Origin of the sequence: Bacillus yapensis (assembly GCF_005280205.1) — a bacterium.
GTDB classification, from domain to species: domain Bacteria; phylum Bacillota; class Bacilli; order Bacillales; family Cytobacillaceae; genus Robertmurraya; species Robertmurraya yapensis.
Genome location: NZ_SUND01000005.1, coordinates 173015 through 230685, shown reverse-complemented (window position 1 = coordinate 230685; position 57671 = coordinate 173015). Strand labels below are relative to the sequence as shown.

Sequence of the window (57671 nt, the reverse complement as noted above, 5' to 3'; positions counted from 1 at the left end):
TTACGAAGTGAAGTTTTTAGACAATCGCTATATTACGAGCAAAATCCCAGTATATCAACCAAACCCTGATGGACGGTCGAAGGGTGGATATGCGAATTATGTGTACGAAATCTTAAATCCAACAACAGCTCGTTTCACGAAAACAACGGATGGTTCGGATGAGGAATTCACCATCTTGGTTGCGGTGAATCAGGAAGATAACGAAAAATCAAAGGCATTTATGTTGTTAACACGAAACTATGATTTGGACAAGCCAGATGATACTTTTATAGAATTTCAGGATTTAATTTTTAATCAGGATCTCGATATTGTTGAGAGTCAAAAGCCTGAGCTTCTTCCATTAGATTTGCAAGCTGAATTGCACTTGAAGTCAGATGCACTCACGATTGCTTACCGTAGATGGTTGGATGAGTTGGGTGTGGAGAATGGCACGATTGCGATCAGTGAGGAAAAACGCAAAAGAAGAGCGACGGTAAAATAAATAAAAATGTGTCCCAGAATCGTCTGGGGCACATTTTTATATTAAGAAGGGATTTTTGGAGACAATCTTGAATAAGTACAGGAATTACACAGTTAGTGAGGATAATTTTATGGTTGAATGGCAGATAGCATTGGAAGACTTTATAAAAGAATGGAAGGATAGAAACGATGTAGTAGGCGCCCTTGTGTGTGGAAGTTACATTACTGGAAATCCATCGAAGCGTTCCGATATAGACGTACATATAGTTTTATCGGATGAGGTGGAGTGGAGAGAAAGAGGAAATCGAGCTATTCATGGTTTTCTGATTGAGTATTTTGCTAACCCACAAAGGCAGATTCGATTATACTTTCAAGAAGATTTTAATAGTCGTAGAACGATGTCGATGGTTCAGTTTATGACAGGGCGGATTTTATTTGATAAAACTGGCGTTATGAGCGAATTAAAAGCAGAGGCTAAGCAATGGTTGAAGAGAGAATATAGTGGTCTAAATTCGACGATGATTGAAATGAAAAAATACGGAATTTGGGATGCAATGGATAATCTGAAGGATTGTTTCGAACAGGAAAAAGAAGATTTTCATTTTGTTTATTATAATTTGCTAGCAAAATTATTTTGGGAGTATGGTCAGTTTTTGAACATAGAAACGATTCCTCATTATCAAATCATTTCTTATCTAACAGACCCGGCTTATTTGAAGAAATATTTGAAAACCGCCTTTCCGGACACCGAATTTAAAGTGGCTTTTGTAAAAGCGATGCAGCTAACGAATAGGCAAAAAATGATTGTGGCATATGAAGAACTATCAACTCATGTACTAACAAATATGGGTGGCTTTCAAATTGATGGTTGGAAGCTAAAAAGTGATGTTAATATATAAGAGGGACTAAGTATGAATTAGTATGTACTCCCGAAATGGAGCAGGACCAAAACATTGTTTTATGTATTGAATATATTCTCGAATTTATAGAGGATACTTGAATTTCGCGCTAGAAAAGGAGCAGGAACACCGTGATCACACAGCAAAGAAAGACCAATAAATGGTATACAACCATTCTAACTTTAACGATTTTGATTCCCATAGTTTATGTTCTCTATTTGTTGCTAATGGTTCAAAATGAGAATCAATCGATAGAGGAATTATTGAATACACAACCTATCTATGTTGTACTATTACTAGTAAGCTTTATTAACCCAATATGGGGACATTTCCTCAACCAAATTCCAAAAGAAGCACGAGTTAAAAAAGGGCGAGGGGATCGCTTCCTCAGTCTGATGCTGATTTCTCAGGTTGTTGTGGGAAACCTCATTATGGCATTTCTCGTTTTTATTACAAAAAGAAAGCTCCCACACACTTCAAATACGCAGCCGTTAACAGCATTTGAAAAAACAGTGGCGAGTATTTTACTTGTTTTATCCCTATTTTCGGGATTTGTTTTACTAAAATTAACTTTGTAAAAGGTGGTAGAATGAATGATGTTGTCAAAATTATTTGGAAAGAAAAACAATAAGGTTACAATTTTTTCACCAGTAGATGGAGAAATCGTTCCATTATCTGAAGTGCCAGACCCGGTTTTTGCTGAAAAAATGATGGGAGACGGAGTGGCAATTAAGCCTGCAAATGGCACAGTTGTTTCTCCGATTGAAGGAAAAGTAGTTCAAATATTCCCAACAAAGCATGCTGTGGGGCTCGAAACAAAGTCTGGTGTTGAAATCTTAATCCATATTGGGTTAGAAACCGTTGGTATGGAAGGTGAAGGCTTTGAGGCACATGTTGAAGCTGGCGCTACTGTAAAACCTGGCGACAAGCTCATCACTTTTGATCAGGCTCTAGTGAACGAAAAGGCAAAAAGTGATGTCATTCCGGTTATCATTACAAACACAGCTCAAATGAAAATGATCGAAAAAGTAGGAGCAAAATCTGTTCGCGCAGGGCAGGACGAAGTATTGAGTATTGAAGTTTAATCATTGATATGAAAAAAGAAGGTGTCCATTATTTGGATACCTTCTTCTTTGTTATGAATGTTGGACGCTTCTCTTTTTTCCTCTGTATATCTCTATTTCACTTTCGAGACCTTTTAGTAAAGAAAAGCACATGAAAACCAAGATTATTGCAAAAGGGAGAGCGGCAGCGATAGAGGCGGTTTGTAATACGTCCAACCCTCCGGCAATTAGTAACACGGCTGCCACAGCAGATTGAATAACACCCCATGTCATCTTGATCTTGTTTGATGGATTAAGGGTTCCACCTTCACTTAACATCCCCAATACAAAGGTTGCCGTATCTGCAACCGTAATATAATAGATGGCTATGACGGCAAATCCAATAATGCTTAATAGGGAACTCAATGGAAGTCGATCAAAGAATGTAAAAATCGAAAGGTTCACATTTTCTGCAATCTGTTTTGCCAACTCATGGTTCCCAGCAGCTTGAACAATCTCAAGAGCAGATCCGCCAAAAACAGACATCCACAGACATGTTCCAAGCGTTGGGAAAATCAATACGCCCACAACAAATTCCCTAATGGTTCTTCCTTTTGAAACACGGGCAATAAACATGCCGACAAATGGAGCCCAAGCAATCCACCATGCCCAATAAAACAAAGTCCATGAGGCAATCCATTCTCCTCCCCCAAAGGGATTTAGCCTTAAACTCATATGTAGAAAATCACTAATATAAAGGCCTGTCGTATGAAAAAAGACTTTAATAACAGTTAAGGCTGGACCAACAAATAAAATTAAAACCATGATTACAAGCGATAAAATGATCGCAGCATTGGATAAATATTTGATGCCTCGTTCTAATCCGGTATTAATCGAGATGATAAAAAGAACCGTTCCGACGATAATGACCACCAATTGTATGAGTAATGAATCTGGAATGCCGAAAATGGCATGCATTCCGGAGGTAATCTGCATAGCTCCAAGTCCCAAAGAAGTAGCGATTCCAAAAACGGTCGCAAAAATGGAAAGAATATCAATGGTTTTTCCGATCGGTCCATAAATTTTGTCGCCCAAAATGGGGTAGAAGGCTGAACTAATAGATGCTGGTAGCCTTTTATTATATTGAAAGAATGCAAGGGCGAGTCCAATGACCGTATATATGGCCCATGGGTGAAGTCCCCAATGGAAAAAGGTAAATTTCATAGCTGTATCGGCTGCATCAACTGTAAAACCTTTCCCATAAGGCGGGGTTGTATAATGAGTTACTGGTTCTGCGACGCTCCAGTAGACAATCCCGATTCCCATTCCAGCACCAAACAACATGGCAAGCCAGGAACCCGTACTGAAATCTGGTTCTTCATTTTTACGACCTAGGCGAATGTTTCCATACTTAGAGAACAATAAGTAGATTGAAAAAATAACAAAGAATAAAGTAGAGCCTAGATAAACCCATCCAAGATAATCAATGGAGCCGTTATAGACTGCGTTTGTGACCAGAGTAAGATTATCTGTAAAAAAAGCTCCCCAGACAATGAAAACGAGGGTGAGGAATAAAGAGAGAATAAATACACTATTTTCTTTGAATTTATTTATATTCATAGGGACCTCCATGGAAGAATGCTGTAGTTAAAATCAGTTATTGAATGGATTATATTGAAATTCCCACATATCGGTATTCATTAACTCCTCATGTTGTATTTCTAATCCACCACCAAGAAAGACGGTGTGTCCTCTAATGGCGACCACCATAGCTTCAATCAGCACATCATGATCCTTCTTTTTGTATACATCCCCTAATTGGACGGATAGGTCGCTGTATGGATGGATGATTTGTGTCTCAGTTTCGTCCAAGTTTTCATCAACACTCGCCATGTCTTTATAATCAATGGGATGGCTGTCAGGGGCACGGCCTGGCACCATCAATAAATACTCAGAATGCTTAATTCCGTTTAAATCACTTGTGATGACTCCTTTACTATCAATCTTTTCAACGGTTTCGATTTCATTTAAGGAATAGTGATCTAATGTATCTGGGACTGGATTATTTATTAAAATTAAATCGCCGGCTGCTGGCTTTTGGTTATTTCTTAATGTGTAGACCTTATGGTTAAAAATAAAGCTGTCGTCTTCTCGTGGAATGTATCGTTCAACACTCGCTGCATTCGTAATATGCTGCGATAGATCTCTGAGCTTTATAAGATGGATGGACAGTTTATACATTGGTTTTACCCCATATACCTTGTGTAGCTCATTGTTAAAGTATACAAATTGTCCTTTTCTTACTTGAAAAAGTTTCAAAGCTAAATCTCCTTTCAAACCTAAAATAGATTCGTAATGGTCACTTTCTTCTTTTAGGATGCCTAATTATTAGAAAAACATGATATGTGAAGTGTTAGTTCAACAGTGTTTTTTCAAGTAGTAGAATTAGCCGGGAAAATCTTAAGATTTAGTAGTCATGGCTTCAAAACTATCGAAATATCTTGCAATCGGTAACATAAGCTTAGAAGTGAAGTTTCGCAATGAGAGCTGAGCAATCAAATGGGGGGAAATAAATGAAGGTTGAATTTTTGAAAGGTGAAAGATTAGGAGACTTTGTAGAGTATTGCAGGATGCATCGAGCAAAACTTGATCATTCATTTTTGTACGATGAAGATTTGAATGATTTTGAACCGAATGCTGAAAATCCTGCGTATATTATTTCCAATTCACAAGGCGAGATAATAGCAGCCGTATCCCTTATCCTGGATGATTATAATAGGAGAGGTAAAAAAGCACGCTTTAGAATTTTTCACTCCGCCGTCAATGACGTTGCTTGTTATCAAATGCTTTGGCAAGCTCTTTTCCCACACACAATAGGACTTGAAAAGGTATTTCTTTTTATACCAAATGAAAATGCTATTTTAATAGAATTTATTAAGAAACTGAATTTCACCGTGGAGAGATACGCCTACCTGCTTTTAAGAGAAGACCTAGAAATACCCGGGTTGCGATTACCAGCGGATTATTCGATTCGCTCTTTTAGACCCGGAGTAGACGAAGCTAAATGGTGCGTAGTTCGGAATGCAGGGTTTGCTCAATTGCAGGGAAGTGAAACACCGATTACACCTGAAATGATTTCCGAAATGATTTCCAAGGAGGGTTATGTAGAAGGTGGAATGATGATTTTATTCCATCAGGATAGACCAGTAGGAATAGTGAATGGAGAGGCTGATGAATATGAAGATGTACCCGCCTTGCATATTGCCCAGCTTGCAATAATACCAGAATACCAAGGAAGAGGCTTTGGGAGAATGCTATTAAGAGCCGCTCTTCATTTTGCTAAAGAGAATGGTTTTAAAAGAACTACGTTATCGGTAAATGGAGAAAATGAGAGGGCGATATCCCTATATATACAGGAGGATTTCAAGCAAGCAGAAGCCTTTACGTGCTATCAATACGATTTACAACTATAGACGTTATTTTTTCCATGTGCTTAGCAAAAAAAGAATAATGAAAAACCACTCCATATGCATTGGTGAGTGGTTTTCTTGTTTTATAGGTTTATTTTCGACCGATCTGTATAAAACGACCGATTTTGTTAAGAATCATAAAATATAATAAAAAAATTAATAATAAACTATTTACAATAGTGTACGTAATACAGTATGATGAAATCAGGAGTTGATGTTATGAGTGATACAAATGAACATTTAGATAAACTAATGCAGGAATTAAGACGCGGCACACTGACAATTGGTGTTTTGAGTCAGCTTCATGAACCACAATACGGGTATTCTCTTGTGGCTTCGCTTGAAGAAAGGAATTTCCAAGTGGAAGCTGGAACTTTGTATCCTTTGCTAAGGAGACTTGAAAAACAAGGTCTTTTGGAAAGTAAATGGGACACAAATGAAACAAGACCCCGGAAGTACTACCTTTTGAGTGAAACAGGTAAAGAGGTTTTTGAGCAGCTTGTTGAAGAGTGGAAAAACATGGTCGGAAGTTTGGAGAATTTGCTTCAAAACAAAGGAGGGTCATAAAATGGAGTTAATCGAACGGTATATTTATGCAGTAACGCACCGTTTACCCCAATCTCAGCGAGAAGACATTGCAAAAGAGTTACGTGGATTAATTGAAGATATGCTCGAAGAACGAGGGCAAGAGGGTCATGTGACAGAAAAACAAGTGGAAGAAGTATTGTTAGAACTTGGTGAACCTCGGAAATTAGCAGAAAAATATCGAGGAACGAAGCGCTATTTAATTGGACCAGAATTATTTGATCATTATTTGATGGTGTTAAAAATTGCTTTAATTTCTGCAGGTGTAGTGATTGGAGCTACATTTATTATTCAGGTTACTTTGGATCCACCATCTATTTTAGACTCGTTTATTTCCTTAATTATCTCGACAGTAAATGGATTACCAATGGCCTTTGGTTGGACGACGTTAGTCTTTGCGGTGATTCAATTTGTCGGTACGAAACAGCTTAATGTGAATTTACAAGAAAAAAAGAGTTGGAAACCTTCTGATTTACCAGTCGTTCCTGATCCCAAAGGTCGTGTGAAGCGGGGAGATGCAATTGCAGGAATCGTTTTTTATACCATATTTATTGCGATTTTTGGATTTTCCAATGAGTATTTTGGTGTTTGGTTTTTCGAAGATGGAAAGTTTCATCATGTAATCCCATTTTTTAATGAAGATTCGTATGGTTACTACTTCTTGTTTATCGTGTTAATGTTTGGTTTCGGTATTATAAAAGAATGCCTGAAACTCATTTATGGAAGATGGACAATGAAGATTGTTCTATTTACAACCATCGTGAATATCATTTCCTGTATTGGGCTACTTTTTATTATTGCTGAGCCAGCCATTTGGAATCCAAATTTTATGAATCAGTTAGTAGAAAGCGGGTTAGTGGTTGCGCAAAGTGAGGCTTATGATGTAATAAGTTTTATTTGGGAAAAATCAACATTCTGGCTATTTATTTTATGGGTGTTCGGACTAGTTTGGGATATTGTTGATGGTTATATAAGGGTTAGAAGAAGCAAGCGCAGTGAATGATTTCCATTCATTGCGCTTTTTTTTCTTGATTGTTGATGTTCTAGTACAGATGAGAATTAATAGGCGGAGAATTTCCGGTTAATGTATATAGACGGGGCTCAAGAATCCGATATTAGCGGAGAAATTCCGACTAACTGCTCGAAATAAGTTCAAATCCAAAGATTTTGATACTATAAGCGTAAAAACTTCGCTAATTCTTAAGAAAATATTGGAATTTCCCTATATTAACGGAGTTTTTACGGCTATTTTTCAAGGTAGAACAGTAAATGCAACAGGACCTTTATTCTTTTGAACGGATATTCAGACACACCATGAATCTTGGCAGTTCGAGATATTTCTGATAAAATATTGGTTTGTGGCTCACCTAATTTTTTTGGGGAGAGCGGGTAGGGAGAGGGCTAATTGAATAGATAGGTATCATTTATGTTTAATCGATTTTTTCAGCTAGAAAAGAACGAGACAACTTTCAAACGAGAGATACTAGCAGGTGTAGTGAGCTTTTTTACAATCGTCTACATTATTGCGGTCAATTCACTTATTTTATCGGAAGCAGGAATTCCGCTTGAAGGAGCGATATTGGCAACCATTATTACCTCTTTTGTTGGCTGCTTGTTAATGGGATTTTGGGCAAATGCTCCAATTCTTCTCGTTCCAGGCATGGGTGTTAATGCGTTATTTTCTTACACGATTGTCCAATCCATGGGCATGTCATGGCAGGAAGCATTAGCAGTTGTCTTTGTTTCAGGCTTGATTTTCATGTTGGTTGCATTCTCGCGCTTTTCCAAAACCTTGAGCGAATCCATTCCACAATCGTTAAAAGAAGCGATTACGATTGGACTTGGTCTGTTCTTGATGCTCATTGGGCTTGAAAAGGGTGGAATCGTTGAAAAGGGGACAAACTCGATTATTGCGTTAGGAGAGCTAGGCGATCCTCAGGTACTAGCGACTGTATTAACTTTTCTTATTGCAATCATCTTGTTTATGCGCAATGTACCTGGAAACTTTTTGATTACGGTAGTCGTGGGAACAGGCTTAGCTTGGGCATTCGGTTTAATTAACTTTCAGCAATCGGAAGCAGATGCTTTCTCTTTATCTGATTACATGGGAGTTTTCGGTGCTTTCTCTTTTGATAATATCTTGTCATTAGGTTTTTGGATTGCGGTCTTTTCTTTAACGATGGTGCTCGTCTTTGAAAACATCGGATTGGTTCATGGGCATGTTTCTTTTATCAATCGTACGGATAAATTTAGTCGTGCTTTCCAGGCAAACTCGGTATCTGCTTTACTATCAGGCTTGTTTGGCTCTAGTCCAACGGTGTCAACGGTTGAAAGTGCAGCGGGAATGGCTGCAGGTGGAAGAACCGGTCTTACGACGGTAACGACAGGTATTTTATTTTTACTGTCGGCGTTTTTCATCCCAGTTATTAAGCTAATTCCGAATAGTGCAATTGCGCCCATCTTAATGATGCTCCAAAACATTCGCAATTTAAATTTGAGCGATTTAAGTGAAAGTTTCCCAGCTATCTTTATTATTGCGATGATTCCATTCACATATAGCATTGCAGACGGGATCGCGGTAGGTTTCATCCTTTATCCGATTCTAAAAATTGCAATCGGAAAAGCGAAGGAAGTCTCTGTCACTTTATATGTGATTGCTAGTTTATTTCTCTTTAATTTTGTTTTTCATGTACTAAGTTAAATATCAAAAACTCTCCCCAAAATCATTGAGGAGAGTTTTTTTGATCATTGCCAATTCGTATGGAATGCTCCTTTTACATCTGTACGTTCATAAGTATGAGCCCCGAAATAATCACGCTGTGCTTGAAGAATATTAGCATTTGAGCGTCCAGTGCGGTAGCTATCGTAATATGAAAGAGAAGAGCTTAAGCAAGGGAATGCAATCCCGGATTGAATGCCTTCACAAACGACCTTACGTAATCCGTTTTGGTAGTCTTTAATTTGTTCTGCAAAATATGGCGAGATCAATAAATTAGCTAGATCGGCTTGCTCTTGATAAGCCTCGCTAATGACATTTAAGAACTTCGCACGAATGATACAGCCACCACGGAAAATAAGAGCAATATCCTTCAAAGGTAAATCCCAGCCGTAAAGATCGGACGAGGTCTTATACTGAGTAAATCCTTGCGCGTAAGCACAAACTTTCCCCATATATAAGGCTTGTCTCACATAATCAATCCAGACATTTTTGTCTAAGCTAGCTTGCTCATGTTCAGGACCTGATAGGATCGACTGTGCTGCCACACGTTCGTCTTTAATCGCAGAAATGTAGCGAGCAAATAAAGATTCTGTAATGATGGAAGTCGGGATTCCGTTATCAATAGCTTGAATGCTCGTCCATTTCCCGGTTCCTTTTTGACCAGCTTTATCTAGGATTACATCGATGAGTGGTAAGCCCGTTTCTTCATCTTTTTTTCTTAAAATTTCAGCTGTGATTTCGATTAAATAACTCTGAAGTTCACCTTGATTCCACGTTTCAAAAATATCGGCAATTTCCTCAACCGATAAGTTCAATTTTTCTCGTAAAAAAGTATACGCTTCAGCGATTAGCTGCATATCTGCATACTCAATTCCATTGTGGACCATTTTAACAAAGTGTCCGGCTCCTCTAGGACCGATATACACACAGCAAGGGTCGCCATCCACTTGTGCAGCAATTTTCGTTAAAATTGGAGCCACTTTTTCATAAACTTCTTTATCGCCGCCAGGCATGATTGAAGGTCCTGTTAAAGCGCCAACCTCACCACCAGAAACGCCAATGCCTAAATAGCCGATTCCTTTTTCCTTTAGTTCATCGTAGCGACGTTCTGTATCTTCATAAAAAGAGTTCCCGCCGTCCATGATGACATCGCCTTCTTCAAGGTGGGGGATAAGTGAGCTAATAACCGAATCAATCGCTGCACCAGCCGTCACCATAACAAAGATTTTTCTTGGTATTTCTAAGGATTGTACAAAATCTTCTACCTCGTAATAGGGAGTAAGAGTTTGACCATCAAGCTTTGCGATAAGGTTATCAGTTAAATCTCGTGTGTAATTATAAACGGCTACCTGTTCACCGTTATTTGCCATATTTAAAGCAATATTGCCGCCCATAACTCCTAAACCAATAACACCAATTGAATTTTTCATTTGACATGCTCCTTTTACTAAGATGAATAGGCAGCAACCCCGTAAAGTTAAGGGGTTATCTGCCTAGAAGGATTTATACGAATAAGCTTAGTAATAAAATGAATCCTAATCCAGCTACAGAAATAATCGTTTCAAGTAATGTCCATGTTGCAAAAGTTTCTTTCATGCTTAGTCCAAAATATTCTTTGAACATCCAGAAACCAGCATCATTTACGTGGGAAGCAATCAAGCTACCTGCGCCTGTTGCCAGTACAACCAAAGCAAGGTTAACATCAGATTGCCCTAACATTGGAATGACTAAACCAGCCGTTGTTAACGCTGCCACAGTAGCTGAACCCAATGAAATACGTAAGATAGCCGCGATAATCCAAGCAAGGAGGATAGGGGACATAGACGTACCTTTAAATAGTTCGGCTACGTAGTCACCAACACCACCATTGATTAATACTTGTTTGAAGGCACCGCCTCCACCGATGATTAGAAGCATCATCCCGATATGAGTAATCGCTGTTGTACAAGAATCCATCACGTTTTTGATTGGAATTTTTCTTGCTAGTCCCATCGTGTAGACGGCAACTAATAAGGAAATTAACATAGATGTACCAGCTTCACCAATGAAGCGAATGACCGCTAGTAAACTATTATCTTCGAATCCTAGTGTTTTTTGTAACAAAGTAATGATTGTTGCGATTGACATTAAAATGACAGGAAGTAAAGCAGTGAATACACTGATTCCAAAGCCAGGAGTTTCTTCTAACTTAAATCTTTTTTGCTCCCCAAGAGATGCTATATTACCAGCTTTAGTGAAAGAAGCAGGGACCAATTTTTTAGCAATTTTCGTAAATACAGGACCTGCTAAAATAACCGTTGGTATTGAAATAATGAATCCATAAAGTAAAACCTGACCAATGTCTGCACCAAATTCTCCAGCAATTGTTGTTGGTCCTGGATGCGGTGGTAAGAAACCGTGTGTCACAGATAAAGCTGCTGTCATTGGAATTCCAAGATGCAGGATGGAAACCTTTAATTCTTTAGAAATAGCAAATACAATTGGAATTAATAATACTAAACCTACTTCAAAAAATAACGCGATACCGATAATGAATGAAGCAGCAACAACTGCCCATTGAATATTTTTCTCACCGAATTTATTTACAAGGGTCATGGCAATTCGTTGCGCGCCACCTGAATCAGCGATTAAGCGGCCGAGCATGGCTCCAAGTCCAAAAATTAATGCGATGTGACCAAGCGTTCCGCCTAGTCCAGCTTCAATTGTTGCAACAACTTCTCCAAGTGGCATTCCGAGTGCTAATGCTACACCAAAGGAGACAATGATTAATGATATAAATGTGTTTAATTTAAAGCCCATGATTAAAATTAATAATGCAATGATTCCAATACCGACAATAACTAATGGCATCGTGAATTCCTCCTAGTTGTTTTGTTTGATTAAACCTCTTTGATAATTTGCGATTGATGTATATTCATCTTTTAACATTCTTGATAAGTTGATGAAGATTGGTAGCAATTGTCTATATTCTTTTGTAGCCTCTTCATTCGGCGTATGTTTAAAGGTATCACCGACCATGTCAGAAACGACTTCAAAAGAATCGATTTTTCCTAATGCGTATAATCCTAAAATACAAGCACCTAGGCAAGAGCTTTCATAGCTTTCAGGTACGACTACTTCTGATTCAAAAATATCAGACATCATTTGTCGCCAAACTTCAGACCTTGCGAAGCCTCCTGTTGCTTGAATTCTTGTCACAGGACCGTCCATACATTCGATTAAAGCTAGATACACTGTGTATAAGTTGTAAATTACACCTTCGAGGGCAGCTCGAATCATATGTTCTTTTTTATGTGACATCGTTAGTCCAAAAAATGATCCGCGTACATCTGGGTTCCATAATGGAGCACGTTCACCGGCAAGGAATGGGTGGAATAACAATCCATCCGCACCTGGTCTAACTCGTTCAGCTATTTTCGTTAAAACCTCGTATGGGTCAATTCCTAATCTTTTTGCTGTTTCAATTTCGGAAGATGCAAATTCATCTCGAATCCAGCGAAGTACCATTCCTCCATTGTTGACAGGACCACCAATCACCCAATGATTTTCCGTTAAGGCATAACAAAAGATTCTTCCTTTTTCGTCCGTTTGAGGCTTATCGATGATCGTACGAATCGCACCGCTTGTCCCAATTGTGACGGCAATTTCACCTTTTCTAAAGGCATTCACACCTAAATTTGAAAGGACTCCATCACTCGCACCGATAACAAAGGGAGTTTGTGGGTCGATCCCGATTTGTTTGGCTAATGCAGGGTTGCAGTTGCTAAACATTTTTGTCGTTGGCACAAGTTCTGAAAGCTGATCACGAGTGACGCCTGCTATCGTTAAAGCTTCTTCGTCCCAATCGAGAGATTTAAGGTTCATCATGCCCATGCATGAAGCGAGCGAATGATCGACAACATATTGGTCAAAGAACTTTTTGAAGATATATTCTTTTATGCCAATATATTTTTTCGCTTTGTCAGCGATTTCAGGGCGCTCATTGACAATCCAAGCAATTTTGCTTAAAGGTGACATCGGATGAATTGGCGTTCCCGTGCGTTTATAGACTTCATGGCCATTTAACTCATCCTTGATTTTATGTGCCCATGCCTCACTACGATTGTCAGCCCAAGTGATGAGTGGGGTAAGAGGCTGGTCATGTTCATCCATCGCAATGACACTGTGCATCGCACTGCTAAATGAAATGAATGATAGTTCCTTATTGGAATGCTGTTGCATAATGTTTGTAATGGCTTTCAAAACAGCTTGAAAAATTTCTTCAGGATTTTGCTCAGCTGTTGAAATATCCGGTGTGTAAAGTGGGTACCCAATATTCTCTTGCCCGATCACTTGTCCTTTTTCACTAAATAGTACGGCCTTTGTACTTGTGGTACCAATATCAATCCCTAACATGTAGCTAGTCATCTTGTTGTTCAGCCCCTTTTGATAGCATTTGTTGCGAGCTCCATAAATCTTCCACTTTCCCTTGGACATCGTCAAAGTTTTTGTGTAAAGACTTAATCATGAGGTTTCGATCCTTTGTCTTTATGGCATCGATATATAGTTCATGGTTATTTACAATTCGTGTAAAATCTTCGTACTTTTCTGCAAAGCGCATGCGCATTGATAAAAGAATGAAGCTTTCCATCACTGGTTTTAAATTATTCCAAATCATTAGGATGTAAGAATGATCGACGTAACGGATGATGGTTTCGTGAAATAAGACGTCCTGATATGAAAATTCATCAGCATCTTGATATTTTATTGCAACCTTCATCATTTCGAGTATTTTACTAAGCTCTATTGCTAATTCTCCTGTGTCCATCCTTACTAGTCGTTCAAATACGAAAGATTCGATCATGAGACGAACATCGTAAATTTCTTCTATTTCTTTCTCTTTTAAACCAATGACGACAGCACCCATTCGTTCTAGTCGAATCAAATTTTCAGATGCGAGTATTTTTAACGCTTCACGTATTGGTGACCGGCTCACTTCAAAATCTGCAGCCAATTTATTTTCTGAGAGGATGGCACCGCTTTCAATCATGCCAGAAATAATGCGCATTCTCAGTTCATAGGCTACGCGGTCTCCAGATGAAGCCTTCGATAACCATTTATCTGGATATAGAAATTGCTTAGATTCAGTCATAAGCTCACCTTTTAAGAGAATTCAAGTATACTTGTATACAAGTATTATAATTCAATTAAAAAATATTGCAAGCGCTTTATTTATGTTTTATTCTCACGTGTTTTTGTGGAAGCTGTTAAGGAGTTTGAAAAATCGTAACAATTTCAAGCTTTTGAAGTCTAATATAATGAATAAGAAATGTCGTTTTAGGAGGCAAAAAGTGTTCAAAAAAATAATTTTCATATTTGTTTCTATCGCGATGATAGGGCTTGTCTATTACTTGTTTTTTGAAAAAAAGGATTCGGAGCAAACAAGTCAACTACCTGCTAACCAAGAGGAACCTTCTTCAACAGATGAGGTTCCGATAATCGATAAAATTTATTCGCTGTCTAAAAAAGGAATGATTTTGGAAGTTCCATTTACCGCAGGAGAAACAGGTTATGAAGAGGTTACGAAAATATTCGGAACCCCTGAAAATATGGATGAGACATCTGTTGGTGATTATGCCGTTTATCCAGAAAAACGAGTAACGATTGGATATAAGAAGTCAATTGCCTTTGATTTACGTTCATATGCCAAAGAACTCGAGAAGATTCATTATAAGGAAGTATTAGACCAATTAGGGGAGCCTACAGATATTAAGTATTATCAGGATGCTAAGTACGATCAAATTATTTTGACTTACCGAATAAGTGACGAGTATCAATTAAAGTGGATTCTCGATAAACCAACTGAAAAAAAGCCAAATCCTACCGTACATCATATTTCTGTCGTAGCAACAAAACCATCGAAACAATTACCCATTCCGGAAATGGTCGATCGGATGAGTTTGGATGAGAAGATCGGTCAAATGATCTTTGCAGGTGTTGAAGGCACAAAATCAAATGGAGATGCAGACCGTTTAGTTCGTGAATACAAGGTTGGGGGAATTATCCTTAATGGAGAAAATATAACAACTCCATCCCAAACGGTTGCATATATAAATGATTTGAAAGCTAGAAATAGCATAAATAAGGTTCCGTTGTTTTTGGGGATTGACCAGGAGGGCGGAAGAATTACGAAGCTACCTGGAGAGTTACAGAACATTCCTACCAACCTGGAAATTGGAAAGATGAACGATCCTGCTTTTTCCTTTGAATTAGGGACTGTTCTTGGAAAACTAGTCAAAGCTTATGGATTTAATATTAATTTTGCACCAGTTCTTGACGTGAATAGTAATCCAGATAATCCCGTGATCGGTGATCGTTCGTTTAGCGCTAATCCGGATGTTGTGAGTACGTTAGGAATTCAGACGATGAAAGGAATACAATCAGAGAATATCATTGCATCTGTAAAACATTTTCCTGGCCATGGGGATACCTCTGTAGATTCACATTTGGAGCTGCCAACAGTGAATAAATCACGCACACAACTTGAAGAGCTGGAGTTAATTCCCTTTAAGCGTGCTATTGATGAAGGGGCAGATATGGTGATGGTGGCACATATCTTACTACCAAAATTAGATGATTATCCATCATCAATGTCTAAAGTAATCATGACGGACTTTTTACGCGAAGGATTAGGCTATGATGGTGTCATTATAACCGATGATATGACGATGGAGGCCATTGCGGGGAACTTTGATTTGGGGGATGCGGCTATTAGGTCGATAAAAGCTGGAAGCGATATCGTCATGGTCGCACATGATTACGACAAAATGATTCATGTAATTGAAGAAATGAGAAAGGCTGTTGAAAAAGGAGAAATTTCAGAGGAACGAATTAATGAAAGTGTTACAAGGATTCTGCAGTTAAAAGAGAAGTATAGAATCGAGGATTCTCGTGTGGGGAAAGTCAATGTTGATACGTTAAATCAAATGATAGGAACGGTACTTCCCAATTCGTGACGTATCACGGAGATAATAGATGCCATAAAGAAGGATAAATATTACTTTGATAGATAGAGCAATCTAGTACATCCGTACAGCTACAGAGAATGGATGAATATGTGAAAAAATGGGGCTAATTATAGTCCCGATTTTTATTAAAACGAGCATTATATGCACTTGAAAATATTTTGAATCTTTTACCAGCTAGAAACGTAATCTTCTATGTGAAAGGAAAAGAGGTGAAGACATTGGGGAAAACGAAAAAGGTCATGATCGGAGTATCATCAACTGCACTTACCCTGAATCTTGCTGGGTGTGGTGCGAATAGTGCTGAAGTTCCGCCACCACCAGATGATCAAAGCTGTCAGGATTGGGAATGGGACAGTGATGATGGTGTCTGGGAATGTGATGACAATGATTCTAGCTATCATGGTTTTTATTATTTTGGTGGTCTTTATTATAAAAATAAAAGCGCACTTTTAAAAAGCAGTGACTATAAAACCTACAAAAATAGCTCTTCCTATCTGGGAGGAGGCAAGACGAGCTCAGGGTTTGGTAGCGGATCGAAAAGCTTCGGGGGCTAACGGTTCGATTAAATTAGAACGGGAGGATCATAATGAATTTATATCTTAATTTTGCAGCTTATTTAGGAGTTGCACTCGTACTCCTAATTGTGGGAGTGGTTTTATTTACAATCAGCACACCAAAGCTAAAAGAATTTCGCTTAATTGCTGAAAAAAATGTAACGGCTGCATTGTCTTTAGGCGGGAAAATCGTAGGTCTTGCCATTGTTTTAGGAGCAGCTGCTGAATACTCTGTATCCTTGCTTGATATGGCGTTATGGGGAGTGATCGGAATTCTTTCCCAAATAATCGTCTTTATTCTAGCAGAAGTCATCACAATACGTTTTAGTATTCATAAAGCCATTGAAGAAGATAATAGAGCAGTAGGTACGATGTTATTATCCTTGTCGTTAGCTGTTGGTTGGATCGTAGCAAAATGTCTATCTTACTAGATGGGGCGTGAAAGTACATTGAAAGTATTAACCTACTATATTGATAAAGGAAGCGGCCAATATGAGCCGTTCTATGAATATTTCATACCGAATGTTGGGATAGACGAGGTGTACGCTAGGCAGCTTTGCACGTACTTTATAATGAGAGGAACCCAATACGAGCTTGTCTCTACAGAGATGAATGGGGAAGAAGAGGTATTGGTGCTTAAAGAAGTAGGAAGGAATTTGTCAGGGGAAGATGAATTAAACTTTCGCGGCAAAGGATTGCATGTTGAGTTTCGCAGCCCAAATGAACGAGAAAACTTTCGCTTACTTACGCGTGTTCCTTGTAGCACTCATTTTGATGCTATTCGCTTTCTATTAAAAGATGTGGTGGACATTCCACATATCGGACAAAAGCTTGTTACCTCTTCAGAGATTGATGAAGATCGCGGAGTGTATGTGCTATATGTGAAGGACTTAGGAGATGTAGTAGATTGAAAAGGCAAGCGAATTATCATACGAAGAGAGAGCAGTTTTATGGAAATATCGAAGGATTTTGGGCTGATCTTTATGGAGAAGAATATGCCCTTTATGACATAAAGCTGTTGAATCAAAATGAAGTAGATCAAATACGACTAATAAGTGAGCGAATTGGTTCCATTTTTTTCAAAACAGCTTCCTTGCTTCGAAAGGTGCCTGATGAGACTCTTCTTGAAATGGGATTCCCAAAAGAAACACTAGCATTTATTCGGTTAAAAACGCTCCCAGCTGAGAGCGTTATTTCTCGTCTTGATCTAATTCCTTACGGTGATAGCTATAAATGCATTGAAATCAATGCGGATACGCCAACTTTTATTAAGGAGTTATTTCATATCAATGGAATGGTATGCAAAGAATTTGGTGTGGAGAACCCAAATGAAGGGATGGAAGAGTTATTACGAAAAGCTGTTTTGGCAAGTGTATCTTACGGTACGAATAGCCCGCATATTGTTTTTACTGCTCACGAAGATAATATCGAAGATCGAGAAACGGTGCTCTATTTACAAAGTGCTGTGCCATCTAAATTTACGCCTCTCCATAAGCTGCAAATTCGTAGAGGTGTAGGTTTATTTGATGACGATGGGATTAAGATAGATATCCTTTATCGTCAAACATTCCCGATCGAAAGCTTGATAAAGGACGAAGATGAGGAAGGAAATCCGATTGGCTTATGGCTAATGGAGCTCATTGAGGAAGGGAAGCTTGTAGTGATTAATCCACCTTCAGCTTTCCTATTACAAAATAAAGCGGTTCAGGCCATTATTTGGGGATTACATGAAGAGCACCACTCCTTTTTTACAGAGGAAGAGCATACTTGGATTGATGAGTACTTTCTTCCGACGTATCTTGAAGCTGATTATTTCATCGAAAAAGGAATTCCTTTTGTGAAAAAGCCTTCCTTTGGAAGGGAAGGAGACACGGTAGAAATATTTAATAAGGATGGCCAGTTGCTCCATGCGGATGTTCAAAGATCCTATTCGGAATTCGTTCCTGTTTATCAGCAATTTGTCGAGCATCCAACTGTCGCGTTTCATAGCGAAAAAGGTACTCAGGATGGCAAGCTTCTGATAGGAAGCTTTTTACTTAATGGAAAATCAGCTGCATTCGGGCTTAGAGTTGGAGGGACGATCACGAATAACCTTTCTTATTTCTTGCCCGTAGGACTGTTAAAAGAGAGGGGGTAGGCTTATGTGGATTTTACATAGAGTTTTTTCGAAAATAACGAAGATTAGGCTCCGAGATGCTATTTTTCTTGCTATTATCATGATTCTTATTAGCAGTGTAACAATGAGGTTTGTTGAGCCAGAGACCTTCCCTCGCTTTATCGATGCGGTGTGGTGGACAATGACCACTCTAGTAACAGTCGGGTATGGAGATTTTTTTCCGAAAAGTGATATTGGAAGAATCTTTACGATGCTACTCATCTATACAGTTGGGATCGGTGCCATGGGTGTGATCATCGGGAAGATATTTGAGGGCCTCAGTAGGTACCAAAAGTTGAAGGAGGAAGGGCAATTGACGTATTCAGGAAAGGAGCATTATATCTTAATTGGTGCATCGAAAGAAAAACTAGAAAATGTCGTGGAAGAAATTCTGAATAGTGGTCAAAACTGTGATGTGGTAATTGTGGAGCATGCAGAACGGACGCCAATCGAACATGATCGAGTACATTTTGTCAGTGGGAACCCTGCTGAGGAAGAGGTGCTGATGAAAGCCAATATTCTTGAAGCTAAATCAGTAGCGATTTTTTCAGATGATCGAAATGACTTTGCAGAATATGCGGATGGAAAAACGTTGTTAACTGCCTCCAGAGTGGAGCATATCTCAAAGAAATATGAGAAAAGTATTTATACCATCGTAGAGATAAAGAAAGACAAACATATTGCATTATTTGAACACGCGAACGTTGATGAATTCATTCTTTCCAATGATTCTGTTTCCCGACTTATGGCCCATGCCTCTCTCTATCATGGTTCAAGTAAATTGTTCAATCAGATGTTAAGTAATACAGATGGCGAAAATCTTTATGAAATTCAGGCAAAACCCCATTGGAATACGTACAGGGATGCAGCCATGGAACTATTTGACATGGGGGCTGTTCTCATTTCAGAGGGAAGTTCCCTCGACATTGCCCGCCGCCACAATGAAAAAATCTCTGATCAAGCTAAGCTATTTATCATCTGTGATGAACCGACTTATATGAAAATTGTGGGATAAAAAAACTGCAGAGCTCTGCAGTTTTTTGTTTATCTTAGTCCTTCTTCCTTCAATACTTGAATAAGCAATTCGGGGCGGTCCGTCATGATTCCATCTACACCCATTCTTATAAGCTTACGCATTTCGTCTTCATCATTAATCGTCCAATAGTACACAGCCATATTCCGTTTATGCGCATCTGACAGAAGGGAATCGGTTAATAGATTTAAATTGACCCCTTTTATGTTATAGCTAACTGGAATATGAAGCATTTCAAAAGAAACAAAATTATTAAAGACAGGAAGTCCAAGTAAATAGAACGCGTAAAATGGATACATTTCACCTTCACTAGCGGAAGAGATTAGTTTGTCATCGGATAGTGCGCGAAGTTCTTTTAACGTCTCCTTATCAAAGCAAGCGACAACAAGATTGTCCTCCATATCGTATTTCTGAACTAAATCCCAGAATACCTTGGCATTCTTTTTCCCGTCTTCACCTGAGTCTTTCAATTCAATGACCATTTTGTAATCCCCATACTTGGTGAAAATTTCTTCTAAATGGGGGATATAGGCGCCTTCTTCGATATAAGGATTTCCAGAAACCTCGCGAATAGGTTGACCGTTTTCATCCTCAAGTCCATAACCTGCATCAAGAGCTTTAATTTCTTCATACGTATGATCACGTACGAGTCCAGTACCATTTGTCGTCCGATCTAATGAAAGGTCATGGATCGTAACAAGCTGATTGTCCTTCGTCAAAGCCACATCAAATTCAAGCACATCCGATCCAATTTCTACGGCATGCTCAAAAGCTAGATTCGTAGAGGAAGGTCTTTCTTGATTACCTGCCTGATGGGCAATGACAAGCGGTCCTTTGTTTTCACTAGGGAACCACGATTGATCAAGAGTGGTTTGCGTTTTTGGGAATATCAAGTTTAAGAAATATAAGACTAATATAATAGCTAGAATTCTGATCACTTTACTCTTTAGTAGCTTCTTCATTGTGTAAGGTGCTCCTCCTATTAGGCATTTTTCCATTTAATTATACATTTTTCTAGGGGGATTTTTTCAAAAAAAGCATGCTTCTCATATTGAGAAAACATGCCTCACATTTGTTTATCACTTTGCACGAGCAAGTAGATATAGGAAGTATGGCGCCCCAATGACGGCAACGACAATCCCTGCAGGAATCTCTGATGGAAGAAAAAGAGAACGGCCGAGCGTATCAGCAATCAATAAGAGCAAGGCTCCAGCTAGTGCGGAGGCTGGAAGTAGATACTTATGATTGTGGCCCACTAGTTTTCTTGCCAAATGAGGAGCGATCAACCCGACAAAACCAATTCCTCCACTTACAGAGACGCAAGCTGCGGCAAGCATAGTTGCTGCTGCATAATATACTAGGCGTTCTTTCTCAACATTGATCCCAAGACCAGTTGCGATATTATCACCAAATATCATCACATCTAAATGACGTGCACGATAGAATACAAACGCGAATAAAAGAATAATCCAGGGGAGAAGAGCTAATACATGATCCCATGTCGTCCCAGTAATTCTTCCAGCAAGCCAAACGGCGACATACTGGAATTTTGAAGGGTGCAGTCGTAGTGTAAGTACATTAATTAATGCAATTAACCCAACTGACACTGAAATTCCCGTAAGTAGAAACCTTGTTGGAAGTAATCCCTCTTGTTTTTTATAAGCTAAAACATAAATAAGTGCAGCCGTTAACCCACCACCAATTAACGCAAGAAATGGCAGATAAAGCGATGGCGCATCTGCTGCAGTTGGAAAGTAAGCGATAAATAAAACGACCATTAATCCAGCACCCGCAGTGATTCCGAGAATGCCTGGATCAGCCATGTCATTTCGAGATATTCCTTGTAAAATGCAGCCAGATACAGCTAATCCAGCTCCAACAAGAATTGAAATCACGATACGAGGTAGGCGGATTTTGTGTAAAATAAGGTCCTGTTTCGCTGTTCCGTGACCAAATAGAGTATCCATAACCTCCATCGGTGTTAAACGAGACAAACCAGTGTTCATACTGATGAAAAATGTAATTACTATTAAAATAGAAAAGATTGTTATGACAGAGATTCGGCGTGTTTTTTTCTGACGCTCAAAATTGGCTGAACTCATCAAAATGCCCTCCTTTCATTTCGCGCTACATATAAAAAGAAGGGAACGCCTATTAACGCAAAAATAAACCCAATCGGTGTTTCATAAGGGGGATTAATCATTCGTGCTCCAATATCAGCGATGGTCATAAATAAACCTCCCAAAATAGCTGAACATGGAATGATGTATCGATAATCGACGCCCACTAAGAAACGTGTTAAATGGGGAATAAGTAGTCCAACAAACCCAATTGGTCCAACAGCAGATACGGCTGCCCCAGCCAATATTAATACGACGAGAACACTTGCTAATTTCACTAATCTCGTGCGTTGTCCAAGACCTGTGGCTATTTCCTCTCCAAGGCTCAACACGGTAATAGAAGGGGATAAGAACATCGCACCGATTAATCCAGCCATAATCCAAGGGAACATATATTTAATTTGGAGCCATTGAATACCTGCGACTCCTCCAGCGTACCAAAAGGCTAAATCTTGGCTTAGATTAAAGTAAATGGCGATACCTTCACTCAAAGCTGTTAGTAAGGCACTCACAGCGGCTCCGGCCAGGACAAGCCTGACAGGTGACAATCCATTTTTGGCGAGAGAACCAACCCCGTAAATAAGCGCCAAACTTAATCCAGCACCTATAAAAGAAAAAAGCATCAAGGTATTGTAGGAGATTCCAGGAAGGAACGCAAAGCATAGAGCTACCATAAAAATGGCTCCAGCATTAATTCCTAAAAGGCCGCTATCGGCAAGAGGATTCCGTGTCATTCCTTGCATAATCGCACCGGCTACGGAAAAACTAGCTCCTACAAGAACATCAGCTAGTGAGCGGGGAAGACGTATTTCTTGGATAACGGTATGACCTTCTTTGTCCGGATTAAATTGAAAGACAGCTTCCCAAACGGTCCGTAAGTCAATATCAGCCGCTCCCACTGATATCGAGAGTGCCAATCCGAAAACTAAGGCTACACATCCAGCAATTATAATAAAAAAGGCAGTAAATGGTCTTGAATGAATTTTTTCTGATTCATTTATAGTTGTTTTGGTCATTATAAAACCTCAATGTTTTTTTATACGGATCATTATGATTAGATCCGAGAATATTCTATCAATGAAAAGGATGCGAGTCCACATTTAAAAGGTTTGGAACTATATTTCTCTAAAAATAGTTGAAATTTTTCCGAATCGGATATATATTGATAATGATAATTATTTTCAATAAGATAGCAAGAGTTATAAATTTATTTTATCAGAAACAGACTCTCGAGTGTAATCGTTTACAGTAAAAATGTGTTGAATATATGGTTAAAAGGCATCTATCTGTTCCGTTTGACTCAATCTTCAACATTTAAACTAATAAATAGAAAGAGGAATAACGATGAAAAAATTTAGTAGACTTTCTAGTGTTTTAGCAATTTTTGTATTGCTCATCTCTGTATTAGCAGCTTGTGGGAATAGTGATTCTAAGCCTGCAGATGACAATTCAGCGACAGAGGAAAAGAAAACAAGAACATATAAAAGCGATTTTGGTGATGTTGAAATTCCTGCCAACCCAGAAAGAGTAGTTGTTTTAGGACCAACATATGTAGGTTATTTGCTTACTTTAGGTGTTACCCCAATTGGCGTTACACAAATGGCCATTGATAACCCATATTTTGACGGAAAGCTAGAAGATGCAACAAATCTTGGTGAGGGAACATCTGCAGAAGCAGTGTTGGAGCTCGATCCAGATTTAATTATTGCCTACAATACAGATGAAAATATCGAGGTATTAAAAGAAACTGCGCCAACTGTTCAAATTGAATATGGAAAATTAGATTTCAAAGATCAGCTAAGAGAGTTTGGGAAAATGTTAGGCAAAGAAGACCAAGCAGAACAATGGATCACACAGTGGGATGAAAAGGTCGCACAAAACAAGCAAAAAGTAGTGGATGCTGTTGGTGATAAGACCGTCTCTCTAATCCAGCCTTACGCAAAAGGGATCTATATATATGGTGATAGCTATGCGCGTGGTGGAGAAATTATCTACACTGAATTTGGTTTAAAAGCTCCTCCAAAAGCACAAGAAGAAGCTGTAGACAATGGACTTGGATATGCGAGTATTTCTTTAGAAGTTCTTCCTGAATATGCAGGTGATTATATTTTCACAAGTAAGTGGGCAGGAGATACTGCTGAGAATAATGTAAGTGAAAGCAACATATGGAAAGACCTTCCTGCTGTAAAAAATGGAACTGTATTTGAAGTAGATTCCGCAGGTTCATTCTTTAATGACCCACTTTCATTAGATCAACAATTCGATTTTATTGTTGAAAAATTAACAAATAATTGATCGTTTTGAAATTGGGGATGTTATTTTGAAAGATGTATATGATGTAACGATCATTGGCGGCGGGCCGACTGGCTTATTCACTGCTTTTTACAGTGAAATGAGAGGGTTAAAAACAAAGGTAATTGAACATTTACCGCAGCTAGGTGGAAAGGTCGCGTTTTTCTATCCTGAAAAATGGATTTATGATGTGGCCGGCCTACCTGGTGTAACAGGTACCCAACTCGTTGAACAATTACAGGAACAAGCGGAAAGCCTGAATCCTACGATTGTTTTGGAACAGAGAGTACAACAAATTGAAAAAGACTCAGATGGCTATTTTCATCTGCATACGGATCTTGAGGAGCATATGACGAAAACAGTCATTATTGCAGCTGGGGCAGGCATTTTTAACATGCGAAAGTTCACTTTAGATAAGGCTGAGCAGTATGAAGGGAAAAACCTCCATTATAGTATCCGAAACATCGAGAAATTTAGTGGAAAAAGAGTAGTAGTTTCAGGTGGAGGAAGCGGAGCGGTCAATTGGGCGATGATGGTATCCAAATTTGCGGACAAGGTGTGGCTTGTCAATAAAAGTGATAAATTCCATGCGAGTGCCGAAGATCATGAGAAATTACTCCAATCAAAAGTAGAGTTGAAGATTCCCTACACGATCACCGATCTGATTGGAAACAACGAAAGGCTTGAAACGTTAGTTCTAAAGGATGAAAATGGTGGTCTGGAAGAGACGCTTTCCATCGATGATTTCATTGTTCATCACGGGGCCCAAATGGAATTGGGACAAATGTCAGAATGGGATTTAGACTTTGATAACAATAAGATCCGTGTAGATGCTCAAATGGCTACGAATGTAGAAGGAGTATATGCTGCAGGAGATATTGTGCAATATCCTAATAAGCGGACACTCATCGGTTCTGGATTTTTTGAAGGGCAGACAGCTGTGAACAGTGTGAAGCTCTACTTAGAGCCATCTGCACCAAAACAAGTCTACAGTACAGTAGTCCTTGGAAAAAGAAAGTAAATGTAAAACAACACGGTTTAGACGACCGTGTTGTTTTTTATTCCTCTGAAACTTTTAAAGAAAATCGAATCGCTCTTGCTATTAGAACAGGCAAAACGGAAATATGATTTTCGTTTGCAAATTCCTCATAGGCTACGACTAGATTTGTGTGATTTGATAGCCTTTTTGCCAGCTCCTCAGCTTTTTCATTTACTTTGCTTTCATGGCTTCTCTCTAATTCTCCGGCTGATAATAAGAGATGTTTTTTATGCTTGATAAGGTTCAGCTTCAGATAAAATTCTTTTTCCTCTTCTAATAGCAAACGCTCATTCCAAGCAATAGACGGACTTCCAGCAATATACGTTTGGAAAGACTCAGGTCTTGTAAAAAGGGTATGTAAGGTGAAAAGCCCACCTAAAGAATGACCAAATAGAATTTGACGCTCTTTGTTCACGGGATACTGTTGCTCAATATATGGTTTTAACTCCTCTTCAATAAATGACAAAAAGAGATCTGCTCCACCTTGCTCTGGCCAACCTTTTCCATCATAACTTGGCGGCAATTCAGAGGCTAGTACAGGAAGCGTGTAATCATAATGGCGATTCGGATGGAATGGGGTATCTGTTTCATAGCCAATGCCTACGACAATGGCTGGACCAATTCCAGTTCTAGCAGGCATACGGGACTGTAACCGCACTGATTCCACCATCGTCCCGAAAACAGAATTTCCATCTAGTAAATAAACAATCGGAAATCCCTGAGAAGATGGCTCTTCTGAAGGAAAGGCGACAGATATTTGATAGTCTCTGCCTGATTCTTTAGAACGCATGACCCATCGATGGGAATTGGGGAGAGTAGCCATAGGAATGGGTGAATGATTTGTTCGGATATCCATTTTCTTGACCGTCCTTTGTATGGATTAATTGAGAATGTTATCGATAATTATAGGGTGAAAATAGGACCTTGTAAAATAGTTCCTTCACAAACTAGTCAAAATTAATAGAAAGTTAGTGAAAATGTATTGTCAAATTGTAAAATATATTTTAATATCTAATTGATAATGATAATCATTTACAATTAATTACTGGTGGAGGGAAACTGGAGCTGAATGGACTCTGTTTCAACCGCAAAATAAAAGGATGAAATATATCTGCTAAAAGGGAGATAAAATGGATGAAGAAGAAATTACTTTTTTTAAGCATACTTGTTCTAATAGGATTATTAGCAGCTTGTGGAAAGGATTCGAAACAGCCAGTAGGAGCAGATTCTGAAACGAAAACAAGAGTTTTCCATGCTGAAAATGGCGATGTGGAAATTCCGGTAGAACCTAAGAGAGTTGCTGTACTTGCACATATTTATGTTGGGAACGTGTTAGAACTTGGGGTTAAGCCGGTTGCTGTGAATGAATGGGTGAAAGGAAATAAATTCTTTGGTGACCAGATCGAAGACGTTGAAGTTGTAACGGATGGAGCGGTGGAAAAGCTTATAGAGTTAGAGCCAGACTTAATCATTACCTTTACGAATGATCAAAATATCAAAAAGTACTCTGAGATTGCACCAGTTGTTGCTTTAACCAACACTAACTATGACTATCTAGAGCAGCATCTTGAAATCGGAGAAATTTTAGGGAAAGAAAAAGAAGCGCAAGAGTGGGTAGATGAATGGAATGAAAAAGCAGCTGAAGCGAAGGAAAAAGTAAGAGCTGCAATTGGTGAAGATGCAACAGCTATGGTTATCGAGCAGGTTGATAAGGAAACCTACATTTATGGACAAAACTGGGGACGTGGTACAGAGGTAATGTACCAAGCTCTAGGAATTAAAGCTCCGGAAAAGGTAAAAGCGGACGTATTTGGACCTGGCTACAAAGCCATTTCACCAGAGGTCATTCCTGAATATGCCGCAGATTATATCTTTGTAGGGGTAGGAGAGAATGATGCAGATCCGTCCTTCACCGAAACAAGTGTATGGAAGGAGATACCGGCAGTAAAAAATGGAAATGTGTTCAAATTTGATTCTGAGTCTTTCTGGTTTAACGATGCGATTACTCTAGAAAATCAATTAGAGTTTGTGGTTAACTCATTGACTAAAGAGAATTAAATTGGGATTTTTCAAAACCTCAACTAGGGTGATCCTTAGTTGAGGTTTTTTGTTGTAAGGATCAAAGCTTCGTCTTCTGGATAGACCATAAGAGCAAGAATGAGGACGAAAACCATATTGCTTCCTTGTTAAAATGGGTCCAACAACCATTAGGAGGCTATAACATGAACAAAATTCAGAAATTCAATGAACTACATTTAACAGAGGAAGTTTTATTTTTAGGAAACGCTTGGGACGTACTTTCTGCCCTGGCACTTGAGAAGGCTGGGTTCAAAGCGATTGGAACGACTAGCTGGGGGATTGCAAACTCCCTTGGCTATATCGATGGAGAACTTATTGATTTTGAAAAGCATCTCCAAATTATTAAAGGCATTACAGAAAGTGTGAAAATACCGGTCTCCGCAGATATTGAAGCAGGCTATGGTGATACCGCGGAAGAGATTGTTACTAATGTTCTAAGAACAGCAGATATTGGTGTAGCTGGCATCAATCTGGAGGATTCACTAAAAAAACAACAGGGGTTAAGAGATATAGAGGAGCACAGTAAACTTTTATCAAAAATAAGGGCAGCCCTCGATGCGAATGGTTTCAAGGATTTTTACATTAACGCTCGAACAGATACCTATTTACAAGGGGTTAATAATCCATTAGTGGAAACCATTGAGCGTGCTAAATCCTATGTGGAAAACGGGGCAAGTGGAATATTTGTACCTGGGGTAACGAACGACGATGAAATCAGAAAAATTACAATGGCTGTTGATGCACCGGTAAATGTCTTATCTTTACCTGGACTAACAAATTGTAATAAGCTTAAGGAACTAGGTGTTAAACGGTTTAGTTTCGGAAATGCTTTTTCCGATCAGTATATAGCCTTTTTGGCAGAGAATTCAGCGCGATTAATAGAGTCTATGGATACTGGACATTTGTATAAAAATTAAGCTAGAAGGACGGTATGGATAATGGGCACAAATATTAACCTTTCTTTTGATGAAATGTGGGAAAAAATTATCGCATGTGATCGTAAATATGACGGGCTCTTTTTTACGGCAGTAAAGACAACAAAAATCTTCTGCCGTCCTTCCTGTCGCTCCAGAAAACCGAAAAAAATAAACGTGGAATTTTATTATGACATCAAAGAAGCCGAGAAAGCTGGATTTCGTGCATGCAAAAGGTGTCAACCTGAAACGGATCATTCTCCACATACGGAGTTGGTCAGAAATGTCGTGGAGTTTTTAGTCACACATTATTCCGAAAGGCTTGAATTACAAGACATTGCGAATCATGTTGGGCTAAGTCCGTATTATCTTGAACGGTTGTTTAAACAGGAAACGTCAGAAACCCCTCGGACCTACTTAGAAAAAATACGGGTCGATAAAGCGGCCCACCTTTTAACAACAACTGAACGTACCAATCTTGAGATTTGCTATGAGGCGGGATTTCAGAGTACTTCGAATTTTTATAAGATATTTCGTCGTTTAAAAAATTGCTCACCTAGTGAGTATCGAATACTCATAGGGAAGGCGTGAGGCAAATGAACTGGCGTAAGAAGGGTTCAACGCTTGAGATTTATCCGCCTGTGGAATTTAATTTTAAGGAATGCCTCGCTTATTTAGGACGATCTGAGCAAGAGAATATGCATCAAATAAAGGACGGTTCTTTATATAAACTAGTAAAACTGGATGGTGAGATTCTTCTATTGAAAATTGGGAGTGATTCTGAAGCCATTCTCGTTAAATTTCCAATGGGAGCCCCATCGATTCTTATGATTGAAAAAGTAGCCTCCTACATTTGGGAATGGTTTGATTTGGATCAAGAACTAGGGATATTTTACAAGGTCGCTAGAAAAGATAAGATTTTGAAAGATATTGTTCCGAAATACTATGGTTTACGGATTATCGGTATTTCCGATCTATTTGAAGCGGTAGCTTGGGCGATTATGGGACAACAAATCAATTTAACTTTTGCTTATACATTAAAGAGACGCCTCGTGGAGCAATTTGGAGAAAGCTATACAATTGATGGGAGTACATATTGGTTATTCCCAGAATCTACAACCATTGCAGCATTGGAAGTGGATGAGTTAAGGAAGCTTCAATTTACCGTTCGGAAGGCTGAATATATAATTGGCATCGCGAAAGCCATGGTAAATGGTGAATTATCAAAAGAGCTATTGCTTCAAAAAGAAGACTATCAACAAATTCAGAAATTCTTAATGAGTTTTCGTGGGATCGGAGCATGGACGGCAGATTATGTTCAAATGAGATGCTTACATGATCCGTCGGCATTTCCGATTGCAGATGTTGGGCTGCATCAGGCATTGATGCGTCAGCTAGGAATGGAGCGAAAACCAACGGTAGATGAAATAAAAGAAATGGCAGAGAATTGGGAAGGCTGGCAAGCATACGCCACCTTTTATCTGTGGAGGTCCTTATATGAGTAGGCTACATAAATTAGATTACAAATCACCAATTGGAATAATAGAAATCGTAGGAACAGAGGAAGGGATATGTTCCATTCTATTTTCTGAAGAGGATACAATTGTAAACGATTTGCAAAAGGAAACACCAAAGGTTCTAAAGGATTGTTTTGAACAACTGGATCAATATTTTAAAGGAACACGTCAAAAGTTTACATTTCCATATAGCTTTGAGGGAACGGATTTCCAAAAAACAGTGTGGACCGCTTTAACAAATATCTCCTATGCTGAAACTGGAACTTATAAAGATATTGCGGTTTCAATTGGGAATGAAAAAGCTGTCAGGGCAGTGGGCAGTGCAAATGGTAAGAACAAGCTAAGTATTGTGATTCCGTGTCATCGAATTGTCGGTTCGAATGGAAAATTAACGGGCTATGCAGGTGGTTTATGGAGGAAAGAATGGCTTCTTAAACATGAGAAAACAGTTCAAGAACAATAGCCAGGAGAACACATCTCCTGGCATGAAAAAGATTGAATTATTTCTTGACGACAATATAATCAGGCTCATCTTTTTCAGGAAGCGGGAGGAAATCGGATGTTAAGGTATCTCCTAAATCAAGTGGCTCTTTTGAGAAACCACGGTAGTTGATTTGGTAAAAGCTTGGATTCGTTTCCCAAACATCTTTTGGTACAGTGAGTACAAAGGAACCTTCTCGATCTGGGACGGTAATGGTATAGTCTTCCGTTGTATTTAGGCCAATTAGAACTCCTTTGTAAAGGGCACCTTCTGCGTTTGTAGCAACAAGAGTAGGAGGCTCATCCCGAATGATGGTTCCTTCCTTAGGTAAAACAATATCAAGGGTAATACCGAAATCATCAGGGAATAGAAATCCTTTTCCCTGCGGTAGGGTATAGGTCACATGCTGACTTGGGAGATAGACATTTAAATAGTGGTTCTCATCATCTTCTGGGATATAGTACATGGAGTATTCTCCATTTTCATTCGTAGGGTTCGACATCGTGAATCCTTCTACTCCATCACGACGAAGGTTCACCGTCGCTCCTTGAACTGCATTGCCATCGGCATCTTTCACCGTTCCAATAATCGGGAATTTCTCGACTCCGAACTTTGGAAACTCTTCATCTTCATGTAAGGAAGCATGGGCGTAGACTTTCACTTTGCTAGGATCTCCAGCTACTTCTTCCGTTTTGTCTACTTCAATCGGGTAATAGACGACTAATTCTTCCTCTAAAGCAAGTAAATCCTTTTTCAATGCGTCTGGAATAGCTTGCCCTTCGAGTGTTGCATAATCGAGAGAGGACACATGGATAATATCTTTTTCTATGATGTTAGCATCTACCATTACGGAAAATTCTCCATTTGGATCGGTAGTCGTTTTTCTCTTATTGGACATTTGAATTTCTGCACCAGCTATGGGCTTATCATCCACTAGAAGTTTCCCTTTGACGAGCTTATGGTGACTGCTATCCATTTTCCAATTTTCATAAGAGAATTGGTTTTGCTCTAGTTTAAGCGAAATATTGTAGCTTAGTGCTTCTCCTTGTGCTTCGTTTCCCTCTGTCGTTTTCGTAATCTCTTTTTCTTCCTCTTTCTGGCAGGCTACCAAACTCGCAACAAAAGCAAGAATTAATAAGAAATAGATATTCTTTTTCATAATGGCCCCCTCTAATGTAAGCGTTTTTATATTTTTATACAGTTAGTCAAGTAAAAAGTACGGAACCCGAAAAAAATTGTGAATAAAAAATGAAAGCGCTTAATATAAACTTACTAGTAATTAGCTTTCATTTTAAGGGGGGTTACAATGAGAACAAAGGTAAAATGGATTTCCGCTGTGTTGGCGGTTTCCACGTTTATGTTGGTTGCCTGTCAAAATGAGCCTGAGAAAGTAGAGGAGCCTGAGAAGGTAGAAGAGCCGGAAAAGGTAGAGGATCCTGTAGTAGAAGAAGCGGAGCCTGGTGACTTCCCGACTTTTGGTTATGACCTAGGATTAACTCGTCACGTCCCTTATGAAGAAATCACAAAAGAGAATGTAGGGGATGTAGGACTTGTTTGGAGCAAGAAATTTAAAGACATCAACCCAGATATTCCTGCTGGAAATCAAAGTTTCCCGGTAGTTGTTGATGGTGTTGCTTATGTGACTACAGCTATGAACTATGTGTATGCCTTTGATGCTGTAACTGGTGATGTGATTTGGGAGTGGATTCCACCGGAAGAAATCAAGGAAAACGCTGAGCGGACAGGATTACCAAGCTCGAATCGTGGTGTTGCTGTAGGAGAAGGCAAAGTATTTATGATCACAAACAATGTTGGTGTCGTTGCGATTGATCAAAAAACAGGAGAAACTAGCGTTGAAGGCCATTTCAAATCCACGTACTACAGTGGTAAGGTAAATGCATTGGATACCGCAACTGGCGAGATTATTTGGTCCTATCAAACAACGGGTCTAACGATTTCAGCATCTCCATCCATTTTTGTTGTAGATGGAAAGCAGTATATTATGATAACTTCTGCGGGGAACGATCCTCAAGTATTCGTCTTTGCACTAGGTGGAGAGAAATCTCAAGCAGAGGCTGGCGAGGCTGAAGAAACAACGGATCCTCATGCTGGGGCAGAGGCGACAGGTGAGGTTGTAGAAGTCAATCTGACGGCTAAAAACTTTGAGTTCAGTCCAACAGAAGTGAAAGCAAAGGTAGGAGACACCGTCCGGTTCACAATGAAAAACGATTCTGGTCTTCATGGTATTGCTCTAGATGAACTAGGAATGAATATTAAAGAAGGAGAAACATTTGAAGTGGTTGTGACAGAAGAGGGAGAATTCCGATTCTATTGTGCTATTCCTTGTGGTCAAGGACATGACACGATGTCAGGTCTGTTGGTTGTATCGAAGTAATTAGGTGCGACGTTAAGCCCGATGGTTAGAGATTGACTCTAGCCATTGGGCTTTTTCATTGTGGGTGGTGTCCAATGGAAAGAGGTTCATATTTCCATAATAGATTACTAATATGAAGGAATTGTTCTTCTTTGCATTGGATGATGACAGTCACTTCATGCAGGAGAGGGGAAGAACTTTTTCCTTTATTTATAAAAAAATAAATACCGACCCCAATCCAATACCCGATAAATGCTCCAATTAATCCCCAAATAATCGGCCCCAATGTCAACGCGAATCCACATGTTGCCCCTATTACAGCAGCTGCTGTTCCAAAGCAAATTCCGATCTCAAAAGGGTGGGGCATATGTTTATGTTCGTTATTTTTCTTATCCATAAATGTAACAAGGACCTGTTCTTTGGGAATCATGTTTTTTTCCAATTCAGCAAGTGCTTGCTCTAGTTCGATCGATTGTCTAAATAAACCAATAACTAACATCAAAAAGCACCTGCCTGCTTAAGGGAAAATTTGAAGTTTAACGTTTTCGTATCTTTTTGTTAGATACCGACGTTGTTCTATCCGAAAAAGATGATTATGTTCAATAGCCGTTCGGTATGCATGGTAGATGGAGCCCCCCATAACCGAAGGCATAAATAAGAGCCAATGAGGAACAAGTAAAGAAATCGAATCTTGAAGATGTCCGTGTGCAAGGATGATGAATGCATGATGTACTTTAGACAGGGACATGTATATCCACCACCACAGCATTGCATAGAAGGCAAGCCCATATCGATGATTGTACAATTGCCCCAATCCTGGAAAGAAAAACGAGTAGAGTGCAGTGAGGATAGGACTCTTTATCTCAATATATTGAATTTCAGTAGGAAATATTTTCACAATGGGAGTCTGTCTATGTTCAAATAAGGCTAGATGATACAGTTTGTTTTGGTACAAGGCCGTACGAAAACTATCTGAGATGGCTATTAGGTAGATTGTTAAGTAGCCTAATGCCCATCTTGGCTCTAAAACGAGTGTGGTACGCTCGAAATTGCCGCAAAAAGAATAGATCATGGCTTCGTTTATGTGAGCCATCGTATTCAGGGATACTTCTGCCAATGTTAACATAGTTGCTCGTGTGTATTGGTTAAGTAAATAGTGGCCAAATCCAGGAAAAACAGCCGACCACCAAGCGATCATGTATGGATTATGTGGTTTTAGTTGCGTGATGCCGAATACGCTTATTTTTGCAAGAGGATGCCTAGTTTGAATGTCCATCAGCAAATACCTTCTTCATCAATAGTCAAGAATAGTATGTTAAAAATGAACGATTTCCATTCATCTCCAATTGGTTAAAAAAAAGGAAGCAGGAACTATGTAAGTCCTGCTTCCGCATAATTTAAGGATTTGTTGACCACAATCCAGCTGTTTTTAGAACGACTCTTGGATGAAGCTTTAGTCCTGAAACGAGCAAATCTGCAAGATCCTCTGGATGCATTACATTTTCAGGATTTCCGGAAATGAGATTTGTTTCAACTGCTAAGTCAGTAACGACAGTGCTTGGTGTTAAAGCCGTGACACGAATATTATGTTTTCTTACCTCTAACATAAGAGATTCTGTTAACCCTAGTACAGCGAACTTAGAAGCGCTGTATGCACTCGTGACAGGTGCGCCTTTTTGGCCAGCAGTTGAAGAAATATTGACGATATCACCTGATTTTCTCTCAATCATCTCTGGTAAAACAGCTCTTGTTACGTTATACACGCCCATCACGTTTACTCGGATAATGTTTTCCCATTCTTCAGGTGATAGCTCAAGGAAACCTCCAAATTTACCAGTTCCTGCGTTGTTTATTAAGATATCGATTGGTCCTAAGTCAGACTTGATATGCTCTACTGCATGCTGAACTGCTTCAAGATCAGATACATCTGCTGTTGCCGCAGAAATATTTATATCATATTGCTCTAACTCGGCAGTTACTTTTTCAAGATTGGACATCGTTAATCCAATTAATCCTAGATTTACGCCTTCTTTCGCTAAAGCAATCGCGACTGCTCGTCCAATTCCTCTACCAGCACCGGTAATTAACGCCGTTTTTCCTTTTAATGAAATCATGTTGTCATTCCTTTCAAAAATGATTTGAAACCCTATCTGTAATTTAAAACGAAGCCATTAAAAAATGCAAAATATTGACTCAGCGGCTGCAACTCTCCACATTGTTTTGTCGTTCATATTCAGTTCATAAACGGGACTTATAATTTAAGGAATTACGGGAAGTCATAAGTGACGATTATTCTAAAAATAAGTGAACGAAGTAAAGTAACGTAAAGTATTTTTTTATAAATATGGTAGAATTTTTAATAAAAGAACCTGGCTATTTTCGGAAGGTGAGACTTAAATGGTTGAACAGATAAAGATATTAGTAGTCGAAGATGACAATGATATTAACCAATTGCTATGCAATATTATTAGAAATAGTGGTTATGTTCCCCAGGCAGCTTTTTCCGGTACGGAAGCTATGCTCTATCTGGAAAAGGAAGAATGGGATTTGGTATTGCTGGATCTTATGCTTCCAGGGATGTCGGGGGAAGAGGTTCTTGCCACGATTGCTGCGACAAACAGTACTCCAGTGATAATCATTTCAGCAAAATTGGACCAACAAACCAAAGTTGGCATGATAAGAACAGGAGCAGATGATTATATCACCAAGCCGTTTGATATTGAAGAAGTGTCAGCACGGATCGATTCTCATTTGAGAAGATATCAACGAATCAATAAGTTGCCAAGCATGAAAAAGTTAACATTTAAAGATATAGAAATTGATCTGGAGGCCAAAACAGTATCTGCACAAGGAAAAGAACTAAGTTTTACTGCTCGTGAATATGAGATCTTAGTTCTTCTTTTATCTTCGCCAAAGAAGGTTTTTACGAAAAAGAATTTGTTTGAAAGTGTCTGGGAAGAGCCTTTTTACGGTGATGATAATACGATGAATGTGCATATTAGCAACATTCGGAGCAAGTTAGCATTAGTCAATCCAAATGAGAAATATATTGAAACGATTTGGGGAATGGGATATCGCTTGAAATCTTAAGGTTTTCTTAAGGTTCTCCTTAAGTCTTTATTAAGATTTCCTTTCTAAACTGTGAGTAACAAAGTAAGGAGGGAAATGAATGATTGAATATGTACTAAAGACAAGTCATTTATCAAAGCAATTCAAGAATCAAACAGCTTTGAATAAAGTGGACCTTTCCATAAAAAAGGGCTCAATTTACGGTTTTATTGGGCAAAATGGTGCTGGGAAGTCCACTCTAATTCGAATTATTTCAGGTCTTGCCAGTCCAACTACTGGAACTGTTGAATTATTTGTTCATAGTAATGGTCAAGCACTTAACGAGGCGAGGAAACGAATCGGCACGATGATTGAAGGACCGGCGCTGTATCCACATATGACGGCCGTTGAAAATCTCGAGGCACATCGACTTTTAAAAGGAATCCCTGGGAAGGAATGCATCGAAAAAACGCTTGAATTAGTGGGCCTTCAGGGTACGGGGAAAAAGAAGGCTAGAAATTTTTCGTTAGGGATGAAGCAGCGCCTCGGAATCGCGATCGCATTGTTGGGAGATCCCGAATTTTTGATTTTGGATGAGCCGATCAATGGACTGGATCCAATGGGCGTTGTAGAAGTAAGGGAACTATTGAAGAAGCTCAATCAGGAATATGGCATTACGATTTTGATTTCCAGTCATATATTGAGTGAACTTCATTTGCTTGCTACTCATTATGGGATCATTCATAAAGGGCATTTATTGGAGCAATTAACGTTAGATGAACTTAATAAGAAATGTAAACAATATTTGCATATAAAAGTAGACAACCCAGAAAAGGCTGCTGCGGTGATTGAATCAAATCTGTCAACAAGAGAGTTTGAAGTCTTGCCAGATGGATTGATCAAATTATTTGGTTTTGTTGATACCCCAGGAATAGTATCCTCCATACTTGTCAATGAAGGATTGGTGATTGAGCATTTTATGCCAATGGGACAAGATTTGGAATCATACTTTATGGAACGAATTGGTGGTGTTCACCATGGGTAATCTGATTAAATCTGAATGGTATAAGTTGAAAAAAGATCGCTCGTTTTGGTTATTGACTTTTCTTTTAGTGATTACGAGTATCGGCTATCCCTTGTTAATCGTCATGGATGAAGCTACGTTAGCGGTAAAAGTAAATGATTTCTATCAGTATTCTGTGCTTGGTGGAAATAACTATGTGATCAAACTCGTACCGTGTATATTAGCTGGTTTCTTCATCTCGAGCGAGTATTCAAATGGGACGATGAAAAATATGGTGGCATCAGGAAATAGCCGAATTCAGCTATATTTTGCAAAATTAATCATCTTTTCCGTAGGAACCATGGTCATTTCTTTGATTCTTCCTCTTCTGATGACTGGAGCGAGTGCGGTATACTTTAGTTTTTACGAAATGCCTGATCTTGGATATTTTCTTCAAACTATATGGTTAACAGCCCTCTATGGAGCTGCATTTGCATCGATCATGGCTTTGTTTGCCACGCTTTTAGCAGATAGTGGGAAAGCGATCGGTTTCATGCTTATCTTTTTTATCCTTTTTGATAGTGTGCTGTACAGCGTAGCCAATAATATTTCAATGTTTGAGCCTGTTTTCAACTACTCGGTTTTTAAGCTTTTATTGGAGATTGTCAATGTCAGTGCTTTAAGTAGTGGTGAAATGACGAAAATGATTGTCGTACCAGTTGTCACTTTTATAGTTTTTGGCTTATTAGGTAGTATCTTGTATAAGAAAAAAGAAATTAAATAATCAACAAGGAGGGTGAGAGAAAATGGTGTATGTCACAATAGGTTCGCTTTTGATTGCATTATTTTTTCTCACTCGTTTTCTTCTTCTAAAAAAAGAGATACGAAGTGCGACTAAACGGCTTAAAGAAAGGCATCAAGACAAGACGGATCAGAAAATTAGTCTCGGTTTTTATGATAAGGATTTTGAGAAACTAGCAGAGGAAATTAATGTTCAAATAGATGAAACGAGACAAGCAGTTGCTCAAAAAAGACGGACAGAGAATGAATTAAAGCAGGCTATTTCAAATATTTCACATGATATTCGGACTCCGATGACGTCCATCCTTGGATATATTCAGTTCTTAGAATCGGAGGATATTCCTTATGAAAAAAGAAAAGAGTATGTTACCACGGTCAAGAAGGGTGCCTTGCGATTAAAAGTATTATTAGAGGATTTTTTTGAACTATCCGTTATTGAGTCAGCTGATTATTCATTAAAGCTAGAGACGATTTCTTTAAATGAGATCGTGTTAGAAGTTGTGGTCGGGTTTTATGATGAATTTAATCATAGGAAGATGGAGCCGAAACTTGTTAATTCTGATGGTCCATTCAAAGTGATGGGAAATCCATCTGCTACAAAAAGAGTAATTGAAAATTTGCTTTCAAACGCCATCAAACATTCAACTGGAGATGTAACAATTGCCTTGAATCGTACGGGAGCATTTGTTGAATTGATCGTTAGCAATCCAGCTCCTCAACTGAAGGCAGAGAATTTATCATCTATTTTTGATCGCTTTTACAAAGGAGACCAATCCAGAAGGGAAAAAGGAACGGGTCTTGGATTATCCATTGCCAAAAGCTTAATGGAGAAAATGAATGGCAGTCTTACAGCGGAGTTAAGGAATAACCAATTGTATATGAAGTGTAGATGGATTCATCAAGAAAAAGGCTATCAAAATCGATAGCCTTTTAGTTTTATAAAATAGTGAAAAACAAAATATGTTTATACTAGGGTTTCTCCAATAGAGCTAACAAGCTTTCTTACTTTTTCTGAATAGTTGAGTTTGATTAACCCGTGTCCTTCGGCTGTGGCATCATTCCCAAGGGAAACCGTTCGTTTCACGAGCAGGGCATAAATCTCTGCCTCTGTTAGTGTACGTTTAAAGGTTTTTTCACCAATTGCAATCAAAAGAGCCACAGCACCTACGGCATGAGGAGTCGCCATGGATGTCCCGCTTAATTTCGCATATTGACCATCGACCCACGTGGAGACGATGTCTACGCCTGGTGCTAATACATCGATTTGATCATTGCTATTCGAAAAGGGTGCTACTTCGTTCGTCAAGGTTGAAGCCGCTACCTCAATAACTTCATTGTAGCTTCCAGGATAGGAGTACTCGAATGTGTCCTCCCGATCATCGCCCTCATTCCCTGCAGCGACAATGACAGGAATCTCGGAATCTACTAATCTCTTCACTGCTTCATGAAGTTCTGGCACATCTTCGGGCCCACCTAAAGACATATTAACTGCACGAACTTTTTCTCCATTTGGCCCTTGCCAATCAGCCACGTAATTCATGGCTTGGATAATCCCCTCATAGGAACCAACTCCATGGGAATCGAGAACCTTTAAAATAAGTAACTTCGCTTTCGGTGCTACTCCAACTAAGCCATAGCCTTCACGTCTTGCGGCAATTGTTCCTGCAACGTGTGTCCCGTGTCCATTTCCATCCATAACGTCATCTTCTGCACCTTCGTCGGTGAAGTTTTTCGCATCAATGACAGCATCTTTTAAATCTGGATGGTTGTAGTCGATTCCGGTATCGAGAATGGCAACGACAATCCCGTCTCCTTCGTTTGCTTCTGCCCAAATTTGCGGTGCCTCAATAATTTCTACCCCCGCAGGAACCGTGTCTACTGCCGGCTGGATACTTTCAACTTTATACGGTATTAAACGAACAATTCTGTTTGTAATTAAAGCTTCACCCTTCATAAAAAGGAACCTCCTTTAATATTAGCTTGTCCAAGCATTTTGTAATCCTTGTCTTAGTGCTAATTCTTACAGGTTTTTCGCATGATCATCATTTGAAAATGCTCCAATTAGGACTTCCTTCTTTCAAGGTATAGGCATCTAATTCTCCTTTCTGTTCGGCTAATTTAAAAATACCAAGTTGAAACATGTGGACTTGGTGAAATGAGGCTCTAAGAGGATTTTAAAAAACTTGTTGTATTTTTAAAATATTACAAAAATTAATCCTTCACAATAGAGCAATTGCCCCTTTTTTTGACAAGCCCACGACCAAAATCTGAGTAGATTCTTCCATTTTGGACCCAAATACGCGCGTACAAAGTAATAAAAATTAGAGTGTTTGTTCGTATTTTATAGGTCGTTAATCCCAATAAATGTTAATTTTGAGTTGTGTAAAAAAATGAAGTCTTTTTGAGAAAAATTGGCTTTTTTATTCGTTATTTTGTGTAAAACGTTGATTTATCCTTAGGTAACTAGAGGTTGCGAAGCCTTGCAACTAAAGCTATCTTTACTTTTATCGTTGCATTCACAATAATGGGGTTAGACAAAAGAAAGGTGATAAGACAATGGTTTTTGGAGAAAAGCTTAAAAAGGAACGAATAGAAAAAGGCTGGTCTCAGGAAGAATTAGCAGAGAAGCTTTTTGTGAGCCGCCAGTCTGTTTCCAAATGGGAAAATGGACAAAATTATCCAAGTATCGAAACGATTATAAAGGTAAGCGATCTGTTTGACGTTACCATTGATGAATTATTAAAAAGTGATGAGGAGTTGAAGGAGAAGGTGATCAAAGATAGCAAGCAATTGGCGTACCCGAAGTTGAAGTTTCTATTTGATTGTTTGTTTTTACTAGGGGTTGCCTTACTGGTTATCAAGCTAGGGGTTTTTCTACTCAATAAATTAACGCCACTAGATATCACATTTGTTAGTGGATCATTCTTCTGGAATTTTACACCACTTATTTTAATGGTCGGTGCAGGAATTGCCTCTGGAATTGTGAAGGAAAAATATAAAGAGGATTAACTAGAAAAGAGGTGTCCACAAAGGGAACACCTCTTTTCTAGTTAGGCAGAAGTCGAATTATAAACAACGGCCAATTTTTCTTTTTTGCCGTGCAAGAAAAAGTATAGAATCGTTGTTAGAAGAGAAAGTGCTCCTAAGATGATATATAAGGTACTGTATCCTGTTTGTGGGATAACAAATCCTAGTAGATAAGGGCCAAATCCAAGTCCTGCATCTAAAAAGATGAAGAACGTAGATGTAGCGAGTCCCATTCGAGATGCAGGTGTTAATTTTACCGCAATAGCCTGTGTACAAGATTGCATATTTCCAAATCCAAGACCAATAAGGACCCCGGATACTAAAAGCGTAAAGCTACTATTTGCTTGACTTAAAAGCAATAATCCAGCAGCAAGAAGAATGAAAGCTGGATACATGACATAGTTTGCTCCCTTAATGTCCATTAAGCGTCCTGTAAAGGGGCGGGAAACTAACACAGCTCCAGCATAGACGATAAAGAAAAAGCTTGCGGCTTCAACCAAATCAATTTCCATTGCGTAGAAATTAATAAAAGATAGAACACTAGAATAGCAGAATGCCACAGCCAATGTAATAAAGGCGATAGGCAATGCCTTTGGCTCAACGAAATCGGAAATCTTGAAGCCTTTTGCGACAGAAGTAGGAGCTTTAACCTCCAATTTTGGAACATACACAAAGAATGATGTGAGTAAGCAAATAATACCTAGAGCCAAACAAAAACTAAAAATCATTTCAAAGGATGTATGTTGACTCATATAGAGACCGATGAACGGGCCGATCGCTGTCGCAAGCGTTGCACTCATGCTAAAGTAGCCAATGCCTTCACCTTTTCGAGTATTCGGTATAATTTGAGCGACAATTGTACCCGAAGCTGTGCTCGCCATACCTAACATCATGCCATGGAGAAAACGAGTGAAAAGCAAGAAGCCAATTCCTAAATGAATGAAATAGAGAGCAGTCGTTAATATGAAAAGAATAAGTCCGATGACGAGTGTTCTTTTGCGACCAATAACGTCAATAAAGCGCCCGATGAACAGGCGTCCAATTAAGGTACCGATAATGAAAATTCCTGTAACCAGTCCCGCTTGGCTTGTGGAAGCATGGTATTCATCAACGGCGAAAACAGCGATTGTCACCATCAAAAGATAAAAGACCAATGTTAATAAAAAATTGACGGAAGATACAACGATGAAATCTTTCGTCCATAATTTATTCTTAGCTGCTTGATTCATGTTTTTCCCCCTTATTTGATAAGATTATTGCGAATCTCACTCATAATCCGAATCGCATCAAGCTGCTCTGATTCGGAAACCCCTTTTAAAATATCTCCTTCAAACTGATCGATCGAGACACGTACCTCGTTATATACCTTCTGACCAAGATCTGAAAGCTGGATTTTTTTCTCCCGTTTGTCTTGACTAGGTACTTGTTCGATATAGCCGAGATCTTTTAATTGGTGAACGGTCCTTGTGATCGTTGGCTTCTCCACTGCTTGATAATTAGATAACTCCACAAGTGTAGCAGCCCCGAAATTAGATAAGTAATACAAAATCGTCCATTGCGCTCGTTGAAGTTTATGCTCACCGAGGAGCAATACAAGTCGATTCTCAAACGGTCGATACAGCATTAATAATTGATGGAAAAATCTTTGCGACGTTTTCATAATCATCCACCTTGAAAAATAGTTATCATTGGTAACTAAATTACTATATCAAAATTCGATGTGAATGTCTACCGATAGGAAAAAATAGGGAATCGCGGACTATGCAAGATTTTCCTTCCTCCAACAATATGAGAATAATTTAGTCACAACTGTACTTAGTGAAAAAATAAATAAATAGACAATGAGTGAATGCCCCGTATCCCAGCCATGGTAAGTAAAGACGTTAAATTGTACAGAAAGCCATTCTAGAGCTGCAGTTAGTCCACTCCATAAAACAATAAGGAAGGATAAGCTGAGCAAACTCATTTTCCATTTACTGATAATGTACGAAAAAAATAGGCCATAAATTGGATAATTGATAACATAGGCAATCACATCAAATAGCTCCAAATAGGGAGTATCTGTAATGGTATATAAGTCAACAGGGTAGTCTGCCGCGATGATGACATCAGCTGTAAGTCCAATAACGGCATAGAAGAGAAATATAGAGATTCTCATATTTAGCGGAAAAATTTTAGGGATTTTGATAAAACAAACGATCAGGCAAAATAATGAGGCGAGAATAAACCATTCATTTTCATCAAAACTTGGAGGTAATTTAAAGATGATGGTCACCTCTTTCCAACAAATGATCAAATATAAGGCAAAGAACAATGATTGAAAACCACATAAGTGCAGAGTATCCGATATTCCAGTCTACGTATTTAATGATTCCGATTTGCTCTACGATTTTTTCACCGATCATAAAGAAGGCTGTTCCCAAAATGGTCCATCCCCATTTTAGTGGGACTCTTAGACGATGGTAAATGTTCACGATAAGGAGTAACCCTATAGGGGAGATCAGCTTGTGAAGAACGTGGTATGTTACATAACGATCGGCAGTCATTGGTTTATCGATGTACCCTAAATTGGTAAAAATAGAATTAAAGGTCAATCCGGAAATAAGCATGATAAAAAGCCATAGCGGTATGATGATAGTAACTGGAAGTCGATTGATTCGATAAAATCCAATTAGTATAAGGCAAAATAGTAATGCGAAAGAAAATGTTAACAATTTCCCACCATACTTCCCGAAATTTGTAGATGAATTTCAGTGCTAGTATGTCCGTAAGCAGTTAAGATTATTGAAAAAATGAAAGACATCTTCCGTTAAAAAGGAAGACGCCTTCAATAAGACCAGTACTTGCCGCCTTTATTCATGAATCCCAAGAATATACCAAAAATCTATCAAGAATTGTCAAGAGTACCCCTTCTTCAAATTTAAGTTCCAAATATTAAGGAGGGGGTGAATTGGCGTTTTTTAATAAATTTCATATTAAGGATGGATTTAAAGAACGTGTGTTTGGTATAATGGTATTAAGAGAGGTGATTTAAGTGACCGAGGGGATTAGTGAGAGTAAAAATTATAGTACTCATCAGATTAGGGTAAAAAAAGGGCATAAAATGTATCCATATTTTCAACAGATGACCCAAAATGCTAAGAATTTATACAACACCACGAACTTTTACATCCGCCAAGTCTTTACTTCATTCACCCAAGAAAAGGAACTTCAACCTCTACAACAAGAAGTCGTTCGTACGATCCAACAAAACCTCCAACCTATGAATGACATTCAAATAGTAGCCTATCAAAAAAAACTAAAAATCCAACAAAAGAAACCAAAAGAAAAGCAAAAAGAAGTGAAATTAAACGAGTTTGTAGCGCCGACAAAAGATAATCCGTATGTAGACTACAATTTTCTGGACGCATTGTTCAAACGTATTGGACAACCTGATTACCGTTCGCTCCCCACCCAATCAAGCCAAGGAGTGATGAAAGTTGTATTCCAAAATTGGAAATCCTTTTATGCTAGTTTAGCAGACTACAAACTAAATCCAACAAAATATAAGGGAAGACCTAAAATCCCAAAATATTGTCGTTCAGAAGAAAAAGAGATCCTCTTTACCAATCAGGATTGTGTCATTAAAAACAACAAACATCTAAAATTCCCTAAAACAAAGGAGCGATTGAATATCGGGAAATTGGCTCTTTCAGAAGGCAAGTTAAAACAAGTTCGAGTAGTTCCAAAATACCATGAATATATGGTGGAGTTAGTCATGGAAGTCCAATCGGAACAGGAAATATTAGTTGATAACGGAAGATACATGAGTATTGATCTTGGGATTGATAATTTGGCAACCATCGTGACAAATACAGGTAGAAATCCCGTATTAATCAAGGGCCAAAAAATCAAATCGATCAATCAATACTATAATAAAAGAAAGGCCCACTATCTCGGGATATTAAGACACGGAAAACAACCTAGTGAAGGAATATTTACATCGAAACGATTAGAGAAATTGCATCAAACGAGATCATTCAAAATAAAGGATATTTTTCATAAAGCAAGCTATCGAATTGTTAAGATTGCTTTAAATGAGAATATTAACACCATCATCATCGGTCAAAATAAAGAGTGGAAACAACAAATACACATCGGAAAACGAAATAATCAATCTTTTGTCCATATTCCTCATTCTTTACTAATCAGTATGATTGAATATAAAGCAGCTCGTAATGGAATCAAGGTAATTGTCACGGAAGAATCCTACACCTCTAAGGCGAGTTTTTTAGATGATAATGTACCGACATATGGCGAATGTAGTAATAAAATTCGATTTTCAGGGAAACGGATTCAGCGTGGTTTATATCGCACTGAACGTGGTCTACTGATTAATGCGGACGTGAACGGTGCAGCCAATATATTAAAAAAGGTACTTGTAAAATTGAAAGACAAGCAGGAATTCAAGGTAGAAACGGTTCAAATATGGGAACCACAGAAAATGATCATATAAAAAGAAGTCCCAAAGGCATGACCGACGGGATAGAGGGTCTGGGTGTGAATACACCAATGTGACAGGTCCACTGCTTGTTAAACGTTCGGATTACTTAGAAGCTTGAAGTGAATTCGATCGATACAGCAGAAACCCCTTCCTCAAAAATGGTTAGCATTTTAGGTGGGGGAGTATTCATCGCTAAAATTGTTTAATAGCTACCATTCAGAAATTGTCAAAAAGAGAAAGTGATAATATATGGAAATAATTATTTATTATTCAAAGGTTGACAGAATCCGGCAGTAAATGTAACCTAAATATAGAATTTAATAGTGACCTCACTTTGAACAGTGAGGTAGAGGCGCGGTGTTTAACAGTCTTTAGAGGAGCTTTGAGAAGCAATGATTCTAAGGAGAAGGAAATATCGCCGAAGTGAGTAATATTCTCAAGTATTGCTTGCTGGGTCTGCAGTTAAGAGCTGCAGGACTGTCTCAGTGAACCTCCCAAGTTTACTGAGTTGTGCTATCTCGACTAGGGCAAAGAGAGGACTTTAGGGCAACTATACATATTGCGACCTGAGTATATCTCAGGTCGTTTTTTGTCGTTTAGATGTCCATACAGACATAGGAGGAGAAAGAGGAGAATGAAAAAGCAAGCATCTTTATTATTGGTATTATTATTCTCAGCTATTATTCTATTAGCTGGTTGTGGATCAAGCGAAAGTGCACAAGGTTCTGGTTCCGCAGATGCAGATACATTTAAAGTCGGTCTAGAAGCAGGTTATGCTCCGTTTAACTGGACACAAAATGACGACTCTAATGGAGCGGTAAAAATTGAAGGTACTGGGGAATATGCAGGCGGTTATGATGTAGAAATCGCAAAGAAAATCGCCGACGGTTTAGGGAAGAAACTTGTTATTGTGAAAACAGAATGGGATGGACTTGTGCCATCATTGACTTCAGGAAAAATTGATGCGATTGTTGCGGGGATGTCTCCAACTGCAGAACGTAAAAAGACAATCGACTTCTCAGATAACTACTATAGCTCACAATTAGTAATGGTTGTGAAAAAAGGTAGCAAATTCGAGGGAGCGACTTCGATCCAAGATTTTAAAGGAGCAAAAATCACAGCTCAATTAAACACATTCCATTATTCCGTGATTGACCAAATTAACGGCGTGTCACAACAAACAGCCATGGATAACTTCCCAGCAATGCGTGTAGCTCTTGAATCAGGCATTATTGATGGTTACGTTTCTGAACGTCCTGAAGGAATCAGTGCTTCTAGTGCAAACGATAATTTTGTCATGGTGGAATTTGAAGATGGTTTTAAAACATCGTCAGAGGATACAAACACCGCAGTTGGACTTGAAAAAGGCAGTGAGTTAACAGAAAAGATTAATGAAGTATTAGCAGGAATTTCTGATGAAGACCGTACGAAATTAATGGATGCAGCTATTAAAAATCAACCTGCTGCTCAATAAAAACCATCATATCCGGCTGTGTCTCTAGGATGCAGTCGGTTTTATGTGAATCGTGGTAGAAGAAATATTTTAAATGGGGGAGAAACATGAGCTTTGAATGGATCGTAAAGATCGTCTCGGAAAACTGGCCAATGTTCCTTCGTGGAGCAGGGATGACGCTTTATATCGCGTTGATTGGTACGATCATAGGTGCCATCATCGGTTTATTTGCCGGTGTGGTTCGTACAATTCCTGTACCAGAACGAGGAATGAAAAAAGTACTTTTAAAAATTGTTAATGTGATTTTATCAATCTATATCGAATTTTTCCGCGGAACACCAATGATTGTCCAAGCAATGGTCATTTATTATGGATCAGCTTTAGCGTTCAATATTAACATGAACGTTATGGTAGCGGCGGTTATTGTTGTTTCAATTAATACGGGAGCTTATATGGCTGAAATCGTCCGTGGCGGAATTGTATCTGTTGATAAAGGACAATTTGAAGCGGCGCAAGCAATCGGGATGAATCATTTTCAAACGATGATGAATGTCGTCTTGCCACAGGTGGTCCGCAATATTTTACCGGCAACAGGAAACCAATTTGTTATCAATATTAAAGACACGTCTGTATTGAACGTGATTTCCGTTTCAGAACTGTATTTCTTAACGAAATCAGTGGCAGGAAACAACTTTAGATATTTTGAGTCTTTCTTTGTGGCTTGTATGATCTATTTTGTTATGACGTTTATTGTGACAAGAATCTTATTGTATTTTGAAAGAAAACTAGATGGTCCGGATAATTACACAATGCTTAAAGAAGAAGTAGATCTAAATCAAAAAATGTGAGGAGGGAGGAGAGCATATGGAAAAAGTGATTGAAGTACAGCATTTAAATAAATCCTTCGGAACACATGAGGTATTAAAGGATATTGATTTCTCAGTGAACAAAGGGGAAGTTGTTAGTATTATTGGTTCTTCTGGTTCCGGAAAATCAACACTTCTTCGTTGTATCAATCTTTTGGAAAAGCCAAGCGGCGGGCAAATTATTTTTCACGGGGAAAATATTTTAGATGATAAGCACGACATTTTTGCTTACCGAAAGAACCTCGGCATGGTGTTCCAGCAATTTAACTTATTTAATAACCATAACGTTTTAAATAACTGTGTTGTTGGACAAATCAAGGTTCTGAAGCGTTCTAGAGAAGAAGCTGAAAAAGTTGCAATGAAGTATTTAAAAGTCGTTGGCATGGATAAATATATTAATGCGAAACCAAAGCAATTGTCTGGTGGGCAAAAACAGCGTGTGGCTATTGCGAGAGCATTGTCTATGGAGCCTGATGTGATGCTTTTTGACGAGCCGACATCTGCGCTTGATCCAGAAATGGTCGGAGAAGTGTTAAAGGTCATGAAGGAACTGGCGGGCACAGGCTTAACCATGTTAATCGTGACGCACGAAATGGAGTTCGCGAAGGAAGTTTCGGACCGCGTTGTGTTTATGGATAAAGGGGTTATTGCTGAGGAAGGCAGTCCAGAGCAGATCTTCAATAATCCAACACAGGAAAGAACGAGAGAATTTTTGAAGCGGACATTAAAATAAACGTAAAAAACCGGGCGATACGATTGCCCGGTTTTTCTAATTAAAAATCAAAGTTATCTGGATCTGGACCTACGCGAAGATTTTGATTCAATTCATTTATGCGTTCCATATCTTCATTGGATAGTTCGAAATCAAAAACAGAAGAGTTTTCGATGATTCTGTGCTCTTTTGTTGATTTCGGAATGGTGATAACACCATTTTGTAAATCCCAACGAATGATGATTTGAGCAACGGATTTTCCGTATTTCTGAGCAATTTCTTGAATTACTTGGTTATCTAATAATTGTCCCTGCATTAAAGGAGACCATGCTTCTAATTGAATTCCGTTATCCTGGCAAAAAGCTTGAAGCTCTTTTTGCGTTAAACGAGGGTGATACTCGACTTGGTTGATCATCGGCTTGATTTCTGCATCTTTCATGAGTTCCTCAAGATGATGAATTTGGAAGTTACTTACACCAATTGCCTTGATTTTCCCTGCCTTATAAAGAGTTTCTAGTGCGCGCCAAGCATCTTTGAACTTTCCTTCTACTGGCCAATGGATTAAATATAGATCTAAATAATCAAGACCAAGCTTCGCCAAGCTCGTTTCGTAAGCAGCAATCGTAGCTTCGTAGCCTAAATCAGCATTCCAAACCTTTGATGTAACGAATAGCTCTTCGCGAGAAAGTCCTATTTCAGCAAGTCCTTCACGGATCGCTTGGCCAACACCTTCTTCATTTCCATAGATCGCTGCAGTATCAACACTGCGATAACCATTTTTAATGGCAAACTTTACTGCATTTACTAATTCTGGACCTTCTTCTACCTTGAATACCCCGATACCAAGCCAAGGCATTTTTACTCCGTTAGATAAAGTTGTTGTAGATTGTAAATTCATGATTGATGTACCTCCGTTTTTTCTAGTGTTTTACTCCATAATGATAAAATTGCTGCTACTAATACCATCAACGCACCAATCCATGAGGTATGAATGAGACCAATTGAGTCTGTAATCATGCCACCTAAGTAGGAGCCAATGGCGATTCCAGCGTTAAAGGCAGCGATATTAATGGCCGATGCTACGTCAACCGCCGACGGTACAAACCGTTCTGCGAGGATGACGACATACACTTGTAGGCCAGGGACGTTCATAAATGCCATGAGTCCCATTAAGAAAATCGTGATTAAACCTGCTATTTTAAATGGAACTGTGAAATACAAAATGAATAATACGATAGCTTGTACTAAAAACATATAGAATAAGGCTTTAATCGGATTGTGATTCGCTAAACGTCCACCTATCGTATTGCCAATTGCAATCGCCACTCCGTATACCAAAAGAATGATAGCGACTGTTTCTGCTTGAAATCCTGTGATGCTTTGAAGCATTGGTGATAAATACGTAAAAACGACAAAGGTTCCGCCATAGCCTAGTGCTGTAATCAAAAAGACAAGCAGAAGGCGACCGTTGCTTACCAATTTGATCTGATCTTTAAAAGTAGTTTGTTTCCCTTTTTGTAAATCAGAAGGAACAAGGATACTATTAGCAATAAAAGCTACAATGCCTACGACAACGATGACGAGAAAGGCCATTCGCCAACCAAATTGCTGTCCAATAAATGTTCCAAATGGGACTCCTGTTACAGTTGCGATTGTTAGCCCTGTAAACATAATCGAAATCGCACTTGCGCGGCGATTTTCCGGAACAAGGTCAGCTGCGATGGTAGACCCAATGGACATGAAGACGCCATGGGAAAATGCAGAGACCACACGAGCTACAAGTAATACGCCAATCGTGGTTGAGCTTGCTGCTATGCTGTTTCCGATAATAAAAACGACCATAATCAAAAGTAGTAATGTTTTTCGAGACATCCTTGATGTAAGGGATGTTAAAATCGGTGCACCGAACGTCACGCCCAATGCATATAGGGAAACCGTCAACCCAGCGGTTGTAACGGATATGTGTAAGTCTTCAGCGATAAGAGGTAATAACCCAACGCTGATAAATTCTGTAGTACCAATAGCAAATGCGCTTACGGCTAATGCTAGTAATGCCAAGGTACTTCTTTTCTTATCTAAAGACATAATCTCCTCCTAAAAAATGTTTGTATTTGAGCCGGCAAATGCTATTATGGAACATATGTGTTCGGAAGAAAAGTACGTACTTTAAAGTAATATAGGTACAAAAAAGTATTATAGGTACTTTTTAGTGCCTATAAAAAGGAGGACAAACAATGAAAAAGAAATACAATATATCCGTCGAAGCCACCTTGGAAGTGATCGGTGGAAAGTGGAAATGTGTGATTCTTTGTCATTTAACACATGGGAAGAAACGGACGAGTGAATTAAAACGGTTAATGCCAGATATTACGCAGAAAATGCTAACCCAACAGCTTCGTGAACTGGAGGCAGATGGGGTAATCAATCGCATTACGTATAATCAAATTCCACCAAAGGTGGAGTATGAGTTAAGTGAATATGGAAAGAGCTTGGAGACCATTTTGAACGCTCTTTGTACATGGGGAGAACACCATATTGAAAAAGTGTACGGGGATAAATTCTCAGTACTAGAAGAAAGTGTGTTAAACGAACATTTAAAGTAAAGCAAAAAACAGACAAGTCACGGGGACCTGTCTGTTTTTTATATTAGTTCGTAGAACGAACTCTTAATTCAGTTTCTTTATCAAAGAAATGTACTTTGTTCATATCAAGAGCAAGCTCAAGGTTTTCGCCAGCAGCAATATTGCTACGAGAATCAATACGTGCAATGAAATCTTGACCTTCGATAGAAGAATACACCATTGTTTCTGCTCCAGTAAGCTCAGATACGTCAACAGTAACTTTCACCGCTGAACCTTGAGAAGCGTCGATGAATACTTGTTCTTCATGGATATCCTCTGGTCTTACACCAAGAGTGATTTCTTTCCCAACGTAACCTTGGTCACGAAGCATTTTCATTTTTGCTCCCGGAATGGCAAGCTTCGTATTACCGATCACAAAGCTTCCTTCTTCTACTTTTCCGTTAAAGAAGTTCATAGCAGGTGAGCCGATAAAGCCTGCAACGAAGATATTTTCTGGAGATTCATAGACATCTTTTGGTGCTCCAACTTGCTGAACGATACCGTCTTTCATAACAACTAGGCGAGTTGCCATTGTCATTGCTTCTGTTTGGTCATGGGTTACATAGATAGTCGTTGTTTCTAAACGACGGTGAAGCTTAACGATCTCAGCACGCATCTGTACGCGAAGCTTCGCATCTAGATTCGATAAAGGCTCATCCATTAAGAATACTTTTGCATCTCGGACAATCGCACGTCCTAAAGCAACACGCTGGCGCTGACCACCAGAAAGAGCTTTTGGCTTACGCTTTAAATACTCTTCAAGTCCTAAGATTTTTGCAGCTTCTTTTACGCGCTTATCGATCTCATCTTTTGAGAATTTACGAAGCTTTAATCCGAATGCCATATTATCATATACAGTCATATGTGGATAAAGAGCATAGTTTTGGAATACCATCGCGATATCGCGATCCTTCGGAGGAACATCGTTAACGCGCTTTTGGTCAATGTAAAGGTCACCTTTAGAAATTTCCTCTAGTCCTGCAATCATTCTTAGTGTTGTTGATTTACCGCATCCAGAAGGACCAACGAATACAATAAATTCTTTATCTTCGATATCTAAGTTGAAGTCACTTACAGCTGTCACTTTGTTGTCGTAAATTTTGAATATATGATCTAATTTTAACTCTGCCATTATAATTGCCTCCTTTGTATATGAAAAGGTTTACATTCATAGTTTACAAGGGTCATAAAATTTAAACAATGACAGCTTGCACAAGAATGTATGTGCTTTTTTATGCAATTTGTCTATTTTCTAGCAAGAAGGCAGGCGAGATACACAGTAAATGCGTTTTGAAAGCTTTTCAAGCTAATTCCCGTTCTGTCAGTAAACTTATCGAGCCGGTATTGCAACGTGTTGCGGTGAACATACAGCTTTTTTGCAGCTAGAGAAGCATTGAAATTATATTCAAGGAATACCTCGAGCGTCTGTAGTAGCTCAGGATCCTCTAGGAGTATTTTGCTTACATCTTGTTCCAAAAGGGTAAGAGTATCTCCTGGAAGATCGTTGGCGAGTGTGACTGGAAATAGCTTTTCAAAAGTATATACTCTTTCTTGTGATAAAAGGGTTCTACCTTTTCCAAAGAGCTGTCGCTCAAGTTGGAAAGCTTCTTTGAGCACAGTTGGCTCCTGTCTGAATTTCCCTATGTAAAATTTCGGTTTAATATAGAAATCATTTTCTAATGTGGTAGAAATCGAATTTAATTCATCTTCATGCAAGGAAACATCTGCTTTTTCTTCTATAATGATGGCATTGTTCTCATCTAACCAAACAAAAGAGAGGGCGTCATGAAAGAATTCCTGAATCGCGTCTTCCACACCAAGTTCCTTTTGATTGATTTGCAATTGAATGAAACGGACCGGTTTCGTGATAGCCGGTAGGGTGCCTTCTAGAAATAAGAAGGAATGCCATGCCTTTGCCGTACCAGATAGATGAAGTTGATTTGTTTGAACCGTTTCAAATAAGGTTGTGAGCAAGGTTAGCTGTTCTTCACTAATATCGGACATTGGGATTCCAAGAAAGTGATTCTCTTCTTTAAACCAATAAAGCCCCTGTTCAGTAGCGAAAAGGGGGTTATCTGTTGAAATAGCAGTTGGAAATAGGGACTTCAAATTTTTTAGCATATGAAAAATCCTCTTATCGGTTAGTGTGTATCTTAACCATATCAAATTTTCCATAGACAAATCTACTATTCTCGGGCTCAAATATTTAATTTTTTGGATAATTATTTAAAGTGATTTAAATGGGAAAACGGAAAAAAAGGCTTCCCCCTTAATATTGTTTTGTGATATGAGTCCAACCTCGCTACTTCTACTATCTAAGCTTTCTCCAGGAGTTCGATTATCCCCCAGGACAAAATAGGTACCTTCTTGGACAAGAATCTCTGCCATATCATCTGAAACACCGGCTGTTTGTGTTTCTTCTAACGGTTGACCATTAATGAGGATTATCCCATTTTTAATTTCAACAGTTTCATTCGGCAATGCAATCACACGCTTCACAATATCATAACCTTCGTTCGTTTTTATAATAATGATGTCATTTCTTTCGGGTTGAAAAAAGATATTGTTTGTTAAAATGACATCATGATTTTTTAAGGTTGGGTTCATCGAATTTCCATCGACGATAATGATTCCTAAAGCAAAGCGGAAGATGAAGAAGAGAACAAATAATATCGCAATAAACTTGATCCAGCTTATAACTTCAGACCAAGGATTTTTCGTCTCCTTTGCTTCTTCCTCATGTAGGTATGCTCCTCCGATTGCACGCATGTCACATCATCCTTTATTATTTGTTAATTTCAGTGGAAGGGGCTTCTTCAGATGAAGAGTCCACTTCTTCTTCTTCTTCTTCGGCAGGTGGTTCGGTGCTTTGTGTTGGTTGTAAAGAATTCATTTCATTTTTTGCAGCTGTTAAGATAGCATCTAACTGACTTGCGATTTGTTGTTTTTCTTCTGTGTTATCAACTTGAAGGTTTGCGATTAATTGATCTGCATAATCTTGGAGGGATTTTACACGCGCCGCTTTTTCTGCTTCGGTAAAAGTATTTAATTGTTGCTCAGCATTGGTCATTTCCGTTTGTAATGCTTCTCTTAAACGTTGTAATTGAATCTCTTTTTCAGAAGAAATGGCAGTTTCTATCGTTTCAATAGATTTCGTACCTTGGCGATCAAACCAGCTGAGGATGGTTGAATCAATATCCAAATCGGCAAAAGCGATTGAAAAACTTCCGCCAATAGCAAAAGTTAAAAATAGGGCTGCAACCAGTACTCGAATTGGACGAGAAGTTTTCTTCTTTTTAAATTTTTCATATCTACTTTCCATCAGGGTTCCTCCTAATTAAAGCAATGGGGTCTCAAATGGCATGAGACCCCTTGATTTTGGAAATAGTTAAGGATTAGTCGTTGAATCCGTTATTTACAGCATTATCCAATTCAGTTTTAGCAGAACCTTCTATTTCAGCAGCTTTGTCTTGGATAAGTTTTTGTTGATCTGAAACATATCCATTAAGTGTAGCTTGAACAGCGGTTTTAACTTCTAGGATTTTAGCATCAACTGCGTTTTTCAAACTTTGTACTGACGCGTCTCTCTCAGTTGTTAATTTATTGTATAAATCCGTTTTTGAACTCTCGATTTCTTTTTTCAATTTTTGTACAGCAGCATTTTTCACATTAGTTAGCTCTTCGTTAACTTTTGTAACAGCCTGACTTCCGGTAGAAGAGGTGGATTGTTCAAGATAACGCTCAGCATATGCCCGCCCTTCAACAGCCATTTTATTCAACATTGACAAAGCAGTATTTTCAATACCATCAAACTGCTTTTCGATATTATTGTAGATTGCAGTTTCTTTTGTTTGAAGAGCTGTGATATGTGCATTTGCAGCTTGATTAATAGAAGATGTTGAATTTGTAATAGATGTAACTTTAGTATCGTCAATTTCACTATTAGCAGTACGTAACATTGCAAGGCCCTCATTTATAACTTGTTGTGTTTTCTGTTCTGCATAGTCTCTAAGTGGTTGCTCCATTTTTGCTGCTTCAGTGTTGAATTGTTTGTTATACCAATTTTGTAATGAAACTGCTACATTTGAGTCTGCGAATGCTGCGCCAACTCCTGATACTAATCCGATTGTTACGACTCCTGCGACGATTTTACCTTTAACTGTGTTCAATTTCATTTCTCTTACTTCCTCTCATTTTTTAATTTTTTTTATTAGAAATTTACTGAGTAAATCTCATAACCTAGTTTCCGAATACCTCTGAAATCATAGATTCAATATCCTCGTCAAGCTCTGAGTTTAGTTGAACCTTTTTCGTTTCTGTATATTCTTGAAAGTAGCTTTCTGGATCTAAGTTGTTTGTTGACTCAAGTAATTGAGTTTGATAGTTTTTGTGGTAGCTTTCGATGCTTGTCTTCATGTCTGCATTTTTTTCTAAGGAGATAGATGAGAGCGTGGATGCGGCTTGTTCTTTTAATATTGCTGTTTGCTTGGTTGTGGAAACGAAGATGTCTATAATGCCGCCTGCTATGCTGGTGAAGAGTACGTTATTGCTATTTGTCTGTTCTTTCTTGTACCAGCTTGATAATGCTTCGCTGGCATTCGAACTTGCATAAGCAGTTCCAACCAACAAGAAACAAGTAAATAGGAGAACTACTAGCTTTTTCATATCACCTATCCTTTCGCTAAAATCATGTTACGTTCGTTGGTTTGTTCTATTTAACGAACTTCCTTTCATAGTATATGACAATTTTCCTAGTAATGGAAAACCTCAAATTCGCTCATATTTTCTAAATAACGAACAAAAATAGTACTTTATTACGTATTTTCTTTAAAATTCTTACGATTTCTAACTATTTCGTTAATTATAAAGAACAATATTTGTTCTGTTTAAAGAAATACCAACAAAAAAACCGTCCCCTAGGCATTCGAATGCCCCAGGGAACGGGTTACAAGTTTAAATTATAAAAGTTAGTCGATTAAGCAACCTTATTCCAACCAGAAATATCTTCATCAAGTGCAAGATTGTTCGCTCTATGCTTATTCCCAGCGATGAAGAATAGGACTAGAAGGACAGCCGATAGAACAAAGCCACCAATCCAAGAGACTGTCATGGACATTCCAAAGCCGATTTGGGCATTTAGGATATAGGTGATAACCATAACAAGCATAAAGGATCCTGGAATTAAAGAGATATAGTAGTTCTTTTTAGCGATGTATAGGTACATCGCACCGACGAATAAGGCGATAACGGCTGTCGCTTGGTTCGCCCAGCTAAAATATCTCCAAAGAATATTAAAATCAATTTGAGTTAACGCAACAGAAACTACGAATAATGGAATTGCGATCCATAAACGGCTTGATAATTTCATTTGTGCAATGTTTAAGTAATCGGCAATAATCATACGTGCGCTACGGAAAGCAGTATCTCCAGAAGTGATTGGTAATACGACAACACCTAGAACAGCAAGTGTTCCGCCAATTGCACCTAATAGAGTAGTAGAAACTTCACTTACGATTGCTCCTGGTCCACCTGCAGCAAGAATTTCATTCAACCCGTTATAGCCATCAAACATACTCATCGCAGCAGCAGCCCAGATCATAGCGATAATACCTTCTGCAATCATCATACCGTAGAAAATTTTGCGACCTTGTTTTTCTTTTTGTGTAGTACGTGAAATAATTGGCGTTTGTGTAGCATGGAATCCTGATAGTGCCCCACAAGTAATCGTAAAGAATAATAGTGGGAAAATCGGTGCGTTATCAGGGTGGAAGTTCGATAATGAAATTTCAGGAATTGGAGCTCCTGTAACAAGTAATCCAACGCCTACACCAACTGCACTGATTAATAGAATCGCCCCAAAGTAAGGGTATAAGCGACCAATAATCTTATCAACTGGTAACAAAGTAGCTAAAATATAATAAACAAAAATAGCAGCGATAATAATACCTAAAGCAATTTTTCCATCCATTAAAACATGAAGTAGACTTGCTGGTGTAGACACGAAAACGGTTCCAACTAAAAGCAATAGAAGAACAGCAAATGCGTTTACGACATGCTTCATGACTTTACCTAAGAACTTGCTTGCAAGCTGAGGAAGGTGAGCCCCTTTATTGCGGATCGAGATCATCCCCGTTAAGTAATCATGAACCGCACCGGCAAAAATACAACCGACAACAATCCAGATGAACGCAACTGGCCCGTAAAGCGCTCCCATAATAGGACCAAAAACAGGTCCGGTACCTGCAATATTTAATAATTGAATTAATGAGTTCTTTGCAGTGCCCATTGGGATGTAATCGACGCCATCAGCGTTCACATAAGCTGGTGTTGCCCGTTCTTCTTTTACCCCAAACACTTTTTCAACAAATTTCCCATAGGTGAAATAACCGACAACTAGAAGTACAATTCCTGCTAAAAACGTATACATTTCCTCACTCCTTTGTTCATTCCTACATTTCATTATAAAAAAGTAAGAGGTTAGTAGGGAGTTTTCGGAATGAAAAGCAGAAAATACAGATTATCGTGTTGTTTGTAAGGGTTTACATGCAGAGAATAGTGTTTACCTAATTTCTAGACGTTGTCGTAATGCCTTTACGTAATTTCTACTAACGGATAGCAGCTCTTTTCTACCAGCTAATTGCAACTGATAAGCTCCGTTAAACCATGGGGTTAAACGGGTCACATATTCTAAATTAACTAAGAAACTTTTATGAATCCGAAAGAAGCAATAGTTGATGAGTTTATTTTCCAAGTCCTTCAAAGAGGATTTCGTTTCGTATTCAGTTGTCTTCGTCACCAGCTTGGTCATTTTTTCATCTTTAATAATGTATAAAATATCTTTTGGCTCAAGGTAGAGTATTTCACCATCAGCTTCTACCGCTAGTTTGCCAGAAAACGTCTCTACTCCAGGCTCTTTC

General features: G+C 38.7%; 60 protein-coding genes, 1 pseudogene and 1 riboswitch (2 of these 62 running past the window's edge). Of the genes and pseudogenes, 32 read left to right on the top strand and 29 right to left on the bottom strand.

The window, feature by feature from the left end:
• From FAR12_RS08840 to FAR12_RS08825, 4 genes are all read left to right on the top strand, one after another.
• On the top strand, positions 1–481 hold the end of the coding sequence (locus FAR12_RS08840) for an aromatic ring-hydroxylating dioxygenase subunit alpha (protein ID WP_126408327.1). The gene continues 533 nt to the left of window position 1, outside the view; only the last 481 of its 1014 coding nucleotides appear in the window; its start codon lies beyond the left edge, outside the window; its stop codon occupies positions 479–481.
• A 67-nt stretch (positions 482–548) separates the two neighbouring features.
• The gene (locus tag FAR12_RS08835; RefSeq protein ID WP_246010351.1) at positions 549–1358 is read left to right on the top strand and encodes a nucleotidyltransferase domain-containing protein; all 810 of its coding nucleotides are present in this window, start codon (positions 549–551) and stop codon (positions 1356–1358) included.
• A 131-nt stretch (positions 1359–1489) separates the two neighbouring features.
• Positions 1490–1936, top strand: coding sequence for a hypothetical protein (locus tag FAR12_RS08830; RefSeq protein ID WP_126408326.1), 447 nt, complete (start codon positions 1490–1492; stop codon positions 1934–1936).
• 18 nt (positions 1937–1954) lie between these two features.
• Positions 1955–2443 carry a PTS sugar transporter subunit IIA gene (locus tag FAR12_RS08825; RefSeq protein ID WP_126408339.1) on the top strand — a complete coding sequence of 163 codons (489 nt, stop codon included), beginning with the start codon at positions 1955–1957 and terminating at the stop codon, positions 2441–2443.
• A gap of 51 nt (positions 2444–2494) precedes the next feature.
• Here FAR12_RS08825 and FAR12_RS08820 read toward each other — a convergent pair whose 3' ends face one another.
• Together FAR12_RS08820 and FAR12_RS08815 are read right to left on the bottom strand one after the other, a co-directional pair.
• The gene (locus tag FAR12_RS08820; protein WP_126408325.1) at positions 2495–4021 is read right to left on the bottom strand and encodes a glycine betaine uptake BCCT transporter; all 1527 of its coding nucleotides are present in this window, start codon (positions 4019–4021) and stop codon (positions 2495–2497) included.
• A gap of 33 nt (positions 4022–4054) precedes the next feature.
• A complete protein-coding gene (locus FAR12_RS08815; protein ID WP_126408324.1) occupies positions 4055–4720 on the bottom strand; it encodes a hypothetical protein in 666 nt (221 codons plus the stop codon).
• Positions 4721–4974: 254 nt separating this feature from the next.
• Here FAR12_RS08815 and FAR12_RS08810 point away from each other — a divergent pair, with 254 nt between their 5' ends.
• From FAR12_RS08810 to FAR12_RS08795, 4 genes are all read left to right on the top strand, one after another.
• Entirely contained in the window at positions 4975–5874 is a 900-nt protein-coding gene (locus FAR12_RS08810; RefSeq protein ID WP_126408323.1) for a GNAT family N-acetyltransferase, read from the top strand.
• 216 nt (positions 5875–6090) lie between these two features.
• Positions 6091–6438, top strand: coding sequence for a PadR family transcriptional regulator (locus FAR12_RS08805; protein ID WP_126408322.1), 348 nt, complete (start codon positions 6091–6093; stop codon positions 6436–6438).
• Between the two features lies 1 nt (position 6439).
• On the top strand, positions 6440–7459 hold the full coding sequence (locus tag FAR12_RS08800) for an HAAS signaling domain-containing protein (protein WP_126408321.1): 1020 nt from the start codon (positions 6440–6442) through the stop codon (positions 7457–7459).
• A 423-nt stretch (positions 7460–7882) separates the two neighbouring features.
• A complete protein-coding gene (locus FAR12_RS08795; RefSeq protein ID WP_126408320.1) occupies positions 7883–9157 on the top strand; it encodes an NCS2 family permease in 1275 nt (424 codons plus the stop codon).
• A gap of 44 nt (positions 9158–9201) precedes the next feature.
• On the opposite strand, the gene gnd is transcribed toward FAR12_RS08795, so the two are convergent.
• The 4 genes from gnd to FAR12_RS08775 all read right to left on the bottom strand — a co-directional run bounded on the left by gnd (position 9202) and on the right by FAR12_RS08775 (position 14306).
• Positions 9202–10605, bottom strand: a complete 1404-nt coding sequence (gene gnd / locus FAR12_RS08790) for a decarboxylating NADP(+)-dependent phosphogluconate dehydrogenase (RefSeq protein ID WP_126408319.1) — start codon at positions 10603–10605, stop codon at positions 9202–9204.
• A 73-nt stretch (positions 10606–10678) separates the two neighbouring features.
• A complete protein-coding gene (locus FAR12_RS08785) occupies positions 10679–12025 on the bottom strand; it encodes a GntP family permease (protein WP_126408318.1) in 1347 nt (448 codons plus the stop codon).
• Between the two features lie 12 nt (positions 12026–12037).
• Positions 12038–13582, bottom strand: a complete 1545-nt coding sequence (gene gntK, locus FAR12_RS08780; protein ID WP_126408317.1) for a gluconokinase — start codon at positions 13580–13582, stop codon at positions 12038–12040.
• Positions 13575–14306, bottom strand: coding sequence for a GntR family transcriptional regulator (locus FAR12_RS08775; RefSeq protein ID WP_126408316.1), 732 nt, complete (start codon positions 14304–14306; stop codon positions 13575–13577). Before FAR12_RS08775 ends, gntK begins: the two co-directional genes overlap by 8 nt.
• A gap of 199 nt (positions 14307–14505) precedes the next feature.
• On the opposite strand from FAR12_RS08775, the gene nagZ reads away from it, so the two are divergent.
• The 6 genes from nagZ (at position 14506) to FAR12_RS08745 (ending at position 19906) form a co-directional block, all read left to right on the top strand.
• A complete protein-coding gene (gene nagZ / locus FAR12_RS08770) occupies positions 14506–16170 on the top strand; it encodes a beta-N-acetylhexosaminidase (RefSeq protein ID WP_246010350.1) in 1665 nt (554 codons plus the stop codon).
• Between the two features lie 251 nt (positions 16171–16421).
• Entirely contained in the window at positions 16422–16736 is a 315-nt protein-coding gene (locus FAR12_RS08765) for an aminotransferase yhxA (RefSeq protein ID WP_126408338.1), read from the top strand.
• Between the two features lie 32 nt (positions 16737–16768).
• On the top strand, positions 16769–17167 hold the full coding sequence (locus FAR12_RS08760; protein WP_126408314.1) for a DUF350 domain-containing protein: 399 nt from the start codon (positions 16769–16771) through the stop codon (positions 17165–17167).
• On the top strand, positions 17168–17647 hold the full coding sequence (locus FAR12_RS08755; RefSeq protein ID WP_246010349.1) for an RNA helicase: 480 nt from the start codon (positions 17168–17170) through the stop codon (positions 17645–17647).
• Positions 17644–18873, top strand: coding sequence for a glutathionylspermidine synthase family protein (locus FAR12_RS08750; RefSeq protein WP_126408312.1), 1230 nt, complete (start codon positions 17644–17646; stop codon positions 18871–18873). Before FAR12_RS08755 ends, FAR12_RS08750 begins: the two co-directional genes overlap by 4 nt.
• Positions 18874–18877: 4 nt before the next feature.
• Entirely contained in the window at positions 18878–19906 is a 1029-nt protein-coding gene (locus FAR12_RS08745; RefSeq protein WP_126408311.1) for an ion channel, read from the top strand.
• Positions 19907–19935: 29 nt separating this feature from the next.
• Here the strand turns inward: FAR12_RS08745 and FAR12_RS08740 are convergent, their stop codons facing one another.
• From FAR12_RS08740 to FAR12_RS08730, 3 genes are all read right to left on the bottom strand, one after another.
• Positions 19936–20886, bottom strand: coding sequence for a glycerophosphodiester phosphodiesterase family protein (locus FAR12_RS08740; RefSeq protein WP_170972144.1), 951 nt, complete (start codon positions 20884–20886; stop codon positions 19936–19938).
• A 117-nt stretch (positions 20887–21003) separates the two neighbouring features.
• Positions 21004–22026: a FecCD family ABC transporter permease gene (locus tag FAR12_RS08735; protein ID WP_126408309.1), complete on the bottom strand. Its 1023-nt coding sequence runs from the start codon at positions 22024–22026 to the stop codon at positions 21004–21006.
• Positions 22026–23060: a FecCD family ABC transporter permease gene (locus FAR12_RS08730; protein ID WP_126408308.1), complete on the bottom strand. Its 1035-nt coding sequence runs from the start codon at positions 23058–23060 to the stop codon at positions 22026–22028. Before FAR12_RS08730 ends, FAR12_RS08735 begins: the two co-directional genes overlap by 1 nt.
• A gap of 328 nt (positions 23061–23388) precedes the next feature.
• Here FAR12_RS08730 and FAR12_RS08725 point away from each other — a divergent pair, with 328 nt between their 5' ends.
• Positions 23389–24339, top strand: a complete 951-nt coding sequence (locus tag FAR12_RS08725; protein ID WP_126408307.1) for an iron-hydroxamate ABC transporter substrate-binding protein — start codon at positions 23389–23391, stop codon at positions 24337–24339.
• A gap of 25 nt (positions 24340–24364) precedes the next feature.
• Complete coding sequence (locus FAR12_RS08720) at positions 24365–25357, top strand: NAD(P)/FAD-dependent oxidoreductase (protein ID WP_170972143.1); 993 nt, start codon at positions 24365–24367, stop codon at positions 25355–25357.
• A 37-nt stretch (positions 25358–25394) separates the two neighbouring features.
• Here FAR12_RS08720 and FAR12_RS08715 read toward each other — a convergent pair whose 3' ends face one another.
• Positions 25395–26231, bottom strand: coding sequence for an alpha/beta hydrolase (locus FAR12_RS08715; protein ID WP_246010348.1), 837 nt, complete (start codon positions 26229–26231; stop codon positions 25395–25397).
• A 278-nt stretch (positions 26232–26509) separates the two neighbouring features.
• On the opposite strand from FAR12_RS08715, the gene FAR12_RS08710 reads away from it, so the two are divergent.
• The 5 genes from FAR12_RS08710 (at position 26510) to FAR12_RS08690 (ending at position 30348) form a co-directional block, all read left to right on the top strand.
• Positions 26510–27433 carry an iron-hydroxamate ABC transporter substrate-binding protein gene (locus FAR12_RS08710; protein WP_126408305.1) on the top strand — a complete coding sequence of 308 codons (924 nt, stop codon included), beginning with the start codon at positions 26510–26512 and terminating at the stop codon, positions 27431–27433.
• A 164-nt stretch (positions 27434–27597) separates the two neighbouring features.
• Positions 27598–28371 (top strand): isocitrate lyase/PEP mutase family protein, encoded by a 774-nt coding sequence (locus FAR12_RS08705; RefSeq protein WP_126408304.1) that lies wholly within the window; start codon positions 27598–27600, stop codon positions 28369–28371.
• 21 nt (positions 28372–28392) lie between these two features.
• Positions 28393–28959, top strand: coding sequence for a bifunctional transcriptional activator/DNA repair enzyme AdaA (locus tag FAR12_RS08700; RefSeq protein ID WP_126408303.1), 567 nt, complete (start codon positions 28393–28395; stop codon positions 28957–28959).
• 5 nt (positions 28960–28964) lie between these two features.
• Positions 28965–29873, top strand: a complete 909-nt coding sequence (locus FAR12_RS08695) for a DNA-3-methyladenine glycosylase family protein (RefSeq protein WP_126408302.1) — start codon at positions 28965–28967, stop codon at positions 29871–29873.
• Complete coding sequence (locus FAR12_RS08690) at positions 29866–30348, top strand: methylated-DNA--[protein]-cysteine S-methyltransferase (RefSeq protein WP_126408301.1); 483 nt, start codon at positions 29866–29868, stop codon at positions 30346–30348. The genes FAR12_RS08695 and FAR12_RS08690 overlap by 8 nt, the downstream gene beginning before the upstream one ends.
• A 37-nt stretch (positions 30349–30385) precedes the next feature.
• Here FAR12_RS08690 and FAR12_RS08685 read toward each other — a convergent pair whose 3' ends face one another.
• Positions 30386–31525: an Ig-like domain-containing protein gene (locus FAR12_RS08685; protein ID WP_126408300.1), complete on the bottom strand. Its 1140-nt coding sequence runs from the start codon at positions 31523–31525 to the stop codon at positions 30386–30388.
• Positions 31526–31672: 147 nt separating this feature from the next.
• On the opposite strand from FAR12_RS08685, the gene FAR12_RS08680 reads away from it, so the two are divergent.
• Entirely contained in the window at positions 31673–32761 is a 1089-nt protein-coding gene (locus FAR12_RS08680) for an outer membrane protein assembly factor BamB family protein (RefSeq protein WP_126408299.1), read from the top strand.
• A gap of 55 nt (positions 32762–32816) precedes the next feature.
• Here the strand turns inward: FAR12_RS08680 and FAR12_RS08675 are convergent, their stop codons facing one another.
• The 3 genes from FAR12_RS08675 to FAR12_RS08665 form a co-directional block, all read right to left on the bottom strand.
• On the bottom strand, positions 32817–33239 hold the full coding sequence (locus FAR12_RS08675; RefSeq protein ID WP_126408298.1) for a hypothetical protein: 423 nt from the start codon (positions 33237–33239) through the stop codon (positions 32817–32819).
• An 18-nt stretch (positions 33240–33257) separates the two neighbouring features.
• On the bottom strand, positions 33258–34016 hold the full coding sequence (locus tag FAR12_RS08670) for a hypothetical protein (protein WP_126408297.1): 759 nt from the start codon (positions 34014–34016) through the stop codon (positions 33258–33260).
• A 121-nt stretch (positions 34017–34137) separates the two neighbouring features.
• Positions 34138–34854 carry a 3-ketoacyl-ACP reductase gene (locus FAR12_RS08665; protein WP_126408296.1) on the bottom strand — a complete coding sequence of 239 codons (717 nt, stop codon included), beginning with the start codon at positions 34852–34854 and terminating at the stop codon, positions 34138–34140.
• Between the two features lie 283 nt (positions 34855–35137).
• On the opposite strand from FAR12_RS08665, the gene FAR12_RS08660 reads away from it, so the two are divergent.
• The 4 genes from FAR12_RS08660 (at position 35138) to FAR12_RS08645 (ending at position 38518) form a co-directional block, all read left to right on the top strand.
• Entirely contained in the window at positions 35138–35830 is a 693-nt protein-coding gene (locus tag FAR12_RS08660; RefSeq protein WP_126408295.1) for a response regulator transcription factor, read from the top strand.
• Between the two features lie 79 nt (positions 35831–35909).
• Positions 35910–36833 carry an ABC transporter ATP-binding protein gene (locus FAR12_RS08655; RefSeq protein ID WP_126408294.1) on the top strand — a complete coding sequence of 308 codons (924 nt, stop codon included), beginning with the start codon at positions 35910–35912 and terminating at the stop codon, positions 36831–36833.
• Complete coding sequence (locus FAR12_RS08650; RefSeq protein WP_126408293.1) at positions 36826–37575, top strand: ABC transporter permease; 750 nt, start codon at positions 36826–36828, stop codon at positions 37573–37575. Before FAR12_RS08655 ends, FAR12_RS08650 begins: the two co-directional genes overlap by 8 nt.
• Positions 37576–37597: 22 nt before the next feature.
• Positions 37598–38518: a sensor histidine kinase gene (locus FAR12_RS08645; protein ID WP_126408292.1), complete on the top strand. Its 921-nt coding sequence runs from the start codon at positions 37598–37600 to the stop codon at positions 38516–38518.
• 38 nt (positions 38519–38556) lie between these two features.
• On the opposite strand, the gene FAR12_RS08640 is transcribed toward FAR12_RS08645, so the two are convergent.
• Positions 38557–39546, bottom strand: coding sequence for a S8 family peptidase (locus FAR12_RS08640; RefSeq protein WP_126408291.1), 990 nt, complete (start codon positions 39544–39546; stop codon positions 38557–38559).
• A 602-nt stretch (positions 39547–40148) separates the two neighbouring features.
• Here FAR12_RS08640 and FAR12_RS08635 point away from each other — a divergent pair.
• Complete coding sequence (locus tag FAR12_RS08635) at positions 40149–40601, top strand: helix-turn-helix domain-containing protein (protein WP_126408290.1); 453 nt, start codon at positions 40149–40151, stop codon at positions 40599–40601.
• A gap of 41 nt (positions 40602–40642) precedes the next feature.
• Here the strand turns inward: FAR12_RS08635 and FAR12_RS08630 are convergent, their stop codons facing one another.
• The 4 genes from FAR12_RS08630 to FAR12_RS08615 all read right to left on the bottom strand — a co-directional run bounded on the left by FAR12_RS08630 (position 40643) and on the right by FAR12_RS08615 (position 43333).
• The gene (locus tag FAR12_RS08630; RefSeq protein ID WP_126408289.1) at positions 40643–41848 is read right to left on the bottom strand and encodes an MFS transporter; all 1206 of its coding nucleotides are present in this window, start codon (positions 41846–41848) and stop codon (positions 40643–40645) included.
• 11 nt (positions 41849–41859) lie between these two features.
• Complete coding sequence (locus tag FAR12_RS08625) at positions 41860–42279, bottom strand: MarR family winged helix-turn-helix transcriptional regulator (protein ID WP_126408288.1); 420 nt, start codon at positions 42277–42279, stop codon at positions 41860–41862.
• Between the two features lie 99 nt (positions 42280–42378).
• Positions 42379–42777, bottom strand: a complete 399-nt coding sequence (locus FAR12_RS08620) for a hypothetical protein (RefSeq protein WP_170972142.1) — start codon at positions 42775–42777, stop codon at positions 42379–42381.
• Between the two features lie 100 nt (positions 42778–42877).
• Positions 42878–43333 carry a hypothetical protein gene (locus FAR12_RS08615; protein ID WP_126408286.1) on the bottom strand — a complete coding sequence of 152 codons (456 nt, stop codon included), beginning with the start codon at positions 43331–43333 and terminating at the stop codon, positions 42878–42880.
• 389 nt (positions 43334–43722) lie between these two features.
• Here FAR12_RS08615 and FAR12_RS08610 point away from each other — a divergent pair, with 389 nt between their 5' ends.
• From FAR12_RS08610 to FAR12_RS08595, 4 genes are all read left to right on the top strand, one after another.
• Entirely contained in the window at positions 43723–45114 is a 1392-nt protein-coding gene (locus FAR12_RS08610; protein WP_126408336.1) for an RNA-guided endonuclease InsQ/TnpB family protein, read from the top strand.
• A gap of 327 nt (positions 45115–45441) precedes the next feature.
• Positions 45442–45626, top strand: a riboswitch (Lysine riboswitch).
• Positions 45627–45736: 110 nt separating this feature from the next.
• Positions 45737–46576, top strand: coding sequence for a transporter substrate-binding domain-containing protein (locus FAR12_RS08605; RefSeq protein ID WP_126408285.1), 840 nt, complete (start codon positions 45737–45739; stop codon positions 46574–46576).
• A gap of 86 nt (positions 46577–46662) precedes the next feature.
• Positions 46663–47403: an amino acid ABC transporter permease gene (locus FAR12_RS08600; RefSeq protein WP_126408284.1), complete on the top strand. Its 741-nt coding sequence runs from the start codon at positions 46663–46665 to the stop codon at positions 47401–47403.
• A gap of 16 nt (positions 47404–47419) precedes the next feature.
• Entirely contained in the window at positions 47420–48154 is a 735-nt protein-coding gene (locus FAR12_RS08595) for an amino acid ABC transporter ATP-binding protein (RefSeq protein ID WP_126408283.1), read from the top strand.
• A gap of 40 nt (positions 48155–48194) precedes the next feature.
• Here FAR12_RS08595 and FAR12_RS08590 read toward each other — a convergent pair whose 3' ends face one another.
• Both FAR12_RS08590 and FAR12_RS08585 read right to left on the bottom strand, forming a co-directional pair.
• On the bottom strand, positions 48195–49031 hold the full coding sequence (locus FAR12_RS08590; protein WP_126408282.1) for an aldo/keto reductase: 837 nt from the start codon (positions 49029–49031) through the stop codon (positions 48195–48197).
• Positions 49028–50218, bottom strand: a complete 1191-nt coding sequence (locus FAR12_RS08585) for an MFS transporter (RefSeq protein ID WP_126408281.1) — start codon at positions 50216–50218, stop codon at positions 49028–49030. Before FAR12_RS08585 ends, FAR12_RS08590 begins: the two co-directional genes overlap by 4 nt.
• 149 nt (positions 50219–50367) lie before the next feature.
• Here FAR12_RS08585 and FAR12_RS08580 point away from each other — a divergent pair, with 149 nt between their 5' ends.
• A complete protein-coding gene (locus FAR12_RS08580; RefSeq protein ID WP_126408280.1) occupies positions 50368–50736 on the top strand; it encodes a winged helix-turn-helix transcriptional regulator in 369 nt (122 codons plus the stop codon).
• Between the two features lie 43 nt (positions 50737–50779).
• Here FAR12_RS08580 and FAR12_RS08575 read toward each other — a convergent pair whose 3' ends face one another.
• From FAR12_RS08575 to FAR12_RS08540, 8 genes and pseudogenes are all read right to left on the bottom strand, one after another.
• Positions 50780–51886: an ABC transporter ATP-binding protein gene (locus FAR12_RS08575; protein WP_126408279.1), complete on the bottom strand. Its 1107-nt coding sequence runs from the start codon at positions 51884–51886 to the stop codon at positions 50780–50782.
• A gap of 113 nt (positions 51887–51999) precedes the next feature.
• A complete protein-coding gene (locus FAR12_RS08570) occupies positions 52000–52875 on the bottom strand; it encodes a PucR family transcriptional regulator (protein ID WP_170972140.1) in 876 nt (291 codons plus the stop codon).
• A gap of 105 nt (positions 52876–52980) precedes the next feature.
• The gene (gene lepB, locus FAR12_RS08565; RefSeq protein ID WP_126408277.1) at positions 52981–53523 is read right to left on the bottom strand and encodes a signal peptidase I; all 543 of its coding nucleotides are present in this window, start codon (positions 53521–53523) and stop codon (positions 52981–52983) included.
• A gap of 16 nt (positions 53524–53539) precedes the next feature.
• Positions 53540–54076, bottom strand: coding sequence for a head completion/stabilization protein (locus tag FAR12_RS08560; protein WP_126408276.1), 537 nt, complete (start codon positions 54074–54076; stop codon positions 53540–53542).
• 73 nt (positions 54077–54149) lie between these two features.
• A complete protein-coding gene (locus FAR12_RS08555; protein WP_126408275.1) occupies positions 54150–54929 on the bottom strand; it encodes a hypothetical protein in 780 nt (259 codons plus the stop codon).
• A 64-nt stretch (positions 54930–54993) separates the two neighbouring features.
• Positions 54994–55419 (bottom strand): hypothetical protein, encoded by a 426-nt coding sequence (locus FAR12_RS08550; protein WP_126408274.1) that lies wholly within the window; start codon positions 55417–55419, stop codon positions 54994–54996.
• 310 nt (positions 55420–55729) lie between these two features.
• Positions 55730–57181: a carbon starvation CstA family protein gene (locus FAR12_RS08545; RefSeq protein ID WP_126408273.1), complete on the bottom strand. Its 1452-nt coding sequence runs from the start codon at positions 57179–57181 to the stop codon at positions 55730–55732.
• 132 nt (positions 57182–57313) lie between these two features.
• Positions 57314–57671 (bottom strand): annotated as a pseudogene (locus FAR12_RS08540) (LytR/AlgR family response regulator transcription factor) (it continues 373 nt past the right edge of the window).

Excerpts from the sequence above, each read along its gene's own strand:
- FAR12_RS08825 (WP_126408339.1), top strand. The coding sequence starts at position 1,955 with ATGTTGTCAAAATTATTTGGAAAGAAAAACAATAAGGTTACAATTTTT.
- FAR12_RS08820 (WP_126408325.1), bottom strand. The coding sequence starts at position 4,021 with ATGAATATAAATAAATTCAAAGAAAATAGTGTATTTATTCTCTCTTTA.
- FAR12_RS08810 (WP_126408323.1), top strand. The coding sequence starts at position 4,975 with ATGAAGGTTGAATTTTTGAAAGGTGAAAGATTAGGAGACTTTGTAGAG.
- FAR12_RS08805 (WP_126408322.1), top strand. The coding sequence starts at position 6,091 with ATGAGTGATACAAATGAACATTTAGATAAACTAATGCAGGAATTAAGA.
- FAR12_RS08800 (WP_126408321.1), top strand. The coding sequence starts at position 6,440 with ATGGAGTTAATCGAACGGTATATTTATGCAGTAACGCACCGTTTACCC.
- FAR12_RS08795 (WP_126408320.1), top strand. The coding sequence starts at position 7,883 with ATGTTTAATCGATTTTTTCAGCTAGAAAAGAACGAGACAACTTTCAAA.
- gnd (WP_126408319.1), bottom strand. The coding sequence starts at position 10,605 with ATGAAAAATTCAATTGGTGTTATTGGTTTAGGAGTTATGGGCGGCAAT.
- FAR12_RS08785 (WP_126408318.1), bottom strand. The coding sequence starts at position 12,025 with ATGCCATTAGTTATTGTCGGTATTGGAATCATTGCATTATTAATTTTA.
- gntK (WP_126408317.1), bottom strand. The coding sequence starts at position 13,582 with ATGACTAGCTACATGTTAGGGATTGATATTGGTACCACAAGTACAAAG.
- FAR12_RS08775 (WP_126408316.1), bottom strand. The coding sequence starts at position 14,306 with ATGACTGAATCTAAGCAATTTCTATATCCAGATAAATGGTTATCGAAG.
- FAR12_RS08765 (WP_126408338.1), top strand. The coding sequence starts at position 16,422 with ATGATCGGAGTATCATCAACTGCACTTACCCTGAATCTTGCTGGGTGT.
- FAR12_RS08760 (WP_126408314.1), top strand. The coding sequence starts at position 16,769 with ATGAATTTATATCTTAATTTTGCAGCTTATTTAGGAGTTGCACTCGTA.
- FAR12_RS08755 (WP_246010349.1), top strand. The coding sequence starts at position 17,168 with ATGGGGCGTGAAAGTACATTGAAAGTATTAACCTACTATATTGATAAA.
- FAR12_RS08745 (WP_126408311.1), top strand. The coding sequence starts at position 18,878 with ATGTGGATTTTACATAGAGTTTTTTCGAAAATAACGAAGATTAGGCTC.
- FAR12_RS08740 (WP_170972144.1), bottom strand. The coding sequence starts at position 20,886 with ATGAAGAAGCTACTAAAGAGTAAAGTGATCAGAATTCTAGCTATTATA.
- FAR12_RS08735 (WP_126408309.1), bottom strand. The coding sequence starts at position 22,026 with ATGAGTTCAGCCAATTTTGAGCGTCAGAAAAAAACACGCCGAATCTCT.
- FAR12_RS08730 (WP_126408308.1), bottom strand. The coding sequence starts at position 23,060 with ATGACCAAAACAACTATAAATGAATCAGAAAAAATTCATTCAAGACCA.
- FAR12_RS08725 (WP_126408307.1), top strand. The coding sequence starts at position 23,389 with ATGAAAAAATTTAGTAGACTTTCTAGTGTTTTAGCAATTTTTGTATTG.
- FAR12_RS08715 (WP_246010348.1), bottom strand. The coding sequence starts at position 26,231 with ATGGATATCCGAACAAATCATTCACCCATTCCTATGGCTACTCTCCCC.
- FAR12_RS08710 (WP_126408305.1), top strand. The coding sequence starts at position 26,510 with ATGAAGAAGAAATTACTTTTTTTAAGCATACTTGTTCTAATAGGATTA.
- FAR12_RS08705 (WP_126408304.1), top strand. The coding sequence starts at position 27,598 with ATGAACAAAATTCAGAAATTCAATGAACTACATTTAACAGAGGAAGTT.
- FAR12_RS08700 (WP_126408303.1), top strand. The coding sequence starts at position 28,393 with ATGGGCACAAATATTAACCTTTCTTTTGATGAAATGTGGGAAAAAATT.
- FAR12_RS08695 (WP_126408302.1), top strand. The coding sequence starts at position 28,965 with ATGAACTGGCGTAAGAAGGGTTCAACGCTTGAGATTTATCCGCCTGTG.
- FAR12_RS08690 (WP_126408301.1), top strand. The coding sequence starts at position 29,866 with ATGAGTAGGCTACATAAATTAGATTACAAATCACCAATTGGAATAATA.
- FAR12_RS08685 (WP_126408300.1), bottom strand. The coding sequence starts at position 31,525 with ATGAAAAAGAATATCTATTTCTTATTAATTCTTGCTTTTGTTGCGAGT.
- FAR12_RS08680 (WP_126408299.1), top strand. The coding sequence starts at position 31,673 with ATGAGAACAAAGGTAAAATGGATTTCCGCTGTGTTGGCGGTTTCCACG.
- FAR12_RS08675 (WP_126408298.1), bottom strand. The coding sequence starts at position 33,239 with ATGTTAGTTATTGGTTTATTTAGACAATCGATCGAACTAGAGCAAGCA.
- FAR12_RS08670 (WP_126408297.1), bottom strand. The coding sequence starts at position 34,016 with ATGGACATTCAAACTAGGCATCCTCTTGCAAAAATAAGCGTATTCGGC.
- FAR12_RS08665 (WP_126408296.1), bottom strand. The coding sequence starts at position 34,854 with ATGATTTCATTAAAAGGAAAAACGGCGTTAATTACCGGTGCTGGTAGA.
- FAR12_RS08660 (WP_126408295.1), top strand. The coding sequence starts at position 35,138 with ATGGTTGAACAGATAAAGATATTAGTAGTCGAAGATGACAATGATATT.
- FAR12_RS08655 (WP_126408294.1), top strand. The coding sequence starts at position 35,910 with ATGATTGAATATGTACTAAAGACAAGTCATTTATCAAAGCAATTCAAG.
- FAR12_RS08650 (WP_126408293.1), top strand. The coding sequence starts at position 36,826 with ATGGGTAATCTGATTAAATCTGAATGGTATAAGTTGAAAAAAGATCGC.
- FAR12_RS08645 (WP_126408292.1), top strand. The coding sequence starts at position 37,598 with ATGGTGTATGTCACAATAGGTTCGCTTTTGATTGCATTATTTTTTCTC.
- FAR12_RS08640 (WP_126408291.1), bottom strand. The coding sequence starts at position 39,546 with ATGAAGGGTGAAGCTTTAATTACAAACAGAATTGTTCGTTTAATACCG.
- FAR12_RS08635 (WP_126408290.1), top strand. The coding sequence starts at position 40,149 with ATGGTTTTTGGAGAAAAGCTTAAAAAGGAACGAATAGAAAAAGGCTGG.
- FAR12_RS08630 (WP_126408289.1), bottom strand. The coding sequence starts at position 41,848 with ATGAATCAAGCAGCTAAGAATAAATTATGGACGAAAGATTTCATCGTT.
- FAR12_RS08625 (WP_126408288.1), bottom strand. The coding sequence starts at position 42,279 with ATGAAAACGTCGCAAAGATTTTTCCATCAATTATTAATGCTGTATCGA.
- FAR12_RS08620 (WP_170972142.1), bottom strand. The coding sequence starts at position 42,777 with ATGAGAATCTCTATATTTCTCTTCTATGCCGTTATTGGACTTACAGCT.
- FAR12_RS08610 (WP_126408336.1), top strand. The coding sequence starts at position 43,723 with ATGTATCCATATTTTCAACAGATGACCCAAAATGCTAAGAATTTATAC.
- FAR12_RS08605 (WP_126408285.1), top strand. The coding sequence starts at position 45,737 with ATGAAAAAGCAAGCATCTTTATTATTGGTATTATTATTCTCAGCTATT.
- FAR12_RS08600 (WP_126408284.1), top strand. The coding sequence starts at position 46,663 with ATGAGCTTTGAATGGATCGTAAAGATCGTCTCGGAAAACTGGCCAATG.
- FAR12_RS08595 (WP_126408283.1), top strand. The coding sequence starts at position 47,420 with ATGGAAAAAGTGATTGAAGTACAGCATTTAAATAAATCCTTCGGAACA.
- FAR12_RS08590 (WP_126408282.1), bottom strand. The coding sequence starts at position 49,031 with ATGAATTTACAATCTACAACAACTTTATCTAACGGAGTAAAAATGCCT.
- FAR12_RS08585 (WP_126408281.1), bottom strand. The coding sequence starts at position 50,218 with ATGTCTTTAGATAAGAAAAGAAGTACCTTGGCATTACTAGCATTAGCC.
- FAR12_RS08580 (WP_126408280.1), top strand. The coding sequence starts at position 50,368 with ATGAAAAAGAAATACAATATATCCGTCGAAGCCACCTTGGAAGTGATC.
- FAR12_RS08575 (WP_126408279.1), bottom strand. The coding sequence starts at position 51,886 with ATGGCAGAGTTAAAATTAGATCATATATTCAAAATTTACGACAACAAA.
- FAR12_RS08570 (WP_170972140.1), bottom strand. The coding sequence starts at position 52,875 with ATGCTAAAAAATTTGAAGTCCCTATTTCCAACTGCTATTTCAACAGAT.
- lepB (WP_126408277.1), bottom strand. The coding sequence starts at position 53,523 with ATGCGTGCAATCGGAGGAGCATACCTACATGAGGAAGAAGCAAAGGAG.
- FAR12_RS08560 (WP_126408276.1), bottom strand. The coding sequence starts at position 54,076 with ATGGAAAGTAGATATGAAAAATTTAAAAAGAAGAAAACTTCTCGTCCA.
- FAR12_RS08555 (WP_126408275.1), bottom strand. The coding sequence starts at position 54,929 with ATGAAATTGAACACAGTTAAAGGTAAAATCGTCGCAGGAGTCGTAACA.
- FAR12_RS08550 (WP_126408274.1), bottom strand. The coding sequence starts at position 55,419 with ATGAAAAAGCTAGTAGTTCTCCTATTTACTTGTTTCTTGTTGGTTGGA.
- FAR12_RS08545 (WP_126408273.1), bottom strand. The coding sequence starts at position 57,181 with ATGTATACGTTTTTAGCAGGAATTGTACTTCTAGTTGTCGGTTATTTC.